Here is a 57,671-nt window from a genome sequence, read left to right as displayed (position 1 = left end):
ATCGGATGGCAATGGGGGAGGCTCGACAACCTTGGCAAGAAAAACAGATGTTGATAAAGTGCCAAAGCCTCAGGCCATGGTTAATGATGGCAGTGCAAGTGGCAGTTCTGCTGCTTCAGCAAGTGGATCATCCGATGGTGATGGCGGAGCAAGCAATGCCTTGGCGCGCAAAACCTTAGTTGAAACCGCAGGCGCAACAGCAAAGCCAGCACCTAAAGCAGCAACTAAGGCTCCAGCAAAACCAGCAGCTAAAGCCCCGGCAAAACCTGCAGCAAAACCAGCAACTAAAGCCCCGGCAAAAGCTTCGGGAACAGCAGCGGCTAAGCCAGCCTCGAAGCCTGCAACAAAAGCTCCTGCAAAACCTGCTGCAAAGGCAGCAACAGCAGCAGCCAAACCTGTAGCAGCAAAAGCTTCCGCAAGTCCTGCGAAACCGGCTACGTCAGCTACAAAACCAGCCGCTACAGCCAGCAAACCTGCAGCTAAAGCCGCTGCAAAGTCAGCAACTAAACCTGCTGCCATAACTAGTAAACCAGCAGCTAAAGCTTCAGCCACAACAGCCAAAGCTGTAGCAGCGGCGCCAAAAGAAAAACCGGCGGAAACAGCAGCTACTAAAACCGTGGCTAAGCCAAGTGCTGCAGAAACGAGCAAATTAGAGAAGGAAGCTTCCTACAAAGAGGCCGTACCTGTAAAAGAAGCTAAAGTGAAAGAAGAAAAATCGGCGAAGAAAGACAAAGCAAAAGTGGCGAAAGTAGAAAAGGATAAAAAAGCAGCGAAAGACAAGAAAAAGGAAAAGGCGAAGAAAGCTGAAAAAGCAAAATTAGAAGAGAAGGCGAAGAAAGCCGCCAAAGCTAAGGATGCTAAAAAAGCACAAGCAGATTCCAAAAAGAAAAGCAAGAAGGCCGTAGAAGAAAAGCCTAAAAAGAAAGATAAGAAAAAAGAAAAGTCATTCGTTAAATTGAAAAAAGCAATCTCCAATCTTTACGATAGAATTGTTGGCGAGGATGATAAAAAAGGTAAAAAGAAAAAGAAATAAACATAAAAAAGGAAGGTGAATTAATACCTTCCTTTTTTATTTCTATGCATAGCCAGTCCGAATAATCGAAAAGGCTATCTATTTTTTACGGATCGTCACGGCATTTTTATGGGCATGCAAGCCTTCCAACTCCGCTAATATTTCCACGGTCGATCCAATCTGCTCTAAGCCTTGCTCGGTGATATGCTGAAAGGTAATCTTCTTCACGAAGGAATCTACCGATACCCCCGAGTACGAACGCGCATAGCCCGAAGTAGGCAGGGTATGGTTGGTGCCCGAAGCATAGTCGCCAGCACTCTCCGGCGTTAAGTGGCCTAAGAATACCGATCCGGCATGCTGCACCTTATTTACCATAGCTTTCCATTGATCCGATTCGATAATTAAGTGTTCCGGCGCATAGGCATTCGAGAAATCCATGGCTTCTTGCAAATCCTTCGCAATCACCGTATAGGAATTTTTCAAGGCTTTCGCCGCCAGCTCTTTCCGTGGCAATATCGCCAATTGGCTTTCCAACTCCTTGTTTACCTCTGCGGCAATGCTCGCACTAGTACAAACCAATACCGCTTGGCTATCGATGCCATGCTCGGCTTGCGCCAACAGGTCTGCCGCCACATAAGCCGGCGTACAGCTCTCATCCGCAATAACCAACACCTCTGAAGGGCCAGCAGGCATATCGATGCTAACATCCGTCATACCTTGAATCAGGCTCTTCGCCTTGGTCACAAACTGATTGCCCGGACCGAAGATCTTATTCACCTTCGGAATACTCTCCGTGCCGAAGGCCATCGCCGCAACCGCCTGCGCGCCACCAACCAAGTAAACCTTGTCAATGCGCAACAGCTTTAGGCAATAGGCCACAAAACCATTTATTTTTCCATTGTTCTGTGGTGGCGAGCATACCACAATTTCTCTACAGCCCGCAATGCGCGCCGGTATGCCCAACATCAGCAAGGTGCTCGGCAATACCGCAGAGCCCCCCGGAATATAAAGGCCTACTTTTTCAATAGGGCGCAGTTCCCGCCAGCAGCTTACGCCCGGCATGGTTTCCACGGTCCGCTCGCGGCGAACCTGCGTTTGGTGAAACTTATAGATATTCTGAAAGGCAATTTCCAAGGCCCGCATCTGGTCGCGGGAAATGCTATTTGCCAAGGCTTCAATCTCCGCAGCATCCAAATACAATTGCTCCAGCTCTACCTTATCGAACTTCTGTGCAAAGGACTTTAACGCCACATCGCCATGCTGTTTCACCTCCTCGATAATCTGTAGTACAGAATCTTGAATAGCATGGTTAGGGTCTGTATTTCTGTTTACAAGGGCTTGAATCGCTTGCGCGTCCAAGTCTTGATAAGCATAGGTTTTCAGCATAATTACATAATAATTTTTTCAATCGGCATCACCACAATCCCTTGGGCGCCGGCCGATTTCAATTTATTGATTTTCTCCCAGAAATCATCTTCTGAAATTACCGTATGTACGGCCACCCAACCTTCTTCGGCCAAAGGCACCACAGTCGGGCTTTTTACACCGTGCAATAATTCCGTAATCTGATCCAGGTTTTTCTTCTCCACGTTCAGCACCACATACTTGGTTTCCTTTGCGCGTAAAACCGATTGAATACGTTGCAATAATTCACAGATAATCGGATTCTCCTCAATGCCCTCTCTGGCAATCAAGATGGCCTCCGAGCTAGCCACATCCACAAATGGCTTTAAGCCATTGCTTTTCAAGGTACCACCGGTAGATACAATATCACAAATGGCATCGCTCAAGCCTAAGCCTGGTGCTATTTCCACCGATCCGGAGATCTCTTGGATATCAGCCTTGATTTTATATTCATTTAAAAAGTTCTGCAGGATGTTAGGGTAGGAGGTGGCGATAGATTTGCCGTTCAGGTCTTCAAGGCGGTCAACTGGGGAGTCTTTCGGGAGGGCAATTTTTAAGGTGCAACGGCCGAATCCCAAACGCTGTAGATATTGCACTTGCGATCGGGTCTCTTCAATCACGTTTTCGCCTACAATACCCAGGTCGGCAATGCCCTGTTCCACATAACCGGGAATATCATCATCGCGCAGAAATAAAATCTCTAAGCTGAAGTTGGCAACGGTAGTTATAAGGGAGCTTTTATAGTTTTCGAAATCCAGACCACAGTTCTTTAACAACAGAACAGATTTCTCGTTTAATCTACCCGATTTCTGGATAGCAATTTTTAGATTTTTCAAAATGTCGGTTTTTGTAAGTAATGAATTAATAATAAAATACGATCCGGGGGGAATGTTGCCTCACGTAGAGCCAATACTAATATCTATCGCCGCAATGGCGATGATGAAAGCAGTGGTGGTATGTGCGGTTGATCTTCATATTATTAACGAAACAAAAGTAAGGTATCGGAAACACCTATCCAAATTTTTTATCTTTTTTTTAAGTAACTATATCTTTCCTTGTCAATCTTTTAATCAAGTAAAAAAAATGCGGAATCCTTTTCAGAAATTCCGCATCACTGTTCTATGGGATTTAATTGTTGTTGTTAGAAATCAACTTTAATACGGGCGCGAATACCCCATTCCGGCGCATCCGGATTGTCCAGGTAATTCAAGCGTTTCACCAGGTCCACCCGCAAAATCTTGAAGATGTTTGCAATCCCCGCCGAAGCTTCCATATACGGCTTATCGCCGAAGGTAAAGCTCGATTGCTCGCCTTGCATATTCGTTTGCCAAGCAAAAATTTCACTGTTTAACGAAGGGTTATTGCTGTCGCGTAAGCCTCCATAAACCCCTTTAAAGCTGAATACTTCCCGAAGTTTTAATTTATTCAGCAAAGGAACTTTATTGAAAATAAAACCATTCATATAGTACTGCAAGTTGATGCTGGCATGATGATCGGAAACAAATTCCATAAAGTTCATCAAGTTGTACGATTGCAATTGATAGGCATACGTCTGATTTGCACGGTGAATACTTAGCAAGGGAAAGGGGATATTATTCCCGGCAATGTAGCTGCCTTCTACGGTAGCATCGGCATAACCGAACTGCGATAGGTAGAACCGTTTAAATACGCCTGCAGTAAATTTATGGTAGTCATATTCACCTCCAAACAAGCCTTTAACACCTGCGGTGTAATTAAAATTGAATATCGGGTACTTGTTGAATATAGGCGTACGGTATAATTTTCCTTGGTAATACTCTTCATGCGGTGCATACCTTAAGCCCACGTTGAATTCGGTCGATTGCAGATGCGGTAAGAACTTAAAGGTTCCGTCCTCTTGCGGCAGTCGGTAGGATAATACCCCGGCTGGCGTTTGTTTCCAACGTCCTAAGCCGGCATTTACCGAGAAGTTATTGCTGAATTCCACTTTATAATCTACTCTATACTCTTCATTGTAAAGGTAGCTCCGGTTTTCCCCACGTTTAAACGATAGGAGTACGTTATCCTCCTGAATAAACTCCAGGTTTTGTCCTGGAATTTTTGTGTCATAAGAAGCCGATACGCGTACATAATGCTGTGGAAACTTATAGATCGACTTATTATTTAAAGAATACGTACCGCTCATAAAGTATTTCCACTTCTTGTCCTCAAAACCATAGGCGCCATAGCCTTCCATATAAAAGCGTTTGCTCAATTGCTCGGTGGTTCTGCCCCCAACCCGCAGGCGGAAACCCTCTACCGGATTGTAGGAATAGAATGTATTTACCGGACCAATCTCTACCGGCCCAGCCTGTTTATAGCCTGATAATACCAAGGCGCCTATATCCATAATGGTACGGAAAGAAGGCATGCGTTGTAAGCTGTCTATATTCGCATAAATCAGGCTTTCCGATTGGCTCAACGGTTCCGGTCTCAAAGTGGCCCAATAGCTTTCCGGTTTTGCATCTTCTGCAGGCGCTTGCTGCGCTACATACACATCCGGCACAGCGTACGTACTATCCGGACGCGCAAGGCCTTGCTGGTAATCGTTAATTAAGACTACGCGTTTCCCTTTAATGCCTTTTCCTTTGCCGGTAATCGCAAAATCAATTCCTAAGCTCGATTTGCTAAGGTAAAATTTGTTATTATGGTCTTTGTTAAAGTCCAATTCAATATCCAAATCGCGCACAAAGTTCAGGTTAATGTCTTTGCTAACGGTCATGGCGGCACGTTGAACGGCGTAATTGCCATCAAGGGTCACATAGAGCTTTCCGGTAAACAACATATCGTTTTTATTACGCGGAAAGAAGCTCAGCTCCACCAATTGCGGTTGCACATTTTTTATCGTATCGGTAATATAAAACCGATAGAAGGTAGGTGCCGTATTGGCAATCGGACTTAAGAACTGATTGGTCAGGATGCTGATGTTGTTATCGTAGATTTCTACTTCATCATACAGCTTATTAAAGTATTTGCTCAGCCCGTCGTTATCCACAAACTTAGGATCAAACTCCGCTTTGCGCTCGGCCAATACATATTGTTTCTTCGCATTGGGATCCTTACGATAATACACTTTAGAGAATTTTTCCTCCATATAGGCCGGCAGCACGAAATTGCTATGGCTTTGCGTACTATCATCCTCCTGAAATAGGAACTGATATTTCTTAAATATTTTCTTGTTTTTAAACTTCTCATCCAGGTTGCTCAAGCCCAGGCTAATTTTCTCATATTGATTAAATTCAGCATAAGGCTGCCCCTGCAACCTGTTTTCATCCCGATGTTTCACCACCTGACGGATCAGTTCGACAGCAGGATTATTCTTGTTCGAATATTTCCCACGCTTCGGGCGCTTGATAACTACCGTTTCAATTTGGTTGGCCGGAAACAAGAACACCTTGAGGTTACCCGCCTGGTCTTGCGTAACAGTATATTCTTCGCTTTCAAAGCCCACCGAGCTGATGCGAAGTTTGTTCTTATTTACTGGAATAGATAAACTGAAGGCACCCGATTCATTCGAAGATGTGCCCGATTCTTTACTCGTTCCTATAATCGTAATCGATGCATAGGGGATGGGTTCATAGGTTTCTGCATTCAAAACTTTACCCTTAACGGCCATCAATTCCTGGGCCCAAGCAGGAACGATACTGAGCAAACTAAAGATAAAGAGGAATACAAAGCTGATGCTTGGTATACGTGTTTTCATATAATTTACTTTTTGACTATTAAATTATTTTGTTCAAAAAGTAATACAAATAACAGCTTTATTATTTAGATAAAAAAGAGCACTTTCCCGCTTTTGACGATTTTATGATAATTGCTTTCAAAATAGTAGATGTTATGACATATATCTCCCTTTGTCAACGATTTGCTACACGGATATTATCCCTTTTTAGCAACCTATTTTGACTTACTGAATCTTTTATACCCTGCTAAACCTATTTCATGCGTTTAGCTAAATTATTTTAAACATTTTTTTAATTTTTATAGCATTGATAATCAGTTTGTTAAAAATGTGTATTTCATACAATATGCTAAATTTCCATTTTTTTATGCTAAAAATATATCTAGCTTTGTCGACAAATAAAGCCTATATATGACAAACGTAATCAGTATTCAATTAGAGGCTCTTGGCATCCGCCCTGTTGAGCCAATCTATGTGCAGCTTCCGGTACCGGAATTGATCGAACACGCTGTCAAACAAAATCAAGGAAATCTTACGAATAGTGGTGCACTAAGTTTTACCACTGGGAAATTTACGGGGCGCTCACCAGAGTCCCGTTTTATCGTTCAGGACCAATTTACAATCGACCAAGTCAATTGGGGGAAAGTAAATAAAGCCATGACTAGCAGCCTGTTCGATGATTTGCAGCAACGCGTAAGCCAGTACTTATCGCGCATCCCTTTGTACCTACGAACCGTACAGGCTTGTAACCACAAAGCCTATGCGCAGGAGGTGTTGGTGGTTTGTGAAAAACCCGTACAAAGCCACTTCGTCGATAATATGTTTATCGAGCGTGATCCCAAGCAAGAGAAACCTATCGATTGGACGGTATTGGTCGCCTCCGACCTTAGCTTGCCCGACTATGAGCAATTAGGTCTTCCAACGGCACATTGTGTCGCCATCGATTTAAGCCGGCAGCTTATCCTTATTATTGGAACCGCTTACACCGGTGAGATTAAAAAAGGTGTATTCTCTGCGCTAAACTATGTATTGCCCTTAAAACATAATGTGCTTACCATGCACTGTTCTGCCAATGTGGGGGAAAACAACGATACAGCTTTATTCTTCGGACTTTCCGGCACGGGAAAAACAACCCTGTCTTCCGATGAAGGCCGACTGTTAATCGGAGACGATGAACACGGCTGGGCCGATAACGAAATCTTTAATTTCGAAGGTGGCTGTTATGCCAAAGGCATTGGCCTAAATGCCCAACAAGAACCGCAAATTTACAATGCCGTTAAGTTTGGCGCCTTAATCGAGAATGCAAACTTTATTCCCGGCACCCGCGAAATAGATTATAACGATAGCAGCATCACCGAAAACCTACGGGTTTCCTATCCGCTGCATTTTATCGATAAGGTAAGCGATAAAGGCTGTGCCAAAGCACCAAAGCATATTTTCTTCTTAAGTGCCGATGCTTTTGGCGTATTGCCTCCCATTTCTAAATTAACACCTGAACAAGCCATGTTCTACTTTATCAATGGCTATACCGCGAAGGTGGCAGGTACCGAAATGGGCGTAAAAACCCCTACAGCAACTTTCTCGGCTTGCTTTGGAGCTGCCTTTTTGCCGCTACATCCCATGCGCTATGCCGAAATGTTAAAACAACGCTTGGAAAACCACCCTGATATTCAGGTTTGGTTAGTCAATACCGGTTGGGTAGCAGGCCCGTATGGAGTTGGCCGTCGTATTCCTTTAAAATATACACGTGGATTAATCCGTGCCGCTATGGAGAATAACCTGGGCGAGGCCGGATATGAAATGCACAACATCTTTAACCTTCAAATCCCCCGCGAGTGTCCTGACATTCCTTCGGAACTGTTAAACCCGAAGAAAATGTGGGCAAACCAGGACGGCTACATCGAAATGGCCGAAAAGCTCAAAGGCATGTTTGAAGCTAATTATGTGCAATATGTTAAACTTGAAGAAGCATAATTAATCACAACATAAACCAATAAGGATAGAATAATGAGTATACAAACTCTCGAACAATTTGTGATGGAACAACAGGCATTGTTCCCCACGGCAAAAGGTGAATTTACACGCCTACTGCAGGCCATATCATTGGCCGCAAAAATTGTTCATCGCGAAGTGAATAAGGCTGGGTTAGCCGACATCCTGGGCAAGCAGGGCAATTGCAATGTACAGGGAGAGGAACAACAAAAGCTGGACGTCTTTGCTGATCATCATTTTATGGATGTCTTAAAACGGGGTGGCGAATGCTGCTACCTGGCATCTGAAGAACATGAAGATGGCATCGAACTCACCAAAACCAAAAGATACCATATCGGAAAGTATATGGTCTATTTTGACCCTTTGGACGGCTCCTCCAATATCGACTCTAATGTGTCGGTAGGAACGATTTTCTCCATTTACAAGCGGAAGTCTGCCGAAGGACCGCTGCAAGCGGAAGATTTTAATCAAACAGGTAGAGAGCAGGTGGCCGCGGGCTATGTCATCTATGGCTCTTCCACCATGCTGGTCTATACCACCGGGCGCGGCGTGCACGGCTTTACCTTAGACCCTTCCATCGGTGAGTTTTGCTTATCGCATCCTTCCTTGACCATCCCAAAAAATGGTCGGGTATACTCGGTCAACGAAAGTAACTACAACCAATTTCCAACAGCCATCAAGCAATATCTGCAATACTGTAAGGAAATTGATGCAGAAACCAAACGACCGTATTCATCGCGCTATATTGGCTCTTTAGTGGCCGACTTCCATAGAAACATGATCCAAGGGGGTGTCTTTCTGTATCCGGAAACCGTGCAGTATCCGGATGGAAAGTTACGATTGATGTATGAATGTAATCCATTGGCCTTCATCGCTGAACAAGCGGGAGGGAAGGCCAGTACGGGAGTCATCCCGATTATGGATATCGAACCTACGTATCTACACCAACGTACCGCACTAATTATTGGTAGTGAGATGATGGTTGATATGGTGGAACGTTATATCCATGAACACATTCATGTGGAATCGAATCTAGTTTAATGTTTTCTAGTACAAACTTTATTAGCCTGTACGACAACGAGGAATGCAGGCTTTTATTTATGTTTGTACTAGATATTTATTAACGAACGATGAAATTACTGTTCAGCTTGCTAGCTACGCTGCTAGCCCTGCAAACCTATGCGCAACAAACCGCTGTTCAATTCTTTAAGGGCACCTGGCAAGTAAAGGGCGAGCAGCTCTTTGAACACTGGGATGAACTATCCCCAAACCGGTTAAAAGGTTTCGCCTATGATAATAGCAATCCCAAAGCGTTTAGAATCATCGAATACCTCGACCTAAAGGAAGAGGGAAAGAATTTTTGGCTAGATGCCACGGTCATGGAGCAGAACCAAGGCAAAGCCATACAATTCAAAGGCAGCAAAGGCCCGGATTTCTACCAATTTGAAAACCCGAAACACGATTTCCCCAAAATAATTCGCTACCAAAAACTAGCACCTGATAGCATGCTGGTCACCCTAGTAGCCGGAGAAAAGAAAATTACTTTTAACATGCAGCGGGTAAAAACCGCGCTAAACCCCGATGCAACAACCAATACGGCCTATGACGAAGCCCTTGCCCAAAAGCTTGGCGCAGATGCTTACGGCATGAAGTCTTTCTTCTTTGTGGTTTTAAAAACAGGCGTGAACACTACTACCGACCAAACCTTAATTAAAGAAAGCTTCCAAGGACACATGGCCAATATCAATCGCCTGGTTGCAGAAGATAAACTCATCGTCGCCGGACCCTTCGGCAAAAACAATGACCAATACCGCGGCCTTTTCATCTTCCAAAACGTAAAAACAGAAGCCGAACTCCGGGAATTGCTACTAACAGATCCCGCTATTAAGAATGAACTCCTTAGTTTTAGTATCTATCCTTGGTATGGCTCAGCAGCATTACCGATGTACTTGCCCTATTCAAAAAAAATAACAAAGGAAAGTTTTTAGGGGGGCATTTTGTTGTCAACGTTTTGTCATCACTTTTGTCATCACTTTGCCATCGTTTTGTCATGGTGAGCGGAGTCGAACCACGAACGACTGGTACGTCAATGCAATCATCGTTTTATCACCATTTTATCACCATTTTGTCATAGTGTTGCCCTCGGAAAGGGGTAAAAATTTTTGCAAAATTTATTGAAAAGTGATGACATGATTTGGCATTGCTTGTTAAGCTTTACTGGTAAACTAGGTCACGCTTTGCTAGTAAACTGCGGCACGCATTGTTCATAGTTGCGGCAAGTATTGTCATCGTGAGGAGTCGAACCACGAACCATTGGTACGTCAATGCAATCAACAGTAACCCACAACTTTGTTTGTAGTACTTTACTGCAATTTCTACCCTCTCTTTTCCTTTCCTTATTTTTTCTTCCAGCATACTCTCCATCAGTACTTGTTATGGCCCGTCTTTAGCACCTTTCTCTCTTTTATCAGCACCCTTTCCAAAGGGGGTAGAAATGGGTTTGAAAGGGGAGTGAAAGGGGAGAGAAAGGGAGGTATACAAAAGAAGGTCATAAAAAAAGCTGGCCATCGGTCAGCTTTTTTATAAGTGAAAATTTATTTTTTAATGTTTGATAGGTAATGGTGAAACGAGTCGTATTATTGTTATGTGGTTTGACGTACTTTTATACCTACATCTATTATTATTTGTGGTTTGCATTGACGTACCAGTCGTTCGACTCCGCTCACGATGACAACACGATGACAAAATGGTGATAAAATGTTGACAGGTCTCACATCTCACATCTCACATCTCAAATCTAACTTCCAATCCCCATTTCCTTAATAATAAACTGCGCATTATCGATCTTATCTGCGATCCATAGCACATAGCGGATATCCACGCCAATCGAGCGGCTATAGCTTTCGTTCCAGGCGAAGTCGTTGATCGTCGCATCATAGGCGCGGTCGAAGTTTACTCCGATCAATTCGCCGTAGGCGTTCATAATAGGCGATCCTGAGTTTCCGCCGGTGGTATCCATGTTGTACAGGATATTTACAGGCACATCATTGATTTCCTTTTTGAAATAGTTGCCGAAGTTTTTATCCAACCAGTTTTGTTTAATGGCTTGTGGATAAGTGAATTCTGGGGCTCCGGAGTTTCCTTTTTCAATTAATCCGCGCACGGTAGTGAAGGGTTCCATGTAAGTCGCATCTACCGGGCTATACCCTTTGATATTACCGAAGGTAAGGCGTAAGGTAGAGTTGGCGTCAGGGATAAAATTGGTGGCTAAGAATTGCTCTTTTACGGCAACATAGTCGGCCATCAATTTATTCAAGTTCCCTTCGCGGCGTTTCTGTTCCTCGCGGAACGGGGCTGTTTCCAACATCAGGGCATCTTGCAATTTCATCAACTCATCTTTATAGGCCATGAGGCTGGCCGCATCTTTTAATATGCGGGTATACAAAACCTCTTGGTTGTTCAGATCCGATTTTTCAATAACAGACTGAATATAATCTGCGGCTTGTTGCTCCGATTTAAAGCCTTTGTTCTGAATAAATCCGATGCTATTCTGTCCTTTCAGCTGATAAGCTTGTTGGAACATGTGGCCGGCAATGCTTTTATCTACAGCTTTGTTATAGCTTTCATAAAGGCCATCGGCTTGTTTTTTAAACTGGTTAATATTGATGCGGAATAGGTTTTCGCGTTTGCTGCTGTTTAACTCTTTTCCTAAGGCTTCTTGGAACGAGTTTACCAGGCTGGCGATCTGCAACAGGCGGATTCCGGAGTACACATTGTTATACCACAGTTCTTTTTCAGCATCGGCGAATACCATGGCATAATGCGCATCGATATCTTGCATCAGGCTACCGTATTTTGCTTTCAGCTCCGGTTTGCTATTGATAAAGGCGGCAAGCTTTTCGTCTTCCGCTTTCTTTGTATCCACCAGCCCAATATTGCGTAATCCCTTCAACTTACCCTGGTAATTTTTCATTACGTTGGCATTGCGCTTAATGCGGGTTGCTAGGGCTAATTCTGTTGCTTTATCATCCTTACCTGCCAAATGCATTTGTTGATTTTGGAACTCGTAAAGATTTGAGGTATAAGGAAGTAAGAATTGCTGTTGGTAGGATAGGTACTGCGCCGGACGATGACGGAAGGTACGACCCGGATAGCCCAAGATAAACACAAAGTCGTTCTCCTTTACGCCTTTCGGGCTTACCTTTAAATGCTTCTTCGGTTTGTAAGGCACATTCTCTTTCGCATATTTTGCTGATTTCCCATCCGGGCTTACATAGGCACGTAGGAAGGAGAAGTCGCCGGTATGGCGCGGCCACACCCAGTTATCGGTTTCTCCACCAAACTCGCCAATATCCTGACGTGGAATGTATACTAAGCGTACATCTTCAATAGTTTTATACTTGAATAGAACATAGCTTTTTCCGATAAACATTTCCGATACTTCGGCTTTGATGGTCGGGTCGGCAGCTTCGGCGGCACGTGCTATTTCTTCGCGTTTTTGCTGAATGGTTTCAATCCGTTGAATCGGATCGCTAATGGAAGCTACAGCATCCAATACCTGTTGCGAAACATCCTCATACGAGTCGGTAATGCGTATGGTTAATCCTTTGGCTTCAATTTCCTGCTCATAGGAATTGGCCACAAAACCATTTTCCAGGTAATTATGGGTAGGGCTAGACGCCAATTGTACGGCCGAGAAGGCACAGTGGTGGTTGGTGATAATCAAGCCATTTGGTGACACAAAAGAGCCTGAGCAGCCACTTACTTGCACCAAGGCATCCACCAATCCGATTTGCCCCGGGTTGTAAATGTCCTTTTCTTTGATTTTTAATCCTGCTTTCTTCAATCCTGCGCGGCTTAATTCGCTTAAAGGGAACATCCCCTCATCGGGAACCGCGGCAGAGAAATTAAAACAAGCGGCTGCTACCACTGCTGCAAGCAAGCCGACTTTTAGTTTGTTCATCATAATCAATGCTATTTGTACTTTCCAAAAATACAAAATGTTTTTGGCAGACCTTCACTCGTGTTTTTTCAGCTGCACAACGGATTATCCCTCCTTTGGTTTAACTATCTGCCAAACAGTTTCTATATTTGCAAGGAATTTCAATTTTTCCATCCAGAATACAAAAATCACATATGAGAGGGCGCTTGCTGAAAAAACTAGAAAACTTAAACAAGTGGCGGATGCAGAAGATTTCCAACCGGAACTTCTTGGTGTTGCTGGCTTTTTTTGTCGGAATAGTGGGCGGACTGGCAGCGGCCCTGTTAAAAGGCTTGACCCATTTTATTGCCTCTTCCTTGCAAGACGATGTAGAATGGCACTATAAATACTCCTTATACCTTGTTTTCCCGCTGATCGGCATCTTTCTATCCGTTCTTTTCGTGCGTAAAATGCTGAAAGGGCAGAAGTTTGAACATGGGATTACACCGATTATCTATTCCATTTCTCGAAAATCAAGCCGTATTGAATTTCATAATGTGTATTCGCAGATTGTGTCTTCAGCCTTAACCGTTGGTTTTGGTGGTTCCTGTGGTTTGGAGGCACCTATTGCCTATTCCGGATCGGCCATAGGTTCTAATATGGCTCGGTTCTTTGGCTTAAGTTATAAGGAGGTCACCATGCTGTTGGCCTGTGGGGCGGCTGCAGGAATTTCAGGAGCCTTTAACAGCCCGATTGCAGGGATGATTTTTGCTATTGAAATTTTGCTGACCGAGTTTTCCATTCCGGCTTTTATCCCTTTGTTAATCTCGTCTGCCTTAGCGGCCGTTATTTCAAAATTGCTGTATAGCGAACCTTTGTTTCACACCACCACCACGGGTTGGGAGGTTGAAGCCTTGTTCTTTTACCTCTTGTTGGCGGTTATCATCGGTTTATTTACGGTTTACTTTTCCTTTCTGTCGCAGGCAGTTAAGCAGTGGTTTGCCAAGATTTCAAACCCCTATAATAAGGTTTGGCTCAGCGGGATATCCTTGGGCGTGTTAATCTTTGTGTTTCCGGCTTTATATGGTGAAGGCTATTTATCCATACAGCAGATCCTCGATGGGCGTTTTGATTCCATTCTGAAAAACAGTTTGTTCTCCGATTATAAAGATATCGGCTGGGCGGTTATGATCTATACCATTTTAACCTTATTTGGTAAATCCATTGCTTCGCTTTTCACCATCAACGGAGGTGGTAATGGGGGAGTCTTCGGGCCGAGTTTGGTTATGGGTGGCCTCATAGGTTTTGCCTTTGCCTTTGGCATGAACCAAACAGGCTTGGTGCAGTTAAACGTGCCGAACTTTGTGATGGCCGGAATGGCCGGTGCTTTAGCCGGTATTATGCACGCGCCCTTAACAGGCATCTTTCTAATTGCTGAAATAACCGGCGGTTATACCTTAATGGTGCCCTTGATGTTGGTGGTGTCCATTTCCTATTTTATCAACAGGGCTATTATGAAACATTCCATCTATACCAAAGTATTGGCGGAGTCGGGAGATTTAATCTCTTATGAAGATAAGGACAGGACGGTGTTGAGTATGATGAAGTTACGCTATGTGTTGGAGACTAATTTTGTGCGGTTGCATCCGAAGGAAACCCCTTTGGATCGGCAGTCGGATATCATTCACTCCAAGCGTAATATTTTCCCGATTGTTGATGATGAAGGCAAGCTGATTGGCATTATCTATAGCGAGCGTTTGTTTGCGATCTTACTGGGCGAACAAGAAGGGAAGGATAAGACCTTTGCTAGCTTAGCACAAAAGCCTAACGACATGATTGTGGAGACCGAACATATGGAAGTGGTGATGGGCAAGATGAATCGTGACGATGTGTGGATTCTTCCGGTAGTCAATAAAGAGGGGCAGTACTTAGGTTTTGTGTCTAAATCTTCGGTATTTAATAAATACCGGGGCTTATTGGTGCGGCAGGGGATGTATTTGGAATAGGGAAGGCCTAATGGCTTCCCATTTTCGAAAATACATTGATGACTACCACGCCGATTACTATGAGCGTTAATCCGATGATCGCTGGTAGGTCGGGTGTCTGCTTAAAGTAGAACATCCCGATTAAGCTGATAAATATAATACCTACGCCCGACCAAATGGCGTATGCAATGCCTACAGGCATGGTCCGTAGGGTTAAACTCAGAAAATAAAAGGCTACCCCATAGCCAATTAAGCAAATAAGCGTGGGTTTCCACAGACTAAAACCTTCGGATTTTTTAAGGTAGGTCGTTGCGAAGATCTCCGCAATAATGGCGATTAATAGGTACAGGTACTTCATTTTTCCAATCAATTTCCGCTAAGATATTAAATATCTGACTTTTTCAAACAAAAGTTTAAATAGCCTTTTGTCTTATTTTACTGACCCTGTATATCAGATAGTTAACCTTTTATTCCATACTTCTTAATGTAAACTTAACCTAAACATAATTTGTTAACAAATGTTAAACGGTACAATAATTGTTGAATAATACGTTAATAAGTGAAGAAATGTAATAAAAATATTACGAAGGAAGAATTAAACATATAATACACGTGAAGAAACTCAATTTATCAATTTTAAAAGCAAGTATCGTTTTGTTTAGTTCGATCAGCATCTTTTCTAGCTGTTCGGAAAGCAAATCCAAAGAAAAAGAAAGTAACAAAGCATTAGCATTACCCGTGTATACCGTAAATAAGGAAGACGCTGTAACGGTTAAGGATTATTTAGGAACGATTGAAGGGAAAGTGAATGTGGATGTGCGTCCGCAGGTGGAAGGCCTTTTACAGGAAATCTACGTGGACGAGGGTGTTTTTGTGCAAAAAGGGCAGAAGCTCTTTAAAATCGACCCTTCTTTTTACCAAGAGGACCTGAATAATATGGTGGCAAGCCAGCAGGTGGCGAAGGCAAAATTAAAGAATGCCAAATTGGAAGTAGATCGTTTGAAGCCTTTGGTGGAAAATGAAGTTATTTCTGAGGTGCGTCTAGCCTCAGCCGAAGCCGATTACCAAGTCGCCAAAGCAACATTGGATCAAGCTACTGCCGAAGTGCGTTCGGCACAAATCAGTAAAGATTTTACCGTTATTACCGCACCTGTGAGCGGCTATATCGGACGTATTCCGAAACGCATCGGTAACTTAGTGAGCAAAGGAGATAAGGAACCCTTAACTTACTTATCAGATGTGCAAGAGGTATATGTATACTTTGCAATGAATGAATCGGATTTCCTCTATTTTTCTAAAGCGCAAGCCAAGAAAGATAGCTTGGAGGGCCGTCGTTACGATAAAACCAAGAAATTAACCTTCCCTGAAGTGACCCTGGTGTTGGCCGACGGTGAAGAGTATAAGTTTAAAGGCATTGTAGATGCGGTAAATGGTCAGGTAGACCGTACCACAGGTGCGATTTCTTTACGCGCCTCCTTTAAAAACTCTGATAATATACTGCGCTCCGGAAGTACCGGTACGCTGAAAATTTCAGAGGTGAAGGATGATGTATTGCAGATTCCTCAAGTAGCAACCAGCGAGTTGCAGGACAAAACCTTTGTGTTTGTTGTGGATAAAAACAATACCGCGCAACGCCGTAACATTAGCATAGCCGGTAAGAGTAAAGCGAATTACATTGTTTCGGAAGGCCTGCAAGAAGGCGACAGGGTGATCTTAAGTGGCTTTGATAAGCTAACCGATGGTTCCGCCATTATGCCTATTGAGCAGAAGAAACAATAAGTAAACAGAATACAGAGCCGATTCGCCACGCTCCCAGCGTGGCTCAGGCTTGGTCAATCTAAATAGCATTTATGTTAAAGACATTCGTAAATCGACCAGTCCTTGCGACGGTTGTATCTATCATATTAGTGATCTTGGGTTTAGTCGGCATGAAATTATTGCCGGTGACCCGCTTTCCTGAAATTGCCCCTCCTAGTGTGGTGGTGTCCCTGAGTTATCCGGGAGCAACCGCAGAAACGGTTGCTAAATCCGTGCTTCTGCCAATTGAAGAGGCTATTAACGGGGTCGAGAATATGACCTATATCCGTTCTACGGCTTCCAACTCGGGTTCTGGAACTGTAACGGTTTATTTCAAAACAGGAACCAATCCAGATGTGGCCTCGGTGAATGTGCAGACCCGGATTTCTAAAGCCATCAGTTCCATTCCTTCCGAGGTAAACGAAGCAGGGGTAACGGTGATGCCGCGGCAATCCGGGGTCATCATGACCATTAACCTCTTCTCTGACCATCAGGACAGTATCTACGATGAAACGTTCTTGCAAGCCTATGCACAGATTAATCTGATGCGGCCACTCTTACGGGTGGATGGGGTAGCACAGGTTTCCCGCTTAGGAGCGCGTGACTACGCCATGCGCTTGTGGTTAAACCCCGAGAAATTAGCCCTCTATAATTTGGTGCCTAAGGATGTAACCGATGCGATTAAAGATCAGAACTTTGAAATTGCACCGGGTAAATTTGGGGAAACCTCGGAGGAGGCCTTTGAAACGGTTATTAAGCATAAGGGGCGTTTTACCCAACCCGAGGAGTTTCAAAATGTGGTGATAAAAACCAATAAAGACGGTTCAGTGCTCTACCTGAAAGATGTAGCCCGCGTCGAATTTGGAGCCACCAACTTAAACTCCGATAATAAGGTGGATGGCCACCCCGGCTTAACCTTAAACCTGACCCAGACCTCGGGTTCCAATGCACACGATATTGATGTGGAGGTGCGCAAGGTATTGGAAGAGCAGGCCAAGACCTTCCCCAAGGGTATACATTACGAAATAACCTACTCCGTCAGGGATCAGATCGACGAGTCGATTTCCCAGGTGAAGCATACCTTATTTGAGGCCTTTATCCTGGTATTTATCATTGTATTTATATTCTTGCAGGATTTCCGATCGACCTTGATTCCGGCGATTGCAATTCCGGTATCCTTGGTTGGTACCTTCTTCTTCCTGCAACTCTTTGGCTTCTCGCTGAACGTATTAACGATGTTTGCCCTGGTGCTGGCGATTGGTATTGTGGTGGATGATGCCATTGTCGTCGTCGAGGCCATACACCAAAAGATGCATCATACCGGCTTAAAAGCTAAAGCAGCCACTTTATCGACGATGTCGGAAATTACTTCGGCCATTCTATCGATTACTATGGTGATGGCGGCGGTATTCTTACCTGTTGGTTTTATGGAAGGCCCTGCGGGGATATTCTATCGACAGTTTGCCTATACCTTGGCCACGGCGATTTTGATCTCAGCCTTAAATGCCTTGACTTTAAGTCCGGCACTCTGTGCGCTCTTATTGAAACCGCCACACGATGAGGAGAAGGAAGAAGCGAAGAAAACAACCTTCGTAAAATATAAAGATCGTTTTTTCAAAGCCTTTAATACGGCCTTCGATAACTTCACCAATAAATACCTGGTTGGGGTGAAATACCTCATCAAGAAAAAGCATGTGGCCTGGGCTGGTTTAGCCTTGGTTACGGCCTTGGGGGTATTTATGATGAACCGCTCACCGAAGTCCTTTATCCCGACGGAAGATGATGGCTTTATTACCTATAACCTGGCCATGCCAGCAGGAGCTTCCCTGGCCCGTACCACAGAGGTATTGAAAAAGGCCGATAGCATTTTGCGTAGACATGAGGATATTGCGGGGATGACCTCCGTATCGGGCTATAACGCCTTAGATGCGAGTTCCTCGCCGGCCTTCGCTGCGGGTTATATCAATTTGAAACCGCATGCCGATCGGGAGAAAATAAAAAATATTACTGCATTTATGGATACCATCCGTCAGGATCTGTCGCAGCTCCATGAGGCCAAATTTACCATATTCCCGAGACCCACTGTACAAGGTTTTGGTGACTTCGCCGGTATCGAAATGGTGTTGCAAGACCGCTTGGGTGGCGATATCCGCGACTTTAACGTGGTGGCAGATACCTTTATCAGTGAGTTGAACCAACTGCCGGAAATCGGGAATGCCTATACGACCTTTAAATCGAATTTCCCACAATATGAGGTGAATATCGATGTGGTGAAAGCAAAATCATTAGGGGTAAGTATCAATGCTTTGATGTCGACCATCCGTTCTTACTTTGCCCGGGTGCAAGCCAGTGACTTTAGCCGCTTTGGCCGCCAATACCGCGTATATGTGCAGTCGGACTTTGACTTCCGTAAGGATCCGGAATCCTTTAACTCTATTTTCGTGCGGAACGACCAGGGAAAAATGGTGCCTATTAATACCATCTTGACCTTGGAGAAAATCGTCGGTCCGGAAACCATTACCCGCTATAACCTGTACAATGCTATAGCCGTGAATGCCGAACCGGCAGAAGGCTACAGTACCGGTGATGCTATGGCCGCCATTGAACGCCATGCCGAAGAAAAACTGCCAGGTAACTATGGTTACGAATGGACAGGGATGAGTTTTGAGGAAAGCCAATCCGGTTCGCAAACCGTATTGATCTTCGCCTTGAGTATTTTATTTGTGTACTTCTTGCTGGCCGCGCAGTACGAAAGCTATATCCTGCCATGGGCGGTATTATTATCTGTTCCGGTAGGTCTTATCGGGGTTTATGGTACGATTGCGGTTGTAGGCCTTCAAAACAACATCTACGTGCAGGTAGGATTGATCATGTTGATAGGACTATTGGCGAAGAATGCGATTTTGATTGTGGAGTTTGCCGTTCAGGAAAGGCAGAAAGGCCTCAGCATTATCGATGCGGCAATTAATGGGGCTAAGCTACGTCTGCGTCCGATTTTGATGACTAGTTTGGCCTTTGTGGCCGGATTAATTCCATTGATGTGGACGGTAGGGCCATCGGCCATCGGAAATCATTCCATCAGTTTCTCGGCAGCAGGAGGGATGCTCTTCGGGGTTACCTTCGGTATTTTTATTATACCGATGCTGTTTGTGGTCTTTAAGTCCTTGGATGAAATGGTACGTAGTAAAATTAAAACGGAGGAAGAATAATGAAGAAAATAAGCATAACGAAACTCAGTATAGCAGGATTATTTGCGGCTATCTTGCTCATTCAGAGCTGTAAGGTAGGTCAAAAATATGTGCAACCCGAATTGAATGTCCCGGAAAGTTATCGCGGGGATACCTTAACGTATTTCGGTGATACCACCAGTATCAGTAAGACGACTTGGAAACAGTTTTTCCATGACCCTACGTTAAAAACATTAATCGACTCGGCCTTGGCGCATAATTTCGATATGAAAACAGCCTTGTTGAATATTGAAATTGCCAACAAGGAATTGCGTCGGAATAAATTGGATTATTTACCACAGGTGGATATGGTTATTGCCGGAGCCAATAGGCAATGGCGCTCGAAGGACTTTGGTTCAGCGCCTTCCTCCAAATGGTACGAACATAAGGGCAGCAAAGCACCGGAGTCTATGTTCAGCTATCTATCGCAATATGGAACAGAAGTAGGTTTCAATTGGGAAATCGATATCTGGGGAAAGATAAGTAATGCCAAAGATCAGTTATTAGCCGATTACCTGAATACTCAAGAAGCAAAGAATGCGGTGCAAACCCAAGTGGTGGCCAGTGTGGCCAAAGGTTATTTTAACCTGCTGATGCTGGATGCTAAGATTGAAGTGGCCAAACGAAACGTGCTATTAAATGACAGTACCCTACAAATGATTAAACTGCAATATGAGGCCGGAGAAATTACCTCCTTAGCGATTCAGCAAACGGAATCACAGCGCCTAATTGCTGCTTCATTGGTTCCGGAATTGGAACGTCAGATCGTGATTCAGGAAAATGCCTTACGCGTATTGTCGGGAATGATGCCCGATGAGATCCAACGTGGAACGAGCTTTGAGCATCTTTTTGCAGAAAATAAAGATATCTCCTTAGGTGCGCCTTTGGAAATTGTAAGAAATAGACCGGATATCCGCAGTGCGGAATTCGATTTAATCGCGGCCAATGCGCATGCGAACATCCAACAAGCCATGCGTTATCCTGCCTTAACCTTAGGAGGTTCATTGGGGGTAAATGCCATGCTTCCGAAAAACTGGTTTAATATTCCAGGGGCTTTATTGGGTGGAATTACCGGCGAACTAACGGCACCCATCTTTAAAAGTAAAACCTTAAAAACCAAATGGGAGATTGCGAAAATTGAACGCGAGAAAACGGAGCTTGCCTTCCAGCAAACGGTAGTAGAAGCTGTTTCTGAAGTGTCGGATGCCGTAATCACGGTGGAGAAATTACGCGAGCAATTGGATTTTGCGCGCCTGCGGGTAGAGAACTCCGCCAAGGCAGTGCGTAATGCAAACCTTCTATTTAAAAGTGGCTATGCGACCTACCTAGAAGTAATTACGGCCCAAGGAAATGCCTTGGATTCGGATTTGGCCTTAGTAGAACTGCGCCAGTCGCATTTAGAATCCTATGTGGATCTATACCGGTCTTTAGGCGGAGGCTGGCGTTAATCGCTGCTGCCTGAGACCTTAACGAGTCTTCACTGTATCGTATGATACACTTCCTTCATCTTTGCCCTTATGAGTTTCGGGACAGATGTTAAAGATGCAGATGCCCGGGAGAACCGGGCATCTCTTTTTAGGGGCTTATCGGAAATTGGGACGTGAGGTAAGTGGAGAAAAGGACCAGGGGACAGAACACAGGATAATCAGGTAGATCCAGATGATCCGTTTCCAAAGGTAGCTAAAGGCAGGGCTACCGATTTTCTTTTTCGCGATAATGGTGAGCACATTGAACAGGAGGATCCCTAAGGTCATCATGCTCATATGTTCGAGGCCGAAGAATCGTAATTGTCGGTTTTTGAGGTTCGCGGGAAGATCCTGCCAGAAGCCCATGCTGATGGGGCTGCTGCAATAGAGCAACCAGCCTAAGAGGAGTTGGATATTATAGAGTAGGGTGAAGCCAAGCAGGAGCTGCCAATCGGAGGCTTTAAAAATCCGCTTGTATTTGTGTTGCCAATAAATCCAGAGCAATTGAATCAGCATGGCTATCAGGACAAGCCAACGGTAATAAGAATGGAAAATTAACCAGTGTGAATAATTCATGAAGGCAGGCCGGGCAAATACGATATGGAATTAGGAACGCTGTAAGTCTTTGATATAGGCTAGTAAAACAATAGCATGGTTAATTTTGGGGTCTTTGGCGCCGTATAAGAGGGTGACAGGCTTATCTTCGGCGATATGCATAATGCGAATAACATCATCTTGATGGGCATCCAGTTCTTTTTTGTACGCGACTTTAAATTCCTCAAAACGATCGGCTTGATGGTTGAAGGCTTTTCGCAATGCGGTGGAAGGTGCTACTTCTTTATTCCACTCATCAAGATGAGCTTCGGCCTTGGCGATGCCACGGGGCCACAGGCGGTCGATCAAGATGCGGTAGCCATCTGCGGAATCGTAGGGCTCGTATATACGTTTAATGTGAATCTGGAGCTTCATGTTGTTTTGTTCTTCAACGCTCGGCAAAGGGAAAATATTGCCGGTTTAGGCAAGGGGTCTTCCTTTTTGTTCGCGGTAGTAGGCGATTTTATGTTGGAACATTTCGGCCATGCGCGAGCCTTGCCATTTCGCACGATCGGCTTTCTCTCCTGCATACAGTTCATCCACGGTTTGGTGAAAAAGACCTACCCAAGTATCAAAATGAAATTTATCGACCGGCATATGCATATGAGGAGGGAAGGGGCTGCCAAAATAGGTGTGCTCTTCTAATAAAACGGTTTGCCAGAAACGGTACATTTTCTCGAGGTGTTCCGGCCAACGATCTTGGATGATACCATCGAAAATAGGGCCTAACAAATCATTCTCGCGAATTCGATCGTAAAAGGTATCGACCAATACTTTAATATCGTCCAGTTCTTGAATATCTTGTTTCATTTTATATCGGTTAATGCGTTTTTAATACGCTTTCCCCCGCAATCACATCGGTGGCCAAGTCGTATACCGTGCTGCTTTCCATCATGCTTTTCAATTCTTTACGAATTTCGACAAAGCGATGGTGCATCGGACAGGGGCGCTTTGCATTGCACTCGCGCAGCCCTAAAGCACATCCTATAAACAACTCTTCGCCATCAATGGCTTTGACGATATCGGCAAGTCTTACCCCGTGGATTTGTTCTTCACTCATCTCAAATCCACCATATGGGCCTTTCACAGATTTTAAAATATTGAATTTCGTCAAGGTGCCTAACACTTTGGCGGTAAATGCTTCGGGAGTAGCCGTATGCTCGGCAACTTCCCCAATTTTGACACGCTTACCATCCATTGATTGTGTTGCTATATACAGAATAGCTTTGAGGCCGTGTTCACAGGCTTTGGAAAACATAGTTTATTACGCTAATTATCTATCAAAGATAACCGATAGATTTGTTATTCAGACTGTTTTGTCCTAAATATATGTTAATGTGATGCAAATATGACGATAAAACCTTAGTAAACTAGGTTTCCCCGGTGAATAAGGTGTTTTATTTCGGGAACACGTGCTACGGTTTCTGCGGAACAACTGGCTTCCACGAAGACAAAGTTCGCCACATCTGCAGGTTTTGGCCATTGCTGTTTTCCTTGGTCATCAAGGGGCAAGATATTACCTGTTGCTAAGGCTAAACTTCGCGACAGCATAAACTCATTGCCAAAGCCATAAAGCTGCGCCATTAAACAGGCTTTTTCCAGCACAGAGCCTGTCCCATAAATGCTCCAAGGATCGATGATACTATCATTACCTGTTGCCACCTTTACCCCGTATTTGTACAAGGTTGGGATTGGCATGATGCGACCGGCCATCGGAATGGTGGAAATAATACCTATTTGCGCTTCAGCCAGTTTTTCGGCCAAGGGTGCCAAGGTCGTTGCTGGAAGCGCGGCTAAAGCAAAACAATGGCTGAGGAAGGTTTTCCCTTTTAAGCTGGGGTTTTCCATCGTCTTTTTAATGAGGTATTCGATGGTATCTACGCCCGATTGTCCCGATTCATGCAAATGGATGTCGATGCCTTTTTGATGATCTAAAGCCAATTGTACCGTGAAATCGATGGGTTTTTCAATACTGCCATCAATGCTATAGGGATCCAATCCGCCGATAAAGTCAATATCCATACTTGCCGCCTCCTTCATAAAAGGAACGGAATCGGTATAATAGAGACCATGTTGGGGAAAGGCAACTAATTCGGCATCAAAGCCCGCTTTTTTATGTTCCAGTGCCCGCTGTAGATTCTTGAGCGAGTCTAATTTAGAAGTAGGCTCGATATTCACATGACTACGCGCAAAGGAAGATCCCTTGGACTGCAAGAGCTCAATGAGTTTCTCCGCCCGCTCGGTGGATGTTTTAAGCATCTCCGGTAAGATTTCCTGTTCCAAGGCAATCATGCTTTTTACACCTCCCGCTCTGCGCTTGATGATCTTCCAAGGGCCACCATAAAAGGTTTTATCCAAATGGATATGCATATCCTTAAATGCGGGTAACATCAGCATGCCCTTGGCATCAAATGCTTTCGCCTGCGGGTCGTTCGGAAGAATGGCCTTTATTTTTCCATGCTCCACAGCAATACAAAAAAGTCCTGTTTCAGTGGCAGCTACTTCGTTGCCATCGAAGGAAAAACCGGTTTCCAACCGTACGTTTTTCAAGAGTTGCAAGTTGTTATTTTCCATAGGGTTAGGTCTTGCTGCCGGAAGCTGGCCAAGGAGCGGCGCAGTTCCTAAACCTGCCAAACCTAAGGCTCCCTGCTTCAAAAAATCTTTTCGGGAAAGGGGAGAATCGTTCTTCATGTAAAATAGCTGTGTGATAGAATTCCTAAAAATAGGAAATTCTACAGTTCTTCGTAGCCCGGAAAGTGTGTCGATACGATTTTTTTCCACTCCGGATGCTTTTTGATAAAGGCATAAACAAATGGACAATAAGGAGATACTGTTTTTCCGGCATCCGCAATAAATTGCAGTGTTTTTTCTACCAAGGCAGACGCTGCGCCTGTACCTGCCAGTTCTTCCGGAGATTCCGTATGCACTAAAGCGTAATTACGAGAGGTTTCTTTGTATTCTATAAAGGCGGTATGGCCTTCATATTGCAGTTCAAAGCGACTTAATTCTTCGTTTTTTGTGAGTGTAATGGGTTCGAATTGTTCTTTCATGTGTTCAATTTTTATGTTGTTAATGAAAGAACAAGTTCGGCATCATTTTGTGTGTATGCATTGACCTAAGATAAGAAATTTCTAGGCTTCGGTATGATATAAAGCTTCGAATTCTCTTTTGTATTTTTCTAGGATTACCTTGCGTTTCATTTTGAGGGTAGGGGTTAACTCGCCTTCCTCAATCGTAAATTCATTGGACAGGATAATCGGTTTTTTGATTTGCTCCCAATTTCCAAAATGCTTATTCGCTAATTGCACTTCCTTATTGATTTTGCGAACGATTTTCTCTTGTTTTAAGAATTGCTCTTTTGGTAAATCTCTAATCTCAGGAGCCTCTGTTTTACTCCAATCAATCAAATGGGCATAGTTCGGAACAATATAAGCGGATGCAAATTTCTGACCATCCCCAATCACCATGGCTTGCTCAATGTAGTTGGACTCCAATAGTTTTTTCTCAATAGGTTGTGGGATTACATACTTCCCACCGGAGATTTTAAACATCTCTTTCTTGCGGTCGATGATTTTTAAGAATCGTTCTTCTTCCCAAACCCCAATATCACCTGTATGCAACCAGCCATCAATAATGGTTTTATCGGTTTCCTCTTTGTTTTTATAATAGCCTTGCATCACATTCGGGCCTTTCACCAAGATTTCGCCATCTTCAGCAAGTTTTATTTCTACATATTTTACGGCTAATCCAACGGTGCCCACACGTGTTCCTTTCAGGTAATGATTTACTGAAATTAGCGGCGAGGCTTCGGTCATGCCATAACCCTCAAATAAGGGCACTCCAGCCGCCAACAATACACGCGCAAGTTTGGCCTGCAAGGAGGCACTGCCTGATGCCACGGTCTTTAAATGCCCGCCTAGGGCCTCGTACCATTTATCTAACACCAGCTTTTTAGCAATGCTTAATTTGATGTTATAAAGGAAGCTACGGTTTTCGGGATTAGGGTCGTATTCCTCCGCGACGCTGACAGCCCAGTCGAAAATCTTACGTTTCGTTCCGCTAAGATCTAAGCCGGCCTTCATAATCTTTTCGTAGACTTTCTCTAGGATGCGAGGTACCGCCGTCATAATATGTGGCTGTACTTCCTTGATATTTTGGCCTATTTTATCCAGCGACTCGGCAATATGCGTAGTAATACCGATATAGAGGTAGGTATAGATTACCATCCGTTCGTAAGCATGGCAAGGGGGTAGGAAGGTTAAGGAGCGATCGTAGGCCTGACAAGGGGTAATCTCGCGGGCCGCTTCCACATTGGCCATAATGTTGCGGTGGGTAAGCATCACTCCCTTTGGCTTTCCGGTTGTGCCGGAAGTATATATCAATGTCGCTAAATCTTCTGCTTTGACCTGATCACGCAGTAAACTCAGTTGCTCATTGGAGACCTCGGTACCTAAAGCATTGATTTCGTCCCAATGCCGGATGCCCTCGACCTTTTCCATACAGAATACGTATTTCAAGGTATAAATAGAATCCTGAAGACCCATGATCCGATTATACAAGGATTTATTGCTTACAATGCATAATTTGATTTCAGCATCGTTGAAGATAAATTGGTAATCGGCATCGGTAATATTCGGATAGATGGCCACTGTGACGCCGCCAATCTGTTGGATGGCGAAATCGACGATGTGCCATTCGACACTGCTGTCGGCAATCAATCCTACCTTTTCATTTGGCTTTACACCCAACGCAATCAATCCTTTCGATAAAGCATTGACTGCTGCTAAAAACTGTTCTGTTTTTATAGGTTTCCAGGCTCCGTCTATTTTATGTGAAAAAATATCCAGGTTCGGAAAAAGTTCAACCTGCCGAAAAGCAAGGTCGAACAATCTTAAATTTTCGTCCATTTCCATTCAAATTTGCTGCTGTCCAAGCCAGCAGTCTTCCTCCATCGATTAACAATAAGTAAAGGGAAGAAGTTTGCAAAAATAAAAAAATGTTAAATTATTAAGGCTTGATTTTTACGAAATTGATAATAACTAACAGAAACCTCTCTGGGTTGAGTATAAAGACCTATTTTTGTGCTCGCCAGATATTATTTGGCAAAAATGGCGATTTTGTCTTTTGATTTGAATTTATTTAAGTTTGTTTAAACTAATTGTAAATGAATTATTATAATAATCCGGTAGTTGCTCAACTGCCCAAGCACCTGTTGAAATTCATTGTGCTTCAATACTATGATCGATATACTTCGATTGATCAGGCAGTATGGCGTTATGTGATGCGACAGAACTATGCTTACCTCCGCGATATTGCCTATTACCCCTATATTCCAGGGCTTACCAAAGCAGGCTTGACCATTGAGTCGGTTCCTGATTTGCAAGCCATGAACGATGCTTTAAAAAAGATTGGCTGGGGCGCTGTAACTGTCGATGGCTTTATTCCGCCATCCGCGTTTATGGAGTTTCAGGCCTATCGGGTATTGGTGATTGCTGCGGATATTCGGAGCATCGATCATATTTCCTATACACCGGCACCCGATATTATCCATGAGTCTTCGGGCCATGCGCCAATTATTGGAGAACCGGAGTATGCAGACTACCTGCAATACTTTGGCTCGGTCGGAACTAAGGCCCTCAGCTCGGGGAAAGATATGGAGCTGTACGAGGCCATCCGGGAGCTTTCCATCGTGAAAGAAAAGGAAAATGCGAGTGAAGCGGAAATAAAAGCTGCAGAAAGTAAGTTTGAAGCGATTTCTAAGGATATGGGGGAACCTTCGGAAATGGCTTTGCTGAGCCGCCTGCATTGGTGGACCGTAGAATATGGTCTTATTGGCACCTTAGACGATCCTAAGATCTATGGTGCGGGCCTGCTGTCCTCCATCGGAGAAAGTGCCAATTGCATGCGTCCGGAAGTGAAGAAATTGCCTTATACCTTAGCGGCTATTGATTATGCCTATGATATTACGCAGCCTCAACCGCAGCTGTTTGTTACGCCTGATTTTAAACAGGTTTATGCTGTTTTGGATGAATTTGCGAATAAAATGGCCTTCCGTGTAGGAGGTAAGGAAAGTGTAGCCAAGGCAATTGACAGCAGGCAGATCTGTACCCTGGTTTATAGCTCGGGCTTGCAGGTGTCTGGGCAGGTGGTAGCCTTTGCTGAAACGGATGAATTTATTGGTATTAAAACCTCCGGGCCTACCGCATTGGCTTTTGATTATAAACAATTGGAAGGGCACGGAAAGAGTTACCATAAGGATGGCTTTAGCTCGCCTGTAGGTAGATTAGCGGGGCTGGATAAACCTTTAGAGGATTGTTCTTTAGCTGAATTGAAGGCCTTAGGAATTGAAGAGGGTGCTTTATGCGATTTGACCTTTGAATCAGGTCTTCATGTGGTTGGCCAGGTGCAAAGTTTAACCTTCCGTGGCGATAAACTCCTCTTGATAAGTATTACCGATTGTACGGTAAGGGGTGAGGATGGCCATTATTATTTCTTGCCAGAATGGGGGACTTACGATATGGCTATTGGCGAACGTATTGTTTCGGTATTTGCCGGTGCAGCCGACAAGGATGCCTTTGAAGGTGAATTGCAGGAGAACGACTATAATCCATTGAAAGTGGACTACTCTGACCGCAGCAAGCAGCTGCAACAGGTCTTTCAGCATATTCGGGAGGCCCGTGAAAAGAAGGTTGATTTCGAGTTTCTAGAAGCACAGCTCGAACTATTAGCGCCGGAACATTCCGATAACTGGCTTGCTGCCTTGGAAGTGTTTGAGATTGCCCTGCATCAGGATTTAGAAACCTTGGCCAAGCGTGCGGAGGATTTCCTAATCCAACAGCTTAGTTTACATCCGGAATTAACGAAGTTGATTCAAGATGGCCTTCGATTGGCCAAGGATAAAAACATCAGCCTGACGTTAGGCTAATAATAATACCTGCCAGGCGAAATCTATTTCGCCTTGGTCTAAAAGCTGGGCCGCATAGCGGTGCAGCTCATTTGTTAATTGAACTTTATCTTGTGCCCACATACTCAACAGCTGTTGAATGTGGGCATCGTTTTTGGCGATGTCTGTTTCCTCCGGAATCGCTTCAATATTAGCGAGCAAGCCCAGTTGATTGCCCGTTAATACCGTAGATAAGCGAATGTGCTCGGGTAATTGGTCGACCCCGATGCCTAATTTACGTAGGGGTTTGGGTACTTCAAATAGATTATCCTCCGTCACCCGGCAATACCAGTTTCCTCCTAAGCGAGCAACCAGATCTAAGTCGGCTTGGTTGACTTCATCCTGCTCGTTTAAGAGGTGATGCTTGACATGCATGCAAAGCACTTCCGCAATGACTAGGTTACCCGCTCCGGGGCCATCGGCCAATGGAATAACCTGCCTTACCTTGCACTCTAACTGTACTGGTGATTCCGCAACGCGTGGCGGTTTTACCTTTTGCGACTTGATGGGGGTTAAGCCTGCCTTTGCAAACTCGTCAATGCCTTTGGCATATTCCGTGCTGGCTAAAGATTGCTGCTGCACTATATCGTAGTTTACAATATTGATCACCACCTCATCGATTTCATGGATATTATCGAGGGTATGTTTTGTGGAGCCATCGCGCATTCGCCGTAGGGGCGAGAAGACACAGATTGGCGGGTTTTGCGACATGTAGTTGAAATAACTAAATGGACTTAAATTGACCTGCCCATTTTTATCGACCGTGCTGGCGAAGCAAATCGGTCTTGGCGCAACGGCATGCTTTAATAAATTATCAAATACCAGTCCGTGGGTACTCGGTTCGAAGGTTTTTGTATCAAAGTTTTGCATAAGTATATAACGGCTAATCGTTTATAATTGAGGGGCTAATCGTACTTCATTTTCTAAGACTCCGAGGCCAGTGGCTTCCATGCGAATGCGATCGCCTGGTTGCAACCATTGTTCTTTGTAATCGGGGTTCTGACGCTTGCCGGTACCATTCAGCTCCAAGAAGCATCCGGTACCCACCGTTCCAGAGCCGATTACATCGCCCGGATAAAGGTCTACCCCATAAGAAATGCGTTCAATGATTTCAGCAAAGGTCCAGTTCATGCTGGCTAAGGTACCTGAGGAAACAAGCTGATCATTGACATAGCATTGCATGTTTAAGTTATAGAGCTCTCCGGTATGTCCGGCAGGTGTTTCTACCAAATAGGGGGCTAACTCATCCTTGCTAACCAGCCAGGGACCTAAGGCCGTAGCAAAGTCTTTCCCCTTGGCAGGGCCAAGGTTCAGCTTCATCTCCTCCATTTGCAGGCGGCGCGCACTCAAATCGTTCATAATCATATAGCCGCCAATATAGCTATCGGCATCAGCAGCTTGGATATTGCGACCGGCTTTATTAATAACAACGGCAATTTCCAGTTCAAAGTCTAATTTGTCGAAATGATCGGGCATGCATTCGATCAGGCCGGGGCCAGATACCGCACGGTGGTTGGAGAAGTAGAATACGGGAAATTCATCAAACTCGGGAATCATAGGCAAGCCGCGGTTAGCACGGGAGGTTTCTACATGCTGCCGAAAGGCATAAGCATCCCGAAGGGAGGCCGGCCGAGGTACGGGTGATAGCAAGGTAAGTGATTGTAGGTTAAGTCCTTGACTCAAAGATTCCTTATCTTGGCTAAAGATGTCGAAGGCATGTTGTAATTGTTGCCATCCGGCTTCTCCTAAATGGAGAAAGGCGTCCATTTGCGTGGGTAGATGGGTTGCAATTTGGGAGATAGGGTATACTTTTTCTTCATGGAAGACACCTATTTCTTCAGCCTGTTTGCTTTTAAATGTTACGATTTTCATAATGGATTTCTCCAGTTTATATAATATTTACAATTGGGTCTATTATTTGTTGGGTATTTGAAAATGAAAGGGCAAATAATAGAATTATTCTGTATAGTGCTGTAAATATAAAATAAAATACCGTATATTTGAGTAATACAATAACCATTTATGAACATCTGCGATTTACATATCGTCTTATTTGCGCAAGGCATGATGCCCCTTACGAAGGCATTGATTGCTGAAGTGGTGTTCGCACAATACTAATACTTTCCTCTATAATTTCTTGTATATATCTGATGTCTTTGGCAGTGCCAAACGATATCCTATCAATTTATAAAACTCTTTAATTATGCCACTTTATCATCAATTGGGAAAAGTCCCGCCGAAGCGCCATACGGTTTTTAGAAAACCAAATGGTGAACTCTATGCGGAGGAGTTAGTTTCTACGCATGGATTTTCGAGTACCTATGCTTTGGTATACCATTGCCATCCACCAACCTTGGTGAAGCAAATTCAGGAACCTTACGATGTGAGCCCCAAGGTAGCTCGTGATAAACACTTAAAGCATACCAGTTTAAAAGGCTTTCAGGTGAAGCCTAAAGCCGATTATTTGGAGAGCAGAGTGCCTGTATTGGTGAATGATGATCTCCATATTTCACTAGCTGCTCCGCAGGAGTCCATGCAGGATTATTTCTATAAAAACAGCCAGGCCGACGAGGTCATCTTTATCCATGAAGGATCAGGGATTTTGAAAACTGGGTATGGAGAGATTCCTTTTGGATACGGGGATTACTTGGTTATTCCTCGGGGCGTTATTTATCAGCTGGAATTTAACGATGCGAATAATCGCTTGTTTATTGTAGAATCCTTCGACCCGATAAAAACTCCAAAGCGCTATCGCAACGAGTTCGGACAGTTGATGGAGCATGCACCTTTCTACGAACGGGATATCAAACGTCCGCAGAACTTGAAAACATACGATGAGCTGGGGGATTTTGAAGTTAAAATTAAGAAACAAGGATTAATCTATCCTTACATCTATGGCAGTCATCCATTTGATTTCATAGGCTGGGATGGCTATCATTATCCTTGGGCATTCTCTATTCATGACTTTATGCCTATTACAGGGATGCTGCATCAGCCACCCCCTGTTCATCAAACCTTCGAGACCAATACCTTCGTATTGTGTAGCTTCTGTCCACGATTGTATGACTACCACCCTGATTCTATCCCGGCACCGTATAACCATAGCAATGTAGACTCTGACGAGGTATTATACTACGTTGATGGTGATTTTATGAGTCGCAAATCCGTAGAAAAGGGGCAAATTACGTTGCATCCCGGAGGAATTCCGCACGGCCCGCACCCTGGTACAGTTGAAAAGAGTATCGGACAAACCGGAACGGATGAATTAGCCGTGATGATTGACCCTTTCCGTCCATTAAAATTAACGGAAGCAGCATTAGAAATTGAAGATCCTGATTATTTCATCTCCTGGATGAGCTAATCCTTTTTAAAGAACTATCACATTATAAACAAAATTATGGCACAAACATTTGCAGAAAAGATCGCATTAGCGCAAGATTTTCTACCTATTAACGGAACGGATTACATTGAATTTTATGTGGGCAATGCCAAGCAGGCGGCTCACTATTATAAGACGGCCTTCGGATTTCAATCTGAAGCTTATGCTGGCCCGGAAACTGGCGTCCGCGATCGTGCTTCTTACGTATTGAAGCAAAATAAAATCAGACTGGTACTGACTACAGCCTTAAAGTCTGATCACCCGATCTCGGAGCACGTGAAAAAGCATGGCGATGGTGTTAAGATTCTTGCCCTATGGGTAGAGGATGCGGAAAAGTCCTTTCAGGAAACGGTAAAACGTGGGGGGAAAGTGTACCAGGAATTGCAGGTAATGCAAGACGAGTTTGGGGAAGTTCGTACAGCAGGAATCTACACCTATGGTGAAACGGTACACATGTTCGTAGAACGTAAGAACTATACGGGAACCTTTATGCCGGGCTACCAACCTTGGAAATCAGATTACAACCCGGAAGAAACAGGATTGCTTTACATTGACCATTGCGTTGGGAATGTGGGCTGGGATCGCATGAATGAAACGGTAGAATGGTATCAGGATGTAATGGGCTTTGTCAACATTCTATCTTTTGATGATAAACAAATCAATACCGAATACTCAGCTTTAATGAGTAAGGTGATGAGTAATGGTAATGGTTATGTGAAATTCCCGATTAATGAGCCTGCCGAGGGTAAGAAGAAATCACAGATCGAAGAGTACTTAGAGTTTTATGAAGGAGAAGGCGTGCAACATGCTGCCTTGGCTACCAACGATATTGTTAAAACCGTAAAAGCTTTGAAAGCTAGAGGGGTAGAATTCTTAGGTGCACCACCAGAAGCTTATTACGATATGCTTCCAGAGCGCATCGGCGCCATCGATGAGGAAATTAAAATTATCCAGGACTTGGGTATCCTTGTGGATCGTGATGAAGAAGGTTATCTCTTACAGATTTTTACTAAGCCGGTAGAAGATCGCCCTACCTTATTCTACGAAATCATCCAACGTAAAGGGGCGCAAAGTTTTGGCGCCGGTAACTTTAAGGCTTTATTTGAAGCTATTGAACGCGAACAAGAACGTAGAGGAAACTTATAAGCTGTAGGAATTAAGAAATGAAAGATTTATTGAAGGCTTTTGAAGAAAAGCGTCCAGAGATTGTATTTGAGTGGAAAGACCCAGAAACCGATGCAGAAGGTTGGGTAGTTATTAATTCCTTACGTGGTGGTGCCGCAGGAGGGGGGACCCGGATGCGTCTGGGTCTTGATAAGAATGAGGTGGAATCCTTAGCAAAAACAATGGAAGTGAAGTTTACTGTCTCAGGACCTGCTATTGGCGGTGCGAAATCAGGCATCAACTTCGATCCGGCAGACCCGCGCAAAAAGGAAGTACTAGATCGTTGGTTTAAGGCGGTAACTCCGTTGTTGAAAAACTATTACGGCACAGGAGGGGATTTAAACATCGATGAGATTACCGATGTTATTCCTTTGACCGAGCAATATGGCTTATGGCATCCACAAGAAGGTGTCTTGAGCGGGCATTTTGATGTGCGTGAGAATGGTCGTATTCATCAGATCGGACAATTACGCTATGGTGTATCGAAGGTGCTTGAAGATGGTAACTACAGTCCAGAGCTTCGCCGTAAATATAAGGTTGCCGATATGATTACCGGCTTTGGTGTTGCTGAATCTGTTCATCATTTCTATGACCTATTTGGAGGGGAGATAAACCAAAAGACAGCTATTATCCAAGGTTGGGGGAATGTGGCGGCGTCTGCTGCGTTTTACCTCAGTAAAATGGGCGTCCGCATCATTGGTATTATTGACCGTGTTGGCGGCTTAATCAATGAAAAAGGCTTTTCCGAAGAAGAAATCGCTGCCCTATTCTTAGGAAGGAATGGAAACTCGTTAGCGGCCGACAATATGCTATCCTTTGAAGAAATCAACGACAGTATTTGGAAGCTTGGTGCAGCTATTTTTATTCCTGCAGCAGCCTCCCGCTTGGTATCGAAGGAGCAGGTAAGCACCATGATTGAACACGGCCTGGAGGTGATTGCATCTGGCGCCAATGTGCCTTTTGCAGATAAAGAGATCTTCTACGGTCCTGTAATGGAATATGCCGATCAGCATGTCGCTGTTATTCCAGATTTCATTGCCAACTGCGGCATGGCTCGAGTATTTGCCTACCTCATGCAGCCCAACATTGAAATTAGTGATGATGCTATATTTTCGGATGTTTCCAACGTCATTCAACAAGCTGTAGCAGCTATTCATCAAGTAGATCCAACCTCCAAGACGGGGATATCATCCCGTGCTTATGAGCTTGCATTGAAACAATTATTATAGTGCTATTGCCAAACCTTAGTGGGTTAATAAATATGCGAAAGGACTGCTCATTGGGCAGTCCTTCGTGTTTTATGGGGTTAATCCTCGCTAAGGTTCGCTATTAGATAGTTTCTCTTGTGGTACGGATGTATTCTTCTATAATCGGTAAGTCTGCATTGGCCCAGTCGTATTTCCATAGATCCACAGGATCTACCCATTGCACTTGCTCATGTTCATTCACACTTAATTTACCCGATTTAATACTACATAAATAAGGGTAAAGGGTTAAGGAGAAATCAGGATAGTGGTATTCCACTTTGGTCAATGGTTTATGGATCGTTACGTTCAAGCTAAGTTCTTCCTCTACTTCGCGTAACAGACATTCTTCCAAACTTTCCGCTTCTTCTTGTTTTCCTCCAGGGAATTCCCATTTCAGCGGGAGTTTCATTTCGGCAGAACGTTGGCAAATCAATAATTGATTATCTTTTTCAATAAGGGCACAGGCTACATGTATCATCAGCTAAATATAAGTATTTTTACGGGGCTCTGAAAAAGAAAAAACTTTCCTGTAGTTAAATTAAGGAGCTTTTTGTAAGTGATTAAATTACCATATCCTTTTTAATCTAAGGAGGCTAATAGCTGTTGTTTTTCAGCTGCATGACGGAGGCGATGGTTTTTAGCACAAAATTACGTCTGTTTTCTACGCTATCTAGCGGTATTTCAACAAGTTGATAGTTCTGTGATAGGTAAGTCTCTTGCATCGCTTGGTAGGTCATCATGGCTTCCTCCCAGGTTTGCTTCCGTTCCTGATCCATTTCATAGATATCTTCCCATGGAGGGAGGATAAATACCAAGGGGTTATAGCGCAATCTGCCAGCATCTGCTAACAATTCTGGATCCAACTCTAGGTTTTCCATATTAGCATAGCAGAAGCTGTCCGGAATGCCGCGGTCGAAAAAGCAGATCAGATTAGGGTGCAGTTGTTTTTGTTCTTCAAAAGAGTGGATGGAACGCTCTAACATCAGATTCGCATACTTCTGTTTGTTTGCCCAGGGTAGGGCATCACCATGCTGCTTCACTTGTTCTTTGATAATATGCCGCGCCTCTTCCGGAATAATAGGAAATCCTTCTTTTTCCAAAGCCTCCAACAGACTCGTTTTACCAACACCAGGTCCTCCAGTTAGTACAAAAAAATTATCCATGGTTTATATTGTGTCATTCATAAGGCAACATAGGCCTAACCTATTAACGAAATACTTAAAAACTTGTTGTCTTTAACAACGCTATTTCCACTAATTATGAAGGAATTAATGAAATTTGTTTAAACAGCTATCTCTGAGCGCCTTTTATTAAAATCTTTTACCGCATTTTATGGCATTATATTGGCTAGTTCTACGCTACATATTAGCTTAAATTTCAGAAGCATTAAACTAAGACGGATATTTCTACCTTATTTTGGATGAATTTGGCAGGCCTCCGCAGCGCATTATTACATGAAGTTCACCGAAACCTTATACCGATCAGCCCTTATCTTATTACTTGTTCTGCTTGGGGCAATTCAGCCTTTACACGCACAAGATAGCTTGGCCAAATACGCTAATGAGGAGCTGTTGGATAAAGCCTTCCAAACACGACAACGCTTTTATCTTACTTACCTGGAAAAGCGCAAGCTGAATGAAGACGAGCAAAAAATGCTGTATCAGGATTTAGGAAGTTCCCTAATCAGTGATGGGGTATTGGATTCTGCCATGCATTACTATCAGAAACTGGACACCTTAGCTTCCAAAACCAAGGATGACTTCCAAGCTTTTGTTGCCAAAATATCCGTTGCAGAAGTCTTATATCGTCAAAAGGAGTATACCCGAAGCCAACAGTTTTTTGAGGCTGCACAGCAGTATATCGCGAAGTTCCCGGAAGGTAGAGAACGGATTCTTGCCGATGCCGAGTATAGCTATTTCTACTATCTAAGTGGCAAGTTTGACCTGTATGTAGCAGAGAACGAGAAGAATCTGAAAGCGATGAATACCTTGCTGGAGCAGCGTAATCTGGATAATTATGAACGCTTGTACCTAATCATGAGTAAGGTGACCCTCGAGGTATTTCTAGCAAAGGGCTATATCATGCAGGAGCAATTTGACCAAGCCGCAAGTTACTTGCAGGACGCGAAGGCGCTTTTGGATAAACACTTCCCAAATGAGGTTCATTTGATGGGCATTGATCAGCAGCTGGGTATGGGACAGTTGCATTTGTTTAAGAAGGAATACGAGCAAGCCAATACCTACCTCAAAGAAGTTATTCAACTAGGAGAGGAGAACAATCACAAAGAATATACCTATAAGGCGCATGTGTTTTTGGCCATAGCGCAATATCAACAAGGGAATTATCAGGCTGCCCTTCAGGAAGCCGAAGCAGCTATTCAGGGAAAAATAGGCGTTGCTGATTATATCGATTTCGAAATGGAATCCTTGCGTTATGCTTATCTTTCAGCCAAGGAGCTAGGTGAAACCGAAAAGGTAATGGAATATTCCCGACAATTTATTGAGCAGGATGCAGCCTTAAACGACAATAAGAAATCCAATTTTGTAAATTCCTTTATCAATAATCTGGAAGTAAATAAATTGGAGGATGACCTCAAAAAGAAAAGTGAAACCAATTACCTCCTGCGGTATAGCCTATTTGGTTTTGGCTTTCTGATCCTTGGCTTAATTTTATTCGGCTATTACCAATTGCGTGAGAACAAGAAAATAAAAGTCAAAATCCGCGAATACATGGCGAAGTTGGATGAGCCGGAGGAAGCCCTTGAACCCCAGGATACCCCTGAGGAGGAAGAAGTCCAAGCAATCCAACCTGAGAGTAAACCTCGTGTCGAAGAGATTGACGAGAAAACCACCCGTATTCTCGAAAAGCTGAAAGACTTTGAGCATGGCGATCTCTTTGTCGACAGTAAAATGAGTCTTGCTTTTTTAGCAAGTTATTTAGGCACCAATACCATCACCTTGTCCAAAGTCATCAATACCCATAAGCAGATGAACTTTAACGATTATATCAATGGATTACGCATTCGCTATATCATAGAAAGGATTAAGAATGAACCGCAGTTTGAGCAGTACAAAATAGCTTATTTAGCCGAGGTTTCAGGATTCTCTTCGCATAGTATCTTTAGTAAGGCCTTCAAAAAAAGTACAGGGGTAACACCTTCCCAGTTTTTAGAATACCTCAAAGAAGAGGCCAGCCAAGTATAGCAGAAAGGGGCTTTATGGGCCTTTCTGCTGGCATATTTATATAATTCCACTAGGCATAGGTTCGTTTCTTCCCTAGCAAGCAAGTATTTTTGGGACTAACATCTGAACAAAAATCTGAAGCCTGTGCTATTTAAATCGCTATTTAAGAAGAAAATAACCTTACCAGCTCATCAGGAGAATTGGCAACAATTTCCTTCTTGTATTCATGGTCAGCAAGCGCAGATAACGGTCGACTTGGGCTGGGCGCCGCATGCGCCATTAGCCAATTTTCAGGAAGTGTTTTATTTAATTATCCCTTTTGATGGAGAAACTCCCGAAGGCTTGCCCTTGGCCGAAACAATGCAGGTGATAAAAGCCTTGGAACAGCAGATTGCCTCGCATTTTAAAAAAGCTGAATTAGAGGCTGTTCATGTAGCAAGTATCAGCATGCGGGGCGAACGCCTGCAGATGTACTATTTTCACAAATCGCAACAGGTGCAGCGCTTTGTTCAGGTGTTAGTGAAAGCATTTGGTATTCGCCTAACCTATCAAACGGATGGCCGCAGGGATAAGAAATGGGAAGATTATTTCACCCTGGCCTATCCTTCACCTGTCCAACTGCAGCTTATTCAGGATCGAAAAAAGCAAAAAGATACCATTGACAACTTATAATCGTAATAAAAGAAGCCTATGTTTTTTTATATAAAAAGAGTAGAAGAGGCTGCCTATAATGCCTCCCATTTACAAAATCCAATAAATCCTGGTGAACCGATGACCTTGTACTTTATTCGGAATTATGCCAGCTCAGCCTTTTTCTCCACGTATTCTAAAAAGGCGGCGGCAATGTATTACGGCCCTAATTATAAACTGATATCCAAACGGAAATGGACGCCAGAGATGCATGCTTATGTGCAGCAACAAGAAGGACAGGTTCCTCAGCCGCCTTTCAAGTTTAAGGTCAATTTCTTTGGCTACGTGATGTTGTTAGGCGTTTTGGCATTATTTGGTTATCTTGTTTATGATTCCTTTATCAAACCTTCTCATGCGGAGTCTTTAATGGAACAGCCTATGGAGAAGCCGGTTGAGGCGAATGCCATCTACTTCGGACACTATGAGAAGTTTAAAGAAGGCGAGCGGGTTGCCTCGGAAGTGCGTTTCGGATGGTTCAAAGTAATTGAAAATAAGAATGGTGTAGTGAAAATTGCCCCAAGCACGCAATTGAGTGCCGGCCATCAAGATCCGAAGACCTTAAACTCTACTGATTTTGAACCCTTAGGCATTGAAGCAAACATCACGGAACAAGCCATATATGGTATCAAATTAAAAAGTACCGATAAGTTGATGGAGTTTAACCTGACTGAAAGAAAATAATGATGCAAAAACAAAAGAAAGAGTGGACAGGCCCACGTGTGGTCAAGGTATTTTTTTTAGTCGTCCTAGTAGGCATTGTCCTCTTTTGTTTTTTGTTGTTCCTCACCATAAAAACAAAATCGACCAGTTTGGTTAAAAAGGAGCCCTATAGTCAGGTCTTAAATAAACCCTTAACCTTCCTGCGAGATGTCTATTTAATCGATTACGAGTATAGGATGAAGGACGATTATCCGCTCTTGATGCTCGATCCACATCATCCTTCCTTTCGAAGTTACGTCGATGCTTTTAAAGCAGATCCCCCACAAGGTATCTATGTAGCCAAAATTCCTGCCGGGCAGCATGTTGTTTTTAGCAATGCTGTAATGTATACCAATGGCGTGTCTGGTAGTTCAACACCTTGTCTATTTGGCGAAATAAACTTCCAGGGCACGGTTTATAAGGTGAGTTACCATTGGGGCGATCAGTCCATTTCCCGCAACTTTGACCATATCCCGGAATCCTGGTCATTCCCCATGGCGCCATGGCAGTCGAAATTAGATATGAAATATTACAAATTACCTACTGCACAATGGTGGTAGCTATGCGGCCTGCAACATCCTTCTAAAAATTAGTCTTTAGCATTCTTGATTGCAATTTTGTGAAATTAGTATTAATTTAAACTTGCAAATCCCCCTATAATCACGAATACCAATTAATAAGAACAACCGCTATAGGGGCTAGACACTAATTTCCAATCATGAACGGAGGGAATCTTTTAGAGCAAAATCTATTATTGTTACAATTGCGTGCTGGGCAAATGGCAGCATTCAATAAACTATATACGATGTATTCGCCTCGTTTATATGTGCATTTGTTGAAGTTCCTGAAAAGCCCAGAGTTGGTGGAAGAAGTGTTGCAAGAGGTCTTTGTACGCGTATGGCAAAACCGAGAAAGCATCGTCCCAGAAAAAGGTTTTAATTCCTTTTTATATACCATTGCACACAACCTAGCGATCAATATGATTAAGAAGATTAATCGCGATCGGGCTTTGCAGATGGAAGTTTGGGCCAGTTCTATTTCCTATTATCTCCACACGGAGGAAAACCTGCTAGACAAAGAACGTATGGCCATTATCAACCAGGCTATCGCCACCTTAACCCCAAAACGCCGCGAAATATTATTGTTCTGCAAAGTCGAAGGCAAGAGCTATAAGGAGGTCGCCGAATTATTAGGTATCTCTGTATCCACGGTTAGCAATCAGCTGGTCAATGCCCTCCAAGACATTCGAACCTTCATCGTAAAAAACTACAGCCAGGAGTATTTATTGGGGTTTTTACTCTTCGTTCATCTTGCCCATTAAAAAAATAACATTTCCCATAGTGTATTTCTTGTTGAGGATTGTATATAGATATAAAGACCAATATCTATAAACCATTATAAACGAACAATCTTGAATAAGGATCATGCTCAGCTAACCCAATTATTACAGGCCTATTTGGAAAATAAGCTTGATTATAAAGATTATGAATCATTTTTCAATCAATTAGCTTCCTTACCCGAGGCAGAATTAACGGCTTTGTTGGATGCGCATGCGCAGGCCGCTGACACCTCCGGCCTTCAAGAGGAGTTTATCAATCAGCGTTTGCATAAAGTTCAAGAACGCATTGCCCAACAGGTGGAACCAAGCCCCAGCATCCTTCCTCAATCTAAAATTAAACAAAGTCGCATTTGGATGGCTGCAGCAGCGGCAGTTTTGTTGCTAACTATTGCAGCACAGCTTTATAAAAAGTACAGCCAACAAAGCAGCGACATCCATACCCAAGTAGTATTAAATCAAATTGATATCGATCCAGGGGGCGATGCTGCGGTATTGCTCGTTGGGGGCAAAAAGATGCAGTTGGAAGGGGAGAAGGCAGGCATTAAGCTTTCTGATTCCAGTGTGTATTATATGGATGGGTCGCTGGCTGTTGGACAACATAGTCAAGAAATTGAGTTGATAACCCCACGTGGCGGGCAATATCAGTTGGAATTATCCGATGGCAGCAAGGTTTGGGTAAATGCAGGCACACATTTAAAAGTTGCTGCAGATTTTAACAAAACCAACCGTCAGATTGAATTGGAAGGAGAGGCCTATTTTGAAGTGCACAGGAATGAGAAACTACCTTTTACGGTACAGTCGGGCGGACAAAAAATAAAGGTCTTAGGCACGGTTTTCAATGTGAATGCCTATGCGGAAGAAGCCTTAACAAAAACAACCCTCGTCTCCGGTTCCTTGCAGGTGAATGACCTGCTTATCAAGCCCAATCAGCAAGCGCGCTATCATAAAAGCCAACAGAATATGCAGAAGTTAGACATCGATGCGGCTACAGCCATTGCCTGGAAAGAAGGCGTCTTTAATTTCACGGGTGTTCCTTTTGATGAATGCATGCGGATTATCGGTCGTTGGTATAACCTGGATGTGATTTATGAAACGGCCGTGCCAGCGGTAGATTTAAAAGGAAAGATGGGCCGTGGTGTCAAGCTTTCCAGCTTCTTGGAATTCCTGGAAATGAATACCGGGGTGAAAGCTGAAATCAAAGAAAATAGACAATTAATTATTCGAAATTAACCAGTATACAAACCAAATGATAAACATATGAAATTAAAAAACTCACCACCATAAGCTAAAAAGCAAAAGGGAAGTGTCGTTACCACTCCCCTCGAGCTTCATTATGATCCATTATTATTACGAACAGAATCATAAAATCTTCTTATTACAATATTATGAAAAATATTTTAGGAAAGATCACGGCCTATTGGTCCTGGTTTCCTATTCCTTGTGTATCCTATCAGAGGTTGCTAATGATGTCTATAAAAGCCTATTTTGTTTTTGCGCTACTCTGTTGTTTTCAACTACGGGCAGAAACTTTTTCGCAAACCCTCAGCTATAAGTCGAACTCGGTACGATTAGAAAACCTGTTTAATTTTATTGAAAAGGAAAGTAAGTACCTGGTTCTCTATGATAACAATGTTATTAAACGCACCAAACCGCTAAGTTTAGACGCGAAGAACTTGTCTTTAACTAAGTTTTTAGAGCTTATACTTGATGGCAAACCCCTTTCCTATGTCATCGACGATAAAACAATCTTTATCAGTCCGAAAGCTCTGGCGCCTGCCAAGTTGAGCCGTGAGGAGAAAATCGAAATTAAACGTATCGATCGCTTGCAGCGCACCGTGAAAGGTAGGGTGGCCGATGATAAAGGGCAGCCGCTTATCGGAGTTACTGTTTCTGAAAAAGGAACAAATAATGGCACCACGACGGATGCCGACGGTAATTTTCAATTGGTCTTAACCAACGATCAAGGAACCTTGGTTTTCGCTTTACTCGGTTATGTATCTGCCGAGCTGCCCATCGGAGGCAAGAGCGAATTTAATGTCAGCCTATTACCTGCTGTCAATGATTTAGATGAGGTAGTAGTCATTGCCTATGGGGTGCAGAAGAAAGTCAATCTGACGGGCGCTGTATCTACAGTTTCATCTAAGGATATCAGTATGCGTCCCGTGGGGCAAACCTCTGCAGGGTTGCAAGGGATGGCAACAGGTGTTACGGTGACCCAACGCTCCGGAAAACCGGGCTCCGATGGCGCCGATATCCGCATTCGTGGTATTGGAACCATTGGTAATTCCAATCCTTTAGTATTGATTGATGGAGTAGAGGGATCTATGAATAATATAGACCCAAATATGATCGAGTCTATTTCCATCCTGAAAGATGCGGCATCCTCCTCCATCTACGGATCCCGTGCTGCCAATGGGGTTATTTTAATCACCACCAAAAGAGCAACCGGCGACAAGATCTCCCTCTCTTATAACGATTATTTCGGATGGCAAAGCCCGACCAATATGCCCAAGATTGTGAATGCTTTAGATCATATCTTATTAACCAATGAAGCCTATACCAATGTTGGTAGTTCTCCACTTTATGGGGAAGATTTGATCGAGGCCTACAGAAAACAAGGCGATGGCAGCTCTGATGAGTATCCAAATACCGATTGGCAGAAGGAATCCCTGTTAGGTTCCGGCTTCCAGCAAAGCCATTTTGTTACCCTGAATGCTGCCAGCAATAAGGTGAAAACCTTAGCCTCCTTAGGCTATTTCGATCAAAAAGGATTGATGCTGAATAGCGGTTTTAAAAGATTCAGCTTCCGCAACAACCTGGATGTAGAAATCAATGACAAATTAAAAGCTAAAATCGATTTGCAATACATCAACCCAACTGTGACATCCCCTTCAGCGGATATTTCGCAGCTTTTTCAATGGATGAACAGTATTCCCGCCAATCAATCCTTCCGCAATTCAAACGGCACCTGGGGCCTCGGCTGGAATGGAAATAACCCGGTTTCAGCAGCAGCCGATGGCGGGGTGGCACATTATAAAACACCTTGGGGCAGTGTCAATGCTTCGGTCATCTATAAACCTTTTTCTTGGTTAACGGCAGAAGTCAATTATGCACCTAAGTATGTGTTTACCGATGAGAAGAACTTTAGACAGGTGGTTCAATCTTATTTGCCTGATGGGCGAAAGAGCTTTGCTGTTCCGGTGCGTTCCGAACTTACGCAAAAGCATAACCAGGAATTGTTCAATAACATGCGGGCAACCCTAACCTTCAATAAAACCATCGAAGGCCATCAGTTGAGTTGGTTATTAGGGGCTTCTCGCGAAGATTATAGCATAGAATCCTTAAATGGGTTTCGGGATAATTTTGTATTGCCGGAGTTTCCTGTCCTCGATGCCGGTTCAGCTTTAAATCAATCCGCTTCGGGAACTGCCTCTGAATGGGCATTACAATCCTTCTTTAGCAGGATTAACTATACCTACAAAGATCGCTATCTGTTAGAGTTAAATGCGCGCTACGACGGGTCTTCCCGATTCTTAAAAGGAAATCGCTATGGATTCTTCCCTTCCGGCTCTGCAGGCTGGCGCTTTACCGAAGAATCCTTCCTCGCCGATGCTAAATCCTGGTTAAATGAAGGTAAGATTCGCGCTTCCTGGGGGAAGTTAGGAAACCAGAACATCGGAAACTATCCGGCTGTTTCTGCCTTAAACCTAGGTTCCTTCAATCTAGGCGATCAGATTGTCGGAACTGCGGCCTTAAACGATATGTCAAATCCTGATATCACCTGGGAATCGACAGAAGAAAAGAATATAGGTTTAGACCTAACCCTATTCAATAATTTTAGCTTAACAGCCGATTTATACCATCGTAAAACCAGTGACATCCTCTTGAAACTCGATATCCCATTAACGCTAGGCCTAAATGCCCCGCAGCAGAATGCAGGTGTTGTTGAAAATAAAGGCTGGGAATTGGGATTAGGCTACCGTAGCAATTTCGATCGCGAATTCCGCTATAACCTTGCCGTTAACTTATCGGATGTTAGAAATAAGGTGCTCGATTTAAGAGGAATTTCCAATACCGGCTTAATCGTAAATAGAGAAGGATACGGAATCAACTCTATCTTGGGCTATGAAGTGGAGGGCTATTTCCAAAACCAAGCAGAGATAGATCAGCATGCTACGCAATTTGGCGATTTAGCACCGGGTGATCTCAAGTACAAGGATCGGAATGACGATGGAAAAATAACAGAGGCAGATAAGATTGTCATTGGTAGTACCATCCCGAGGCTAACCTATTCCTTAAATGCCAATTTGCAATACAAGGGAGTTGATTTTAGTTTCTTGTTACAAGGTGTTGGCAAGGCCGATGGCTACTTGTATGGTGCCGGTATTCAGCCCTTTACAACAACCGGAGCCATTGGTGGAACCATTCGGGAAGATAATAAAGACCGATGGACACCTGACAATCCAAACGCGAAGTACCCCCGTTTAGCCTTTGGAAAAAACAACAATGCGCAGTCTTCTCAGTTTTGGATGAAAGATGCGTCCTATTTGCGGGTAAAGAATATTCAATTGGGCTATACCTTACCTAGCACCTTATTAAACCAAATGCGACTTCAGAAAATACGCTTATTTGTGAATGGATCCAATCTTTTTACGGTCGACAACTTTTGGGAGGGCTATGATGTGGAAGCACCAGTAGGGTATGGTAATTTTTACCCACAAGTGAAGGTATATACCTTCGGATTAGACGTAACATTTTAAGCTTAAGAACATGAAAACTACCATAAAAAAAATATACATCCTTTTTGTTATAGGAATCTCCCTGCTGAGCAGTGCCTGTGATGATTATTTAGATAGAAAACCCTTATATGGGCCATCGGATGAAAGCTATTTTACCAATATGGATGAGCTCACCTTGGTGGTCAATGGCTTATATTCGGCCATCACTTATCATCCTACGGATGCCATGCCTTTGAATTTAACCTTAGATGAAGCCTCCGATATCGGCTGGGACAGAAACACTTCGGCCTTACAATCTGTAGGCCGTGGCGATCACGATAGCAATAATGCCTATATCCTGGAAATCTGGAAAAACTCCTTCAAAGTAATTGGCAAGTGCAATTTTATATTAGATAATGTCAATAAGCTAGATGGTAAAGTAGATGCCAACTTGTTAAAACGATACATTGCCGAAACACGCTTTATCAGGGCCTATACCTATGGCATTCTGGCCGATTACTTTGGCGGCGTGCCATTAATGACAAAGGGGCTTTCCTTGGCGGAGGCGCAACTCCCGCGGACTGGTAAAAAGGAAATCATTGATTTTGTGCTGGCGGAGTTAAAAACGGCAGCCGCCGATTTGCCGACAAGCTATGGCAAGGATGATCTTGGTCGCGCCACGAAAGGTGCAGCTCTCACCTTCAGAGCGCGAGCCGCCTTAAATGATAACCGTTGGGATGAGGCGAGTGCCTCTGCCAAAGAAGTAATGGATTTAAAAGTATATAGTTTGCATCCTAACTATGGCGAACTCTTTATGTACGCCGGGGAGAAATCACCGGAGATTATTTTCGCTTTCCAATACTTACGACTACAAAACACCAAAACCCACAGTACTACCCGGAACTTCCTATCGAGAAATGGACAAGGAACCTCCAATAAAATACCATCACAAGCGTTGGTGGACTCTTATACCTGTACGGATGGGTTAGAAATCGATAAATCCCCGCTCTATGATCCCAAAAAACCTTTTGCGAATCGCGACCCGCGCTTGGGCTTCACGGTCGCATTACCCGGATCGGAGTTTTTTGGATTCCAATTTGAAACCCATAAAGACAGTACCCAATGTTGGGATTACACCTATTCATCGGCTACCGCAAAACGCATTAAAAATGAAGATGCTGTGAATGCCTATGCCTCCTTCTCAGGCTATTGCTGGCGTAAGTATGTCGATTTTAAGGATAAAGATTTTACCCAGCAGTCGGAATTGAATATTACCCAGGCGCGTTACGCCGAAGTGCTCTTGATTTATGCGGAAGCAAAAATTGAAGCCAACCAAATCGATGCATCGGTATATGATGCCATCAATCAGGTGCGCCAGCGTCCAAGCGTGAATATGCCGGCCATTGCTACGGGCAAAAGCCAAACCCAGTTACGCGAAATTCTGCGTAAGGAACGCCTTTACGAGCTCGCGAATGAAGGCTTCCGCTTGGTGGACTTAAGACGCTGGGGTTTAGCAGAACGATTTATGAACGCCAATTTCTTGGGACGCATTCCTAAGGGCTTGCTCAGCAATGCACCGAAAATCGATGCCGATGGTTTTGTTGATTATAGCCAAGTAACGAATAAAAGCCAGATGCGTGTGATCGAAATTCGTAATTTTAATAAGGATCGGGTTAGTTTATGGCCTATTCCAAATATCGAGTTAGAGACAAACAAAGAATTAACACAAAATCCAGGTTATTAATAACCATTACCTAAAATCATTCCCATGAAGAGAATCTTTAAAGTTGCCTTATTTTGTTGTTTTAGCATTTCCCTGGTTTATGGCCAGCAGAAAGTGGAAGTCGATTTATGTATCTATGGCGCGAGCTCTGCCGGCGTTGTAGCGGCCTATACGGCTGCCAATGCAGGCAAAACAGTGCTACTTGTCGATCCTAATAACCATATCGGAGGTTTAAGCTCCGGTGGATTAGGTCAGACAGACATCGGCAATAAATTCGTCGTCACCGGATTAGCACTCGACTTCTACCGAAAAATCGGAAAACACTACCATACCTTCGAACAATGGATCTTCGAACCCAAAGTGGCCGAGCAGATCTTTAAAAACTACCTCGCCAAAACCAAGGTGCAATTATGGATGGAACAGCCCCTAACCAAGGTCAATAAGCAAGGCAATGCCATTACCAGCATTGAGGTCAATGGCAAGGAAGGCGCCAAGCAGGTGCTGGCCAAGGTATTTATGGATTGTACCTATGAGGGCGATCTTATGGCTGCCTCCCAGGTATCCTACCATGTAGGGCGTGAAGATAATTCCGTTTATCAGGAAACCATCAATGGGGTGCAGCTGCTTAATGGTCACCAAATGCCCAATGCTGTAGATCCTTATAAAATAAAAGGCGATCCTTCCAGCGGATTATTATGGGGCATTACCAATGAAAAGCTATTGCCCCAAGGAACGGGCGATAAGAAGGTGCAAGCTTATAATTACCGAATCACCTTAACCAATGTGCCGGAAAATAGAATTCCCATCAGCAAGCCCGATAATTACGATCCGCAGCGTTACGAGCTGTTAAAGCGGCAAAAGGAAATCCAACCTTGGAAAAGCATTCAGGATGTGTTTATATGGAGCTTGATGCCGAACGGAAAGACCGATATCAATAACCGCAATGGTTTCTCCACCGATATGATTGCCATGAACTGGGATTATCCGGAAGCCGATTGGAACCGACGCAAAGAAATTATTAAAGCCCATGAAGATTACACCAAAGGCTTATTATATTTTGTAGGTAATGATCCGGCCGTGCCGGAACATATACGCAGCGAGATCAAGCAATGGGGCTATCCTAAGGATGAGTATGTCCAAAATAACCATTGGTCGCCCCAGCTATACATTCGGGAAGCACGACGCATGGTGGGTGAAGTGGTGATGACCCAAAACCATTGTCAGGCACGGGAAGTCGTGTCCGATGATATTGGCTATGCAGCCTATACCATGGACTCCCACAATTGCGACCGTTTGGTGGTTGATGGCATGGTGAAGAACGAAGGCAATGTGGAAGTTGGTGGATTCTTACCTTTCCCGATTTCTTACCGTTCCATTACCCCGAAACGGCAGGAAGCCAATAACCTTTTGGTGCCAGTCTGCTTGTCATCGAGCCATATTGCTTTTGGATCTATCCGTATGGAACCTGTATTTATGGTGCTGGCGCAGTCTGCAGCGGTGGCCGCTTGTTTGGCAATCGATCAGAAACGCGATGTGCAAGATGTGGCCATTGCCGATATCAAACAGCAATTGGCGAAAAATCCGAAAGCCGATAATAGGGCGGCGGATGAATTGATCCATGTATCCAATAGCAAGCAGGTGAAGCTGAATGGCGTTTGGGAGGATGGGAAAGGAAGAGGCTTTGGTATGTCGTTCAAGGAAGCGAAGGCTGGCACCTTAGCCAGCGCGCGTTTCACCAGCAGCAAGCCCCTGAAACCGGGGAAATACAAGCTGTATACCTACTACCCTAAAAAGGAGGAAAGTTCCGGCACCCACCGCATTTTAATTTATAACGGCAAAGGCGTTTCCACCCGATTAATGGATTATTCCAAGGTAGAGATTAAAGGCCAAACCAGCAGTACCTGGGCCGAAGTGGGGGAAGTGGAAATCTTTAAAGGCAAACAAAATCCGTATGTAGAAATCACCAATCAAGATGCCAATGGCCTCGTTGCTGCCAATGCCGTCTTGTTTGTTCCGCAGTCTGATCAACCCGAATAGCTATGAAAAAACGATGGATATGTATGCTCCTCCTGTTTGGATTCTCTTATACCCTACAGGCGGAGACAAAACCAACCTATACGGCCGACCTGATTATCTATGGGGGTACCTCGGCCGCCATGACGGCAGCTGTAGAGGCCAGTCAAGTGGGGCTTGAGGTTATTGTTGTGTCGCCTGATAAGCATCTCGGTGGACTTTCCAGTGGAGGCTTGGGCTTTACCGATACGGGAAATAAAGCCGTAATCGGTGGCCTGGCACGGGAGTTCTACCATCAAATCTACCTGCATTATGATCAGCCTGCTGCTTGGACCTGGCAACAGAAATCTGAATACGGCAATAAGGGCCAAGGAACGCCAGCAGTAGATGGTACCAACCGCACCATGTGGATTTTTGAACCCCATGCGGCAGAGCAGGTTTTTGAAAACTGGATCAAGAAGTACCAGATTAAGCTCTTTCGCGAGGAGTGGCTAGATCGTTCCGCAGGTGCTGTCCTGAAAAATGGTACAGCCATTCAATCCTTCAAAACCCTATCTGGGAAAACCTTTCAAGGCAAGATGTTTATCGATGCAACCTATGAGGGCGACCTCATGGCGGCGGCAGGAGTTTCCTACCACGTCGGCCGGGAAGCCAATGCCAAATATCAGGAGAAATGGAATGGCGTGCAGGTAGGTGTGCTGCATCATGGCCATTGGTTTAAATCGAATATCGATCCTTATCGGGTTCCCGGCGATAAAAACTCCGGACTTCTCTTTGGGGTATCGGCGGAAGACCCCGGCCAGTATGGCCAGGAAGACGCCCGCTTGCAGGCCTATTGTTTTCGCTTATGCCTAACCGATAACCCCCAAAATAGAGTAGCCTTCCGCAAGCCTAAAAACTATAATCCCAAAGATTATGAACTGCTGGCCCGGGTGTATGACTCCGGATGGCGCGAAACCTTCGATAAGTTTGACCCCATCCCCAATAAAAAAACAGATACCAATAACCACGGCCCCTTCAGTATGGATTTCATCGGCATGAACTACGATTATCCCGAGGCCAGCTACGCGGAACGCAAAAAGATTATTAAAGCTCATCAGGACTACCAGCAAGGGCTTTTGTACTTCATGGCAAATGACCCTCGGATGCCTGCCGACGTGCGAACCGAAGTCGCTAAATGGGGCCTGGCGAAAGATGAGTTTAAAGACAATCAACATTGGCCGCACCAGCTCTATATTCGGGAAGCTAGGCGTATGGTGGGAGCTTATGTGATGACCGAACATGATACCTTTAGCGATAGGGAGGTGAACAATCCGATTGGCATGGGTTCTTATACCTTAGATTCTCATAATGTACAACGCTATGTGAAACCGGATGGTTATGTGCAGAATGAGGGTGATATCGGAGTGCATCCGAAGAAGCCTTATAAAATAGCCTACGGAGCCATTATTCCCAAGGCCAATGAATGTAGCAACCTCTTGGTACCCGTTTGTGTATCCAGCTCGCATATTGCCTTCGGATCCATTCGTATGGAGCCGGTCTTTATGATTCTAGGACAAAGTGCCGCCGCTGCTGCCAATTTGGCCATAAAAGAAAATACAAGCGTACAGCAAGTTGACTATAACAAACTAAAAGAAGACTTGCTGAAAAAGCAACAGGTTCTCGACCTATAAACCAATAAGTAAAGCTATCTACCAAGGGATCTTAAAAACAAAACAGATGCCTTGTTAGATAGCTTTCTTACTGTTAAAGGATATAAGGAAGACTAAAAAATACCAAAACAAGCAAAGCAACAGAACCAGTAAAGAAGGAAAAGGATTTAATGCGATGCATAAGGATTCCAATCGTTACTAGGAGGATGGATACTATGGCCCATATCGTAATTGGTAAAGCGGCAAATTCCCAAATAGCTCCGAAGATTGTCGATATTATGTTCTGAGGAAAAGAAAAGAGGATATAATAAGCTACTACGAAAATCGATAATATGCTATTTATTATTCCTAATGTTTGTATGGTTTTAGCGTTCATAATAGGTTTAAATAAGTTTATCTAAGGAATTTATAGCGAACCGTTCCTCCCAATTTCATGGCCTTATTCGTGCCAAATGTACCGAGTTCAAATTCCATGAGGTCTCCGTTTCTCAACGGCAGCTGATAGCCCATCCCTACAGCTTTGTACAAACTATAGATATCCCCACCTTTAAAGGTTGTGCCGTCATCCATCTTTGTTTTACCATACTCATAGGCCAGCCCCAAGGCTCCTCCCAAGTAGAAGGAGTTCAGGTAATATCTTGTTCCTAAGGCCACCGCGTATTGATTATGGATGAGCACACCGGCACCCGTTGTAGAAAAGTCAACAGACGATAAATTCTTTCGGGTCTGCTGATAACTAAGGCCTGCGATAAAACCAAACCTCTTAAAGGGTTTATATTCATACATCAGTTCAGCCCCATAAGCTATGCCTTCCAGTTTATGGTCATAGCCAAAAATAGCCCCTCCGCCAAGTCTATGTTTTTGCGGCAGGTCCATGGTCTGCCCCATGGATAAATTCACCGAAGCGATGAAGGACGGCAGAAAAAGGAGTGTAAATTTTTTCATGATGATCATAATTAAAATGAATGGATTTATTCGTTCTTTATGATCAAAAGTAATCCGATTTGCGTATAGAATTAAATAATTTAACCTTTTTAACAATCTGTTAGTCAAATAGTTAATATATGTTAAATTGTATTATCCTGAATTTAGACCTCCTGGCTTGGTTCTGTTTCAATCTGTTCCAATACGCGTTCTATCTGATAGCAATGCCGTTGAATATGGACGGCAATAAAACTCAGCCATTCAAAGCGGGTCAGGTAACCCAATTGCGGAAATTCCATCCCCTTACAAAGGGGCATCAAATCCTTATCCTTATGGCAAACGATTAAATTGGTTTTGCAGTCTAGCAAGCGTTGCAGCAGCTCTTCTTTATCATAATATTCCTGTTGGGGTAATAGCGATTGGTCCGCTTCATATTTCGCATCCAGGTCGAGGAAAATCTGCTCGATTACCGGAACACGCTCATCATAAGCACGGCTGGTGGCTTCGATGCTGCGGTCTGGGATGTCTGAACTGCAGATTAGAATATGATCCACAATTTGCCCCACACTCCAACTATGAGCGTCCGGTTTTTGTTGCAGTTCCACTTGACTTAAGGGCTTGATTAAGGCGATACAACGATCGAATGCATCGCTTAAGGATTTCGATATTTGTTGATTAATTTCCATGGCTGATCCTCCTGTATAAGGATAACCAAAATCCCGGCCAATTCGTTCATTAAGAAGATAATTTTTCTGCTTTACCGATTTTCCAGCCCGCGGCGCGCTTGGAACGTGCAAGACCGTAGCCCTTCTTCGACAAGAGCTCCGCTTCCTGTATCAGTTCTGCTACATAATTGGCGCGTTCCGACATCTCCTCAACCGGAAGTGACTGCCCTAATTTGGTCATTTGTATAGACAAACCTACTAATAGGGCATTGATGCGGTAGGCCAGTGTTTGGAAGTGAATAATATCTGTTTTATAATACCGTCCTCGAATGGGTTCTTTTTCCAATTGTTCCAAGGAATCATAGGACTGCGCTAAGGATGCCTGGGTGAATTTGCGCAGCAAGCGTAAATCGTAATAATTGATATTCGCACTGGCATAGCTTTCCTTAATTTTTTCGAGGTAGGATTTGAAATGCTGAATCAAGGAGTCTGTATTTTGTGCTACCGATCGGTAATGATTGATGGGAATGGCCAAGCAACCCAATACGGCAAAAATGGATCCCAAGAGCGTAAAGGCAAAGCGGCTGCCTAACAGGTCTTGAATACTGCCTTCATGTATTTTTTGGCCCAGTAAGATGGTGATGGTAATAAATATGACGCATACCAAGTAATCTGGTTTATTGAACAGCAGAAAAAGGTAGAGGCAAAGGGCGGCAATAGCAGCCAACCAGCAGATATTTTGAATACAAACCAATAAGATTAAGCTGATTGCAATGCCTATCAAGGAGCCAATAATACGCTGGTAATTTCTTTTCTGTGTGATGTTATAGCTTGGTCGTGCTACCAGAATAATCGTCAAGAGAATCCAAGAAGCGTATCGGTATTCCGGCAATAAGAAACCGATTAGGCCGCCCAGCATCAGTAAGAGTGCCATACGAACGGCGTAGGAAAAAATAGCCGACTTAAAGCTTAGGTTTTTAACGATGGTCTTCCAGTTATGCTGGGGTGCAGCAAAATTTGCAATGTCTTTATTCGCTACCCAGGTGTTATCTTCTAAAGCATGGGGAATATGGATGTTCTGCAGAATATTCGCCACCTGCCGCAGCTGATTTACAATAGAGATGGTCAATTCTTTTTTCTGCAGGTTTTCTGTAAGCGCCGTGGTTTCGAGCTCCTGCAAGAGACCTTCTAAGCGTTCGCGCTTTGCCGCATGGAAGCCTCGAGATCTTCCCTTAACGCGTAATCGGGCCGTCGCTTTGGAAAGTATCGCTAAAGATTCGCGAATTAAAATCAAAGTCTTACCACCTTTCAGGGTGTCACGGATATGCTCGTAGTCATTATCAATGGCCATCAGCAACTCATAAAGATCGACCAATTGGTACAATTTGGCCAACCAAATCTTGCTTGCCGGATGCTGATCTTCCAATAGACGTTTATCACGTAATAAGATCGATCGAACCGCCTCCAGTTGATCGCTCACCTTAATGTGTAGCGCACTTAGTTGACGATAGATTTGATGCAAGGGAACAGCTTCATTATAGCAATCTATTTTTAAGCGAATAAGTTTGGCCATCTGTTGTATGCCGCCTTCAACCGCAAAAGAAAGCGATCGATGCGGAAAAAGGTAGGCCTGTATTAAGCTGACCGCATAAAAGCAGGTGGCACCTGCAGTTAAGGCGAAGGTAAAAACAAAGGGGCCTGCCGGGCGTAAGCCAATCGTAAAACTGGCAACAATAAGTGCCAGGTTACCCACGATGTTGATGCGAAAACCTAGTAAAGCAATAATCGTATATAGAAATCCGAATATTCCCAAGAGCAATACAATCGTCCAGGATTCGTAATGGAGCGCCAGGGAAATTGAGAGTCCGGTTAAGAAGAATAGGGGAATCCCATATAACGCCGTTAACCGCTTATCTGCTTGGTTTCCCGGTACATCAGTCAATGCAGCCAGTAATGTGCCTACCGCAAAAGCAATGGCAATAGGTCCATCCCAGAAAAAGAATAGGAAAAGACCGGGGATAAGAATAGTCAAAATGTTCCGTAGGGCATCCCAACTGGATTCCGTTTTAAAAAAGCGAATAATACGTGGAAATAGAGCGGATTCCAATATGTTATAATGGCGTTAATGAACGAATGCCGCAAAAATACAAATAATCGTTGAATATTTAAAATTTCCTATGGGTATTATTACAGTGTCAAATATATAATTTTGTAAAACTGATATTTTTATAATTTTATTTCGCGAACCCCTGTTTTTTTAAGGGAGCGCTTTGGTTTTAAGGAAATCATGAAGCAATGGAATGATTTTTTTGAACCAAAACGTATAGGCTGAAGGGTTCACTTGAATATCTTGTTGAACGGCAGCGATGCTTACAGATTTAAGGGCGCTGACTTCCTCCGGATTTGGCTGCAGGATCGCTTGATTGTAGGTGCCGATAAATACATGGTCAAATTCATTTTCCCACAGGTTGTTGGCCAGCTCCTCCGCATAGGAGAGGGTGAACACTTCCTCTATAGACATTTGGATGCCTAATTCTTCGAAGGTACGTCGCTGGGCTGCTACTAGGGTGCTTTCGCCGGGGCGAGGGTGCCCGCAACAAGCATTCGTCCACAGCCCCGGGCTATGGTATTTTCCGGCAGCGCGTTGCTGTAGGATAAGATCGCCCTTTCCATCAAAAAGAAAAACGGAAAAGGCCCGGTGCTTAAGGTTTTTAACATGCGCTTCCAATTTTTCCATGCTCCCGATTGCTTGGTCGTTTTCATCTACTAAAATCACAAATTCTTGTGTGCTTAGTTCACGGAGGCGTTCAATAAATAAATCAATATGCTCCTCCGCTGTTGCCCAGGAGGTAACCAAGCGAACAACTGCTTCTTGTTCATTGCGCTGCTCCCAGATGTAAAAGCCAAAATCTTCCGCTAAGGCATGAATGAGGGAATAGGGTAGAATGGGGAAAAGCTGATTGCTGACCGGCGCAATGGCAAAGGAATACCTGCATTGCTGCAAGGCATCCGCCATTTTCTCGGCTAGGCGGTTGGCATGCCGCCCTAATTCCAGGAATAAATCACCTTCAAATAAGGCGTAAAATTGCGTGCCTAACAGTCGGCCTTTGGCCATTAAAGCACCGCGTTGTTTCAAGGCGTAGGAAAAGCCATCGGCTAAGTTAGGATCATTAAACACAATAGCTTCGCCCAGCAATCCACCATTCTTGGTGGCACCCAGGTAAAATACATCGCATAAGCTGCCCAAATCGGCTAAGGACACATCGCTTTGCCGCGCGGTTAAGGCTACAGCCATCCGCGCGCCATCGATAAATAACAACAGCTTTTGGGATTTGCAGTAGGTAGAAAGCGCCTGCAATTCAGCTTTGCTGTAGATGCTGCCCATTTCTGTTGATTGGGAGATATAAACCATGGCCGGTTTTACCATATGCTCGTCGGTATGCAGGGCAAGTACTTCGGCAATAGCCGGCACGGTCAGCTTGCCATCGCTAGGAGCAACCGTATTGATTTTATGCCCTGTATATTCAATCGCCCCCGTTTCATGCACATGAATATGGCCGCTGTCCGCCGCAATAACAGATTCATAAGGCTTCAGCAAATGGCTAATCACCAAAAGATTCGCCTGCGTGCCACCCGAAACAAAGTAAACAGCCGCCTCCGGCCGGTTCAGCTTCTGTTTAATAAATCCCTTAGCAGCCTCGCTGATGCTGTCATAGCCATAACCAGCTTCCTGCTGCAGGTTATGCTGAACCAATAATTCCAAAATACGGGGATGCGCCCCTTCGCTATAATCGTTTTTAAAACTAATCAGATCTTTCATGTACACAAAGATAGGAGTAGGCGGGTAATTTGTAGCAGAAAGGTTGGTTTTAGTGGTGGGGGGCATCGTATTATCATTGTCAAGTTTGTCATCAATTTGTCATCGCCCTGTCATGGTGAGCGGAGTCGAACCACGAACCACGAACGACTGGTACGTCAGTGCAATCTTTATCTAATAATTTTATTATTAGGTGTTTATGGAATTCTGTCAATAGTTTACATTACATTTTTTATGGATTGGCGTACCAGTCCTTCGACTCCGCTCAGGATGACAATACTTGCGACATCGTAGTACATGCGGGCCGCAGTATACTAGCATAGCGTACCAGTCGTTCGACTCCGCTCACGATGACAGAATCATGACAATGTGATGACAAAGTGATGGCAGCACGATGACACCACGAGTATACACTTCATCTATTGCTTTCCCCCTTTTCACTTCCCTTTCTCAGCCCTTTCTCACCCGTATCAATCCCCTTTGCAAAGGGCTGAACAAGGGCGTTCCAAAGCTTCAGTAAAACCTCATAAAAGTCACAAATCTAAAGCAGGCATAACTAAAAAGGGAGCTTCTTTCGAAACTCCCTTACCTATATAAAAGCTGGTTAGTCTTATTTTGCAAACATGCCGGCTAGGGCATCCAATATGCCGCCTTTGGCGTTTTTATCTTTGTCTTGGTTGAAGAAATCGCCTACAAGGTCGCCGAGCCCGCCGGAAGCACCGCCGGAAGCAGTATTTGTTGCGCCTCCACCTAGGATGCTGCCGAGCATTCCGCCTAATCCGCCGCCGGCATTTGATCCGCCGCCTAATACGCTACCGATTAAATCGCCAATACCGCCACTACTTTCCGTTCCGGCATTTTCTTGTTTTTTCTTACCGAGGTAGCCCATCACTAGGGGCGCCACTAAAGCAAGAATGCCGGCAATCTTTTTGACGTCTAAGCCAGTTTTCGCGGAGAGATTTTCTTTCACGTTGTCGGTATTACGACCGAACATATGGTTTACAATTTTATCTTCATCATCGGTAGGGCCTTGGGCGAATAGGCTGCTTAGGTTATCGAAGATGCTGCCATCGTGTTTGTTGGCTATAGCCTGCTGAATGCCATTGGCTTGCTCGGGGCTTTTGTTTGCATTGTAGTTTAACGCAGACATCATTAAGGGAACTGCTGCCGCCATAACATATTGCGCCTGGCTCTTTTCAACGCCCATTTTTTCAGCGATGCTATCGACAGCTTGCGAGCCGATATTGCCGGAAATTAAATCTGTAATATTCATGTTTTGGTTTATTTTGTTTTATTATTATAATTTTATAATTATTTACTCAAATATAAAGCCAAAATAGCAAACAATGATTATTCGTATTTCTAGCATATGTTTACTTGCGGGCTTGCTTTTTTCATGCGAGCCACAAAAAGAGAAA

The 57,671-nt window shown here is 43.9% G+C and carries 44 protein-coding genes (2 of these 44 running past the window's edge); 23 read left to right on the top strand and 21 right to left on the bottom strand.

Annotated elements, in window-relative coordinates; genetic code table 11:
* Window positions 1-1,033, top strand: partial view of a transcriptional regulator gene (locus tag GQF63_RS19560; protein WP_170292220.1) — the 3' portion only. It extends 293 nt beyond the left edge of the window; 1,033 of the gene's 1,326 nt are visible here — the last part of the coding sequence; the start codon falls outside the window, past its left edge; the stop codon is at window positions 1,031-1,033.
* A gap of 78 nt (window positions 1,034-1,111) precedes the next feature.
* On the opposite strand, the gene hisD is transcribed toward GQF63_RS19560, so the two are convergent.
* From hisD to GQF63_RS00680, 3 genes are all read right to left on the bottom strand, one after another.
* The gene (gene hisD, locus GQF63_RS00690) at window positions 1,112-2,398 is read right to left on the bottom strand and encodes a histidinol dehydrogenase (protein ID WP_160367175.1); all 1,287 of its coding nucleotides are present in this window, start codon (window positions 2,396-2,398) and stop codon (window positions 1,112-1,114) included.
* Between the two features lie 2 nt (window positions 2,399-2,400).
* Window positions 2,401-3,252 (bottom strand): ATP phosphoribosyltransferase, encoded by an 852-nt coding sequence (gene hisG, locus GQF63_RS00685; protein WP_160367174.1) that lies wholly within the window; start codon window positions 3,250-3,252, stop codon window positions 2,401-2,403.
* Between the two features lie 305 nt (window positions 3,253-3,557).
* Window positions 3,558-6,137 (bottom strand): DUF5686 and carboxypeptidase-like regulatory domain-containing protein, encoded by a 2,580-nt coding sequence (locus GQF63_RS00680; RefSeq protein WP_160367173.1) that lies wholly within the window; start codon window positions 6,135-6,137, stop codon window positions 3,558-3,560.
* Window positions 6,138-6,527: 390 nt separating this feature from the next.
* On the opposite strand from GQF63_RS00680, the gene pckA reads away from it, so the two are divergent.
* From pckA to GQF63_RS19615, 3 genes are all read left to right on the top strand, one after another.
* The gene (gene pckA / locus GQF63_RS00675) at window positions 6,528-8,090 is read left to right on the top strand and encodes a phosphoenolpyruvate carboxykinase (ATP) (RefSeq protein ID WP_160367172.1); all 1,563 of its coding nucleotides are present in this window, start codon (window positions 6,528-6,530) and stop codon (window positions 8,088-8,090) included.
* 30 nt (window positions 8,091-8,120) lie between these two features.
* Window positions 8,121-9,149, top strand: coding sequence for a class 1 fructose-bisphosphatase (fbp, locus tag GQF63_RS00670; protein WP_160367492.1), 1,029 nt, complete (start codon window positions 8,121-8,123; stop codon window positions 9,147-9,149).
* 89 nt (window positions 9,150-9,238) lie between these two features.
* Entirely contained in the window at window positions 9,239-10,096 is an 858-nt protein-coding gene (locus tag GQF63_RS19615) for a YciI family protein (protein ID WP_212592417.1), read from the top strand.
* An 809-nt stretch (window positions 10,097-10,905) separates the two neighbouring features.
* Here GQF63_RS19615 and GQF63_RS00660 read toward each other — a convergent pair.
* Window positions 10,906-13,071, bottom strand: a complete 2,166-nt coding sequence (locus GQF63_RS00660; protein ID WP_160367490.1) for a S46 family peptidase — start codon at window positions 13,069-13,071, stop codon at window positions 10,906-10,908.
* Window positions 13,072-13,244: 173 nt separating this feature from the next.
* On the opposite strand from GQF63_RS00660, the gene GQF63_RS00655 reads away from it, so the two are divergent.
* The gene (locus tag GQF63_RS00655) at window positions 13,245-15,035 is read left to right on the top strand and encodes a chloride channel protein (RefSeq protein ID WP_160367171.1); all 1,791 of its coding nucleotides are present in this window, start codon (window positions 13,245-13,247) and stop codon (window positions 15,033-15,035) included.
* A gap of 7 nt (window positions 15,036-15,042) precedes the next feature.
* Here the strand turns inward: GQF63_RS00655 and GQF63_RS00650 are convergent, their stop codons facing one another.
* The gene (locus GQF63_RS00650) at window positions 15,043-15,372 is read right to left on the bottom strand and encodes a DMT family transporter (protein WP_160367170.1); all 330 of its coding nucleotides are present in this window, start codon (window positions 15,370-15,372) and stop codon (window positions 15,043-15,045) included.
* A 254-nt stretch (window positions 15,373-15,626) separates the two neighbouring features.
* On the opposite strand from GQF63_RS00650, the gene GQF63_RS00645 reads away from it, so the two are divergent.
* The 3 genes from GQF63_RS00645 (at window position 15,627) to GQF63_RS00635 (ending at window position 21,486) form a co-directional block, all read left to right on the top strand.
* Window positions 15,627-16,793, top strand: coding sequence for an efflux RND transporter periplasmic adaptor subunit (locus GQF63_RS00645; protein WP_343031024.1), 1,167 nt, complete (start codon window positions 15,627-15,629; stop codon window positions 16,791-16,793).
* 71 nt (window positions 16,794-16,864) lie between these two features.
* Complete coding sequence (locus tag GQF63_RS00640; RefSeq protein WP_160367169.1) at window positions 16,865-20,020, top strand: efflux RND transporter permease subunit; 3,156 nt, start codon at window positions 16,865-16,867, stop codon at window positions 20,018-20,020.
* Complete coding sequence (locus GQF63_RS00635) at window positions 20,020-21,486, top strand: efflux transporter outer membrane subunit (protein WP_160367168.1); 1,467 nt, start codon at window positions 20,020-20,022, stop codon at window positions 21,484-21,486. The genes GQF63_RS00640 and GQF63_RS00635 overlap by 1 nt, the downstream gene beginning before the upstream one ends.
* A 135-nt stretch (window positions 21,487-21,621) precedes the next feature.
* Here the strand turns inward: GQF63_RS00635 and GQF63_RS00630 are convergent, their stop codons facing one another.
* The 7 genes from GQF63_RS00630 to GQF63_RS00600 form a co-directional block, all read right to left on the bottom strand.
* Window positions 21,622-22,080: a hypothetical protein gene (locus tag GQF63_RS00630; RefSeq protein WP_160367167.1), complete on the bottom strand. Its 459-nt coding sequence runs from the start codon at window positions 22,078-22,080 to the stop codon at window positions 21,622-21,624.
* 30 nt (window positions 22,081-22,110) lie between these two features.
* Entirely contained in the window at window positions 22,111-22,473 is a 363-nt protein-coding gene (locus tag GQF63_RS00625) for a DUF488 domain-containing protein (RefSeq protein ID WP_160367166.1), read from the bottom strand.
* A gap of 45 nt (window positions 22,474-22,518) precedes the next feature.
* Entirely contained in the window at window positions 22,519-22,908 is a 390-nt protein-coding gene (locus GQF63_RS00620; RefSeq protein WP_160367165.1) for a group III truncated hemoglobin, read from the bottom strand.
* 10 nt (window positions 22,909-22,918) lie between these two features.
* Window positions 22,919-23,356, bottom strand: coding sequence for an RrF2 family transcriptional regulator (locus GQF63_RS00615; RefSeq protein ID WP_160367164.1), 438 nt, complete (start codon window positions 23,354-23,356; stop codon window positions 22,919-22,921).
* A gap of 104 nt (window positions 23,357-23,460) precedes the next feature.
* Window positions 23,461-24,789 (bottom strand): amidohydrolase, encoded by a 1,329-nt coding sequence (locus tag GQF63_RS00610; protein WP_160367163.1) that lies wholly within the window; start codon window positions 24,787-24,789, stop codon window positions 23,461-23,463.
* A gap of 41 nt (window positions 24,790-24,830) precedes the next feature.
* Window positions 24,831-25,148 (bottom strand): GNAT family N-acetyltransferase, encoded by a 318-nt coding sequence (locus tag GQF63_RS00605; RefSeq protein WP_160367162.1) that lies wholly within the window; start codon window positions 25,146-25,148, stop codon window positions 24,831-24,833.
* Window positions 25,149-25,229: 81 nt separating this feature from the next.
* Window positions 25,230-27,005, bottom strand: coding sequence for an AMP-dependent synthetase/ligase (locus GQF63_RS00600; RefSeq protein WP_160367161.1), 1,776 nt, complete (start codon window positions 27,003-27,005; stop codon window positions 25,230-25,232).
* A gap of 257 nt (window positions 27,006-27,262) precedes the next feature.
* Between GQF63_RS00600 and GQF63_RS00595 the strand changes: the two genes are divergently transcribed.
* Window positions 27,263-29,023 carry an aromatic amino acid hydroxylase gene (locus GQF63_RS00595; RefSeq protein ID WP_160367160.1) on the top strand — a complete coding sequence of 587 codons (1,761 nt, stop codon included), beginning with the start codon at window positions 27,263-27,265 and terminating at the stop codon, window positions 29,021-29,023.
* On the opposite strand, the gene GQF63_RS00590 is transcribed toward GQF63_RS00595, so the two are convergent.
* Window positions 29,015-29,911, bottom strand: a complete 897-nt coding sequence (locus GQF63_RS00590) for a flavin reductase family protein (RefSeq protein ID WP_160367159.1) — start codon at window positions 29,909-29,911, stop codon at window positions 29,015-29,017. The two genes, GQF63_RS00595 and GQF63_RS00590, sit on opposite strands and share 9 nt — an antisense overlap.
* A 21-nt stretch (window positions 29,912-29,932) precedes the next feature.
* On the bottom strand, window positions 29,933-30,913 hold the full coding sequence (locus tag GQF63_RS00585; protein ID WP_160367158.1) for a fumarylacetoacetate hydrolase family protein: 981 nt from the start codon (window positions 30,911-30,913) through the stop codon (window positions 29,933-29,935).
* Window positions 30,914-31,244: 331 nt separating this feature from the next.
* Between GQF63_RS00585 and GQF63_RS00580 the strand changes: the two genes are divergently transcribed.
* The 3 genes from GQF63_RS00580 to GQF63_RS00570 are packed head-to-tail and all read left to right on the top strand — an operon-like array spanning window position 31,245 to window position 34,813.
* Window positions 31,245-32,402, top strand: coding sequence for a homogentisate 1,2-dioxygenase (locus GQF63_RS00580; protein WP_160367157.1), 1,158 nt, complete (start codon window positions 31,245-31,247; stop codon window positions 32,400-32,402).
* A gap of 36 nt (window positions 32,403-32,438) precedes the next feature.
* Window positions 32,439-33,566: a 4-hydroxyphenylpyruvate dioxygenase gene (hppD, locus tag GQF63_RS00575; RefSeq protein ID WP_212592416.1), complete on the top strand. Its 1,128-nt coding sequence runs from the start codon at window positions 32,439-32,441 to the stop codon at window positions 33,564-33,566.
* Between the two features lie 17 nt (window positions 33,567-33,583).
* Window positions 33,584-34,813 carry a Glu/Leu/Phe/Val dehydrogenase dimerization domain-containing protein gene (locus GQF63_RS00570; RefSeq protein WP_160367156.1) on the top strand — a complete coding sequence of 410 codons (1,230 nt, stop codon included), beginning with the start codon at window positions 33,584-33,586 and terminating at the stop codon, window positions 34,811-34,813.
* A 100-nt stretch (window positions 34,814-34,913) separates the two neighbouring features.
* Here GQF63_RS00570 and GQF63_RS00565 read toward each other — a convergent pair whose 3' ends face one another.
* Entirely contained in the window at window positions 34,914-35,309 is a 396-nt protein-coding gene (locus GQF63_RS00565) for a (deoxy)nucleoside triphosphate pyrophosphohydrolase (RefSeq protein ID WP_160367155.1), read from the bottom strand.
* 115 nt (window positions 35,310-35,424) lie between these two features.
* Window positions 35,425-35,994 carry an AAA family ATPase gene (locus GQF63_RS00560; protein ID WP_160367154.1) on the bottom strand — a complete coding sequence of 190 codons (570 nt, stop codon included), beginning with the start codon at window positions 35,992-35,994 and terminating at the stop codon, window positions 35,425-35,427.
* 291 nt (window positions 35,995-36,285) lie between these two features.
* On the opposite strand from GQF63_RS00560, the gene GQF63_RS00555 reads away from it, so the two are divergent.
* The 10 genes from GQF63_RS00555 (at window position 36,286) to GQF63_RS00510 (ending at window position 50,868) form a co-directional block, all read left to right on the top strand.
* Window positions 36,286-38,034, top strand: a complete 1,749-nt coding sequence (locus GQF63_RS00555; RefSeq protein ID WP_160367153.1) for a helix-turn-helix transcriptional regulator — start codon at window positions 36,286-36,288, stop codon at window positions 38,032-38,034.
* Between the two features lie 123 nt (window positions 38,035-38,157).
* Window positions 38,158-38,685 (top strand): DUF695 domain-containing protein, encoded by a 528-nt coding sequence (locus GQF63_RS00550; protein WP_160367152.1) that lies wholly within the window; start codon window positions 38,158-38,160, stop codon window positions 38,683-38,685.
* Window positions 38,686-38,703: 18 nt separating this feature from the next.
* Window positions 38,704-39,384, top strand: coding sequence for a hypothetical protein (locus GQF63_RS00545; RefSeq protein ID WP_160367151.1), 681 nt, complete (start codon window positions 38,704-38,706; stop codon window positions 39,382-39,384).
* Window positions 39,384-39,962, top strand: coding sequence for a hypothetical protein (locus GQF63_RS00540; RefSeq protein ID WP_160367150.1), 579 nt, complete (start codon window positions 39,384-39,386; stop codon window positions 39,960-39,962). The genes GQF63_RS00545 and GQF63_RS00540 overlap by 1 nt, the downstream gene beginning before the upstream one ends.
* A gap of 158 nt (window positions 39,963-40,120) precedes the next feature.
* Window positions 40,121-40,723, top strand: a complete 603-nt coding sequence (locus GQF63_RS00535; RefSeq protein ID WP_160367149.1) for an RNA polymerase sigma factor — start codon at window positions 40,121-40,123, stop codon at window positions 40,721-40,723.
* A 90-nt stretch (window positions 40,724-40,813) separates the two neighbouring features.
* Window positions 40,814-41,971 carry a FecR family protein gene (locus GQF63_RS00530; protein WP_160367148.1) on the top strand — a complete coding sequence of 386 codons (1,158 nt, stop codon included), beginning with the start codon at window positions 40,814-40,816 and terminating at the stop codon, window positions 41,969-41,971.
* A 155-nt stretch (window positions 41,972-42,126) separates the two neighbouring features.
* Window positions 42,127-45,501: a TonB-dependent receptor gene (locus tag GQF63_RS00525; RefSeq protein WP_160367147.1), complete on the top strand. Its 3,375-nt coding sequence runs from the start codon at window positions 42,127-42,129 to the stop codon at window positions 45,499-45,501.
* Window positions 45,502-45,511: 10 nt separating this feature from the next.
* Window positions 45,512-47,203, top strand: coding sequence for a RagB/SusD family nutrient uptake outer membrane protein (locus GQF63_RS00520; RefSeq protein WP_160367146.1), 1,692 nt, complete (start codon window positions 45,512-45,514; stop codon window positions 47,201-47,203).
* Between the two features lie 24 nt (window positions 47,204-47,227).
* Complete coding sequence (locus tag GQF63_RS00515; RefSeq protein WP_160367145.1) at window positions 47,228-49,219, top strand: FAD-dependent oxidoreductase; 1,992 nt, start codon at window positions 47,228-47,230, stop codon at window positions 49,217-49,219.
* Window positions 49,220-49,221: 2 nt separating this feature from the next.
* The gene (locus GQF63_RS00510; RefSeq protein ID WP_160367144.1) at window positions 49,222-50,868 is read left to right on the top strand and encodes an FAD-dependent oxidoreductase; all 1,647 of its coding nucleotides are present in this window, start codon (window positions 49,222-49,224) and stop codon (window positions 50,866-50,868) included.
* A gap of 372 nt (window positions 50,869-51,240) precedes the next feature.
* On the opposite strand, the gene GQF63_RS00505 is transcribed toward GQF63_RS00510, so the two are convergent.
* From GQF63_RS00505 to GQF63_RS00485, 5 genes are all read right to left on the bottom strand, one after another.
* Window positions 51,241-51,792: a hypothetical protein gene (locus GQF63_RS00505; RefSeq protein WP_160367143.1), complete on the bottom strand. Its 552-nt coding sequence runs from the start codon at window positions 51,790-51,792 to the stop codon at window positions 51,241-51,243.
* Window positions 51,793-51,935: 143 nt separating this feature from the next.
* On the bottom strand, window positions 51,936-52,457 hold the full coding sequence (locus GQF63_RS00500; RefSeq protein ID WP_160367142.1) for a DinB family protein: 522 nt from the start codon (window positions 52,455-52,457) through the stop codon (window positions 51,936-51,938).
* Between the two features lie 49 nt (window positions 52,458-52,506).
* Entirely contained in the window at window positions 52,507-54,543 is a 2,037-nt protein-coding gene (locus tag GQF63_RS00495) for an FUSC family protein (RefSeq protein WP_212592415.1), read from the bottom strand.
* A gap of 150 nt (window positions 54,544-54,693) precedes the next feature.
* Window positions 54,694-56,256: an isopentenyl-diphosphate Delta-isomerase gene (idi, locus tag GQF63_RS00490; protein ID WP_246163178.1), complete on the bottom strand. Its 1,563-nt coding sequence runs from the start codon at window positions 56,254-56,256 to the stop codon at window positions 54,694-54,696.
* A 607-nt stretch (window positions 56,257-56,863) separates the two neighbouring features.
* Window positions 56,864-57,526: a DUF937 domain-containing protein gene (locus GQF63_RS00485; protein WP_160367140.1), complete on the bottom strand. Its 663-nt coding sequence runs from the start codon at window positions 57,524-57,526 to the stop codon at window positions 56,864-56,866.
* 73 nt (window positions 57,527-57,599) lie between these two features.
* On the opposite strand from GQF63_RS00485, the gene GQF63_RS00480 reads away from it, so the two are divergent.
* Window positions 57,600-57,671 carry the start of a DUF2891 domain-containing protein gene (locus GQF63_RS00480; protein WP_160367139.1) on the top strand. 1,044 nt of this gene lie beyond the right edge of the window, so 72 of the gene's 1,116 nt are visible here — the first part of the coding sequence; its start codon is at window positions 57,600-57,602; its stop codon lies off the right edge, out of view.

Origin of the sequence: Sphingobacterium humi (assembly GCF_009768885.1) — a bacterium.
GTDB classification, from domain to species: Bacteria; Bacteroidota; Bacteroidia; order Sphingobacteriales; family Sphingobacteriaceae; genus Sphingobacterium; species Sphingobacterium humi.
Note: the sequence above shows the minus strand (reverse complement) of the source record. Positions and strands in the feature narration are given on the sequence as shown.

Excerpts from the sequence above, each read along its gene's own strand:
- hisD (WP_160367175.1), bottom strand. The coding sequence starts at position 2,398 with ATGCTGAAAACCTATGCTTATCAAGACTTGGACGCGCAAGCGATTCAA.
- GQF63_RS00680 (WP_160367173.1), bottom strand. The coding sequence starts at position 6,137 with ATGAAAACACGTATACCAAGCATCAGCTTTGTATTCCTCTTTATCTTT.
- pckA (WP_160367172.1), top strand. The coding sequence starts at position 6,528 with ATGACAAACGTAATCAGTATTCAATTAGAGGCTCTTGGCATCCGCCCT.
- GQF63_RS19615 (WP_212592417.1), top strand. The coding sequence starts at position 9,239 with ATGAAATTACTGTTCAGCTTGCTAGCTACGCTGCTAGCCCTGCAAACC.
- GQF63_RS00660 (WP_160367490.1), bottom strand. The coding sequence starts at position 13,071 with ATGAACAAACTAAAAGTCGGCTTGCTTGCAGCAGTGGTAGCAGCCGCT.
- GQF63_RS00655 (WP_160367171.1), top strand. The coding sequence starts at position 13,245 with ATGAGAGGGCGCTTGCTGAAAAAACTAGAAAACTTAAACAAGTGGCGG.
- GQF63_RS00650 (WP_160367170.1), bottom strand. The coding sequence starts at position 15,372 with ATGAAGTACCTGTACCTATTAATCGCCATTATTGCGGAGATCTTCGCA.
- GQF63_RS00640 (WP_160367169.1), top strand. The coding sequence starts at position 16,865 with ATGTTAAAGACATTCGTAAATCGACCAGTCCTTGCGACGGTTGTATCT.
- GQF63_RS00635 (WP_160367168.1), top strand. The coding sequence starts at position 20,020 with ATGAAGAAAATAAGCATAACGAAACTCAGTATAGCAGGATTATTTGCG.
- GQF63_RS00630 (WP_160367167.1), bottom strand. The coding sequence starts at position 22,080 with ATGAATTATTCACACTGGTTAATTTTCCATTCTTATTACCGTTGGCTT.
- GQF63_RS00625 (WP_160367166.1), bottom strand. The coding sequence starts at position 22,473 with ATGAAGCTCCAGATTCACATTAAACGTATATACGAGCCCTACGATTCC.
- GQF63_RS00620 (WP_160367165.1), bottom strand. The coding sequence starts at position 22,908 with ATGAAACAAGATATTCAAGAACTGGACGATATTAAAGTATTGGTCGAT.
- GQF63_RS00615 (WP_160367164.1), bottom strand. The coding sequence starts at position 23,356 with ATGTTTTCCAAAGCCTGTGAACACGGCCTCAAAGCTATTCTGTATATA.
- GQF63_RS00610 (WP_160367163.1), bottom strand. The coding sequence starts at position 24,789 with ATGAAGAACGATTCTCCCCTTTCCCGAAAAGATTTTTTGAAGCAGGGA.
- GQF63_RS00605 (WP_160367162.1), bottom strand. The coding sequence starts at position 25,148 with ATGAAAGAACAATTCGAACCCATTACACTCACAAAAAACGAAGAATTA.
- GQF63_RS00600 (WP_160367161.1), bottom strand. The coding sequence starts at position 27,005 with ATGGACGAAAATTTAAGATTGTTCGACCTTGCTTTTCGGCAGGTTGAA.
- GQF63_RS00595 (WP_160367160.1), top strand. The coding sequence starts at position 27,263 with ATGAATTATTATAATAATCCGGTAGTTGCTCAACTGCCCAAGCACCTG.
- GQF63_RS00590 (WP_160367159.1), bottom strand. The coding sequence starts at position 29,911 with ATGCAAAACTTTGATACAAAAACCTTCGAACCGAGTACCCACGGACTG.
- GQF63_RS00585 (WP_160367158.1), bottom strand. The coding sequence starts at position 30,913 with ATGAAAATCGTAACATTTAAAAGCAAACAGGCTGAAGAAATAGGTGTC.
- GQF63_RS00580 (WP_160367157.1), top strand. The coding sequence starts at position 31,245 with ATGCCACTTTATCATCAATTGGGAAAAGTCCCGCCGAAGCGCCATACG.
- hppD (WP_212592416.1), top strand. The coding sequence starts at position 32,439 with ATGGCACAAACATTTGCAGAAAAGATCGCATTAGCGCAAGATTTTCTA.
- GQF63_RS00570 (WP_160367156.1), top strand. The coding sequence starts at position 33,584 with ATGAAAGATTTATTGAAGGCTTTTGAAGAAAAGCGTCCAGAGATTGTA.
- GQF63_RS00565 (WP_160367155.1), bottom strand. The coding sequence starts at position 35,309 with ATGATACATGTAGCCTGTGCCCTTATTGAAAAAGATAATCAATTATTG.
- GQF63_RS00560 (WP_160367154.1), bottom strand. The coding sequence starts at position 35,994 with ATGGATAATTTTTTTGTACTAACTGGAGGACCTGGTGTTGGTAAAACG.
- GQF63_RS00555 (WP_160367153.1), top strand. The coding sequence starts at position 36,286 with ATGAAGTTCACCGAAACCTTATACCGATCAGCCCTTATCTTATTACTT.
- GQF63_RS00545 (WP_160367151.1), top strand. The coding sequence starts at position 38,704 with ATGTTTTTTTATATAAAAAGAGTAGAAGAGGCTGCCTATAATGCCTCC.
- GQF63_RS00540 (WP_160367150.1), top strand. The coding sequence starts at position 39,384 with ATGATGCAAAAACAAAAGAAAGAGTGGACAGGCCCACGTGTGGTCAAG.
- GQF63_RS00535 (WP_160367149.1), top strand. The coding sequence starts at position 40,121 with ATGAACGGAGGGAATCTTTTAGAGCAAAATCTATTATTGTTACAATTG.
- GQF63_RS00525 (WP_160367147.1), top strand. The coding sequence starts at position 42,127 with ATGAAAAATATTTTAGGAAAGATCACGGCCTATTGGTCCTGGTTTCCT.
- GQF63_RS00520 (WP_160367146.1), top strand. The coding sequence starts at position 45,512 with ATGAAAACTACCATAAAAAAAATATACATCCTTTTTGTTATAGGAATC.
- GQF63_RS00515 (WP_160367145.1), top strand. The coding sequence starts at position 47,228 with ATGAAGAGAATCTTTAAAGTTGCCTTATTTTGTTGTTTTAGCATTTCC.
- GQF63_RS00510 (WP_160367144.1), top strand. The coding sequence starts at position 49,222 with ATGAAAAAACGATGGATATGTATGCTCCTCCTGTTTGGATTCTCTTAT.
- GQF63_RS00505 (WP_160367143.1), bottom strand. The coding sequence starts at position 51,792 with ATGAAAAAATTTACACTCCTTTTTCTGCCGTCCTTCATCGCTTCGGTG.
- GQF63_RS00500 (WP_160367142.1), bottom strand. The coding sequence starts at position 52,457 with ATGGAAATTAATCAACAAATATCGAAATCCTTAAGCGATGCATTCGAT.
- idi (WP_246163178.1), bottom strand. The coding sequence starts at position 56,256 with ATGAAAGATCTGATTAGTTTTAAAAACGATTATAGCGAAGGGGCGCAT.
- GQF63_RS00485 (WP_160367140.1), bottom strand. The coding sequence starts at position 57,526 with ATGAATATTACAGATTTAATTTCCGGCAATATCGGCTCGCAAGCTGTC.